Consider the following 57,671-nt stretch of genomic DNA (forward strand, 5'->3'; position numbering starts at 1 on the left):
GTTGCGCAGCGACCGCAAAATCTCGGGGCCGCTGCGCAGCCCAGCGGGAGCAAGCTCCCTCGCCACGGTCACCTCTCTAGCCATGACGATGTGCCTAACGGACGGCTGGTTTCGACCTTGTTGATAGCCACAAAGCGATGTAGGGAAATACCGCCGCTGAACGGCCAAAGCTCCTACATGAAGCTCGGAAAGCGGTGTCTTGTGGCACTTGAGCGGGGCGGCCTATAGTTCCTCGTCGCCCCAATGGCGACTCGGGTTTGGCGACCCGGCAACGAGGTAGCTCCTTTCAACTGAATGAGGTCCTACCGATGAACCGATACATGCCCATCACCGGCATCGACTGCACCCCCGCTACCCTGCTGATCGACACCGAAGCCCCGCTTGATGTCCTCTTCGAAACCGCTGACTACCGCATCCGCACCGTGACTCAACTGCTGGAAAATATCGCGTTCAAGGAAAAAAGGGGACAGATTTATTTAACACTAAAGCATGGGTATCGCTCTCCGCGCCTTAAATAAATCCGCCCCCTTTTTTATTAACAAATCGGCCCTCTGCGTTTCACAAAATAAATCTGTCCCGAATGGCACTTACTTAACGGCTAACTAGCTGATACGGCTGCAAAAAATGAAAAAAGGCTGGCCTTGGTCTACGGTGATAGTTGCGAACACACACCGATCAAGCAAGGACACAGCCCGAGTGAATCGTAGACGCCAAATCGTCCGACATCAACAGCACCGTATGCGCCAGCACGCCACGAACAGCAATGCCCATGCTTTCTTCAAGCTGCTCACCGATCCAGAGCTATTGCGGGGTATCGAGTCGTCGATACCCAAGCATCGCCAGCGATTATTCCCCCCGACCGAAACACTGTCCCTGTTTTTGTCCCAGGCGATGAGCGCCGATCGCTCCTGTCAGAATGCCGTGAATGATTTTTCTATCAAACGCTCCTGCGAGGGTTTGAAACCCAACAGTATTCATACCGGTGCTTACTGCAAAGCCAGAGCGCGGTTGCCGGTGGAGATGGTTCCAACCTTGTTGCGCTCCACGGGGTCATCGATGAGCAACCGGGCTCCGTCATCATGGCGTTGGAGGGGGCGACCTGTGCGTCTCGTGGATGGCACTACGGTCACCCTGCCGGATACGCCGGCCAACCAAGAGGCCTATCCGCAATCTCGTGGGCAGAAAGCCGGACTGGGCTTTCCCATCTGCCGGTTGGTGGGAATTGTTTGCCTCGCCAGCGGTGCTGTTTTGGATGCCTCGTTGGGACGTTTTCGCGGTAAAGGAGGTGATGAGCAGACGCTGCTCAGGACCATGCTCGATACCTTGGAACGAGGTGACGTTGTGCTGGGCGATGCCTACTACGCAACCTACTTTTTGTTGTGTGAATTGCAACATCGAGGCGTGGACGGGGTGTTCGAACAATACGGCGCTCGACGGCGTAGCACGGACTTTCAATTGGGAAAGTCCTTGGGGTCGGAAGATCATTTGGTTGAGTTGAAAAAGCCCAAGGCAAAGCCGTCCTGGATGAGCCAGGCCTATTACGACGAGGCACCTGAAACGCTGACAGTACGTGAGTTGAAGGCCGGAGGGAAAATCCTGGTCACTACTTTGAATTGTCCACAGCAGGTGCCCAAAGCTGCCCTCAAATCACTGTTCAAAGACCGATGGCATGTGGAGCTGGATCTGCGCAACCTCAAGACTACGCTGGGGCTTGAAGCACTGAGCTGCAAGACGCCGGGTATGGCCGTCAAGGAGTTGTGGATCTACTTGCCGGCGCACAACCTGATACGGATGCTCATGGTGCAATCAGCTCTGTTGGCCGACTGCCTGCCTCGTGAACTGAGCTTCAAACATAGCCTTCAGCTGTGCCTTGCGTTGAGGCAGTACGGGTTCAAGGGCAAGAAGATCAGATGCTGAATCTGCTTGAGCTGATTAGCCAGAAACGTGTCGGAAAGCGTCCCGGCAGGATAGAGCCGCGCGCCATAAAGCGAAGGCCCAAGCCTTACCCCATGCTGATGGAAACACGTCGATCAGCAAGGGCAGAGGTCAGGAAGAATGGACACCCGAAGAAGGTTAAGTAAGTGCCATTCAACTCGGCCCCCTTTTTGCTGGTATCGGGCATTTAAGCGTCAGTAATTAAATTTCGTTTTCACCTCACCCTCACGGCGATAGGATATTGCGAAAGAAAGCCATTCCTCACCTCGCGCCTTGCCCTCTGCCCTCAACTCCTTTATTAGCCTATATAGTTTGGCACTATTAAAATCGGTATCAGCATCGGTTACTTCAACACCATCTTTCTCAACAGTCAGCACCGACTCCATATACCCTTCACCCACCTCAACCTCATAACAGAAATAGTCATAACCAAAAACTATTCCAGATTCAATCAAAGAAAATATCTCCTTCACAATTTCTAAATCTTTAGTAACCATTACTCACCTCTGGAATTTTGTCAGCTTCATTTTCAAAGGATACCGTTCGACTTTTACCATCAATAGTATGGAAAAAAAGGGGACAGATTTATTTATCAACGTACAAACCAACAGGCCTGCTCACCTCATAAAATAAATCCGTCCCCTTTCGATCCTCTGTACCTGCAACAAAATTACTCCTGCCCTGCTTCAATATCTTCGACCCACACAGCTATCCGAGGTAGCGCCATTCCACACTTCGGGCAATTACAGCGAGGAAGCGATAATGCCTTATAAGCAACTCCCAACTCACCATCAACTCCGAAATATAAAGTTGGATCTGAGGGATTAGCAACTTCCCCAACCCAGTTACATTGATCGCAAGCCACCCTTTCAATGAGCACTCGCTGCCATCGTTCACCCATACGATATAAATGTAATGGCACCCAAGGTTTCAACGATTTAGTTAAATGTAGCCCCAAACAGAATTCACCGTCGCGCCCAGATACAAAATCAAGCATATTGCGCACAATAATTTCAAGATTGCCATTGAAAATAGTTCCATCTTTATATTTTCCTATTTTCAAGATCTCCTCCCATTCACTGACACTGGGAGCAATTACAAGCTGACCATCAACCACCAACTCTGTATATTCTTTCACATAGACCTCTTCAGAAATTTATTTTCCAGTTGGAGCTATTGGTTTCAGAAGATCAGAGCCATGCTTTAGCAAAAATTCGCTCTCTCCGGGACCTGACAAACTCTGCTCAATCAGCCACGAACGGGGTACATATCCACTATAAACCTCACCAGTGCCAGCAAAAAATTTGGCCATTTCAGGGTTAGTCGTAACCGAGATAAGAGTTCTCTCCAGATTAAACGACGCTGGCAGTTCCAGCCCAAAAGCACCGTGAGGGAAAAAGGGGACGGATTTATTTAATAACTGAGCAAGCAAATAAATCCGCCCCCTTTCTCCCACATGAATTACTACTCCTTAGGTATATAGATACAGAATTAGCAACGAAGACAAACGAAATATTATGGAGGACCACATCCTCATATAAACGCATCTCAAATCTTAAGTCAGAAACTGAAACGGTCCTCAAATACTGTCTGCCCCCCTATTCTGACGACACATTGCCGTGCCACCTCGACGGGTACTACCTTGCCTAAAACCGGCATCATGGCCTTGTAGAACACCTTGTCACAGGCTTCATCTTTACTAAACGGTTGGGCTCTGCCCTCAGCGTCCGCAGTAATGTGGCAGCCCGCTACTAAATCAGCTGGCAGGTCTTTAAAGGCGACAGGCTTTTGAGTAGTGCCCGCCTGCGCCTCGATCATTTCATTGCAACCACCGGTTACGGCCCCTTCCTTAACGGTTTTTACAAAAGCAACGCGCTCGTAATCGGTACCGCTGAAAACAGTCTGATCGTTGACGCTAACGCGATACTGCGAAGGCTGGAGCATGATGGATTTGATGCAAAACTGTGTTGTGACCGGCTGATTATTCACCGAGGCCGTTGCCGACTTGCAACCCGGGACTGCGTTGGCGAAGCCACCGTTTTGCGCGCTACCTACGACAGGAATACGCTCCTGAGGCTGCGTAATGTCATAGGTATGCAGTTCACAGCCTCCACCAACAAACTGGAGTTCCGCCAGATAAACCTTGCCTTTCTCCGGCGTGAAAATGGTGCTGATCGGACCGCAACGATAACCGCGGTTGATACTTTCGCCAGTGGCGTAACCCGATACCTCAAATGGCTGATCGGGATCAGCTTGCACTTCCAACTGAGGGAAATGCTTCAAGGTCGCGCTGTGGGCCGTTTCGTTGAGCTTGGCAATCCAGCCGAACACTTTGCCGCGACCGGAATCCACCACTGTCCCCTGCACATCCATACGCCGGTCTGGGTCCGTCGCTCGCCTGATTGCAAATTCCACAGGGACGACATTGCCCGTCGCTTTCATGATCACCTTGGCGTGCTGGGAGTCTACGGTCACTTTGTTTTGGTGCAGTTGGATGCCGTCGTTGAGCACGGTGGGGGAAGAGTCTCTGACGTTGGATTTACAGCCTGGCAACGTCAGGATCAGGCTCAACATTAGTAGTGATGCTTTCTTCATGAGTAACTCCAAGTACATCCTAAAAAATTATAGATCTGGAGAAAAGTGGACAGTTTTTTTAAAACCGAGAGAGTTCAATAAACTCGCCCCTCAGCATCTTATAAAATAAAACCGTCCCCTTTTTCCTCTTTTTCCTTTTTCTCTCACATCCCCCGCCCGGAGATAAAAGACTTTACGTAGTCCCAACGAGTAACAACCCAGTACAATGCAAATATCCATGACAGAGGGAACCCGAGCCAAATAAAAACCCAGTTTGAATCAGTCTGAAACAACAGTGAAATTAACACTGCAACTATCATCGCAAGAAAAGTACTCACCCCCCCACGCGATAGCCAACAATGAAAAAGCCAGCACCACCACACTAATAAATCTGTTTCCTCTCATTGGAACGCAGCACAATTAAAGTAACAATTGAAAAAATGGACAGATTTATTTATCAACGTACAAACCAACAGGCCTGCTCACCTCACAAAATAAATCTGTCCCCTTTCGACCGTAACCACGACAACGCTGTTGTTCGAATGCAGGTCTATGCCACAGAATTTCATCACGGCCTCCTCAGCAAAAGTCTAAGTTCGCACCTTGAATTTTGCGCCACCTCCGTGAGGTGGGGAGGCCGGCCAGATGATTCTCAGATTTATTTATCTTTTGGTCCCCTTTTTTGTGCTTTTTTGTTCTTTTTTGTTAATCCTATTTAGGGTTAGCAACCAAATACCCCCCCCTTTTTGCTCGATCAATAGCTACTCAACTATATAGGTAGTGAATTTATTTGGCTCTTCCTCTAAGTGCAACCGTCTACACTTCGGGCACCGATACACTGTAATGGCCTTTTCATCAATAGCCTCATATAACTGATCAGATGACAGCTTACCCTCACTATCTAGTCTGTCCCCCAGACCCTCTATCGTTGACTCAGGAATTAGAGTCAACTCATAACCTGACCATCCTTGCGAAAGGTTCATAACGTAGCCACAGGCACACGTGTACTTCGACATAATTAATCTCCTCCAGCAGGTCGATCAAACCGGACCAATGATCCATCAGGCTTCTGGAAAAATATAGTTTTTATACTCTGAGCGTTAGCCTTTCCCCACATACGAGCAGCAATGGACGACATGTCAGTGCTTGGCAGGTCCGCCTGCACAAAAACCCCGCCGGCTTGATTCGACTTCTTCTCTATCGCTCGAACTATCTTTGTCGGATCAAGATTCTGCGGCGTATACACATCAATGGAACCGAGTCCATCAACATGCAAGTCTGCAGTTCGCTGTCCTTGAATACCTTTAGCTGACGCTGTGGTTTGGTGCGTAACATCGTACCCAAGACCAGATAATCCTTGTCCTGCGCGTGTTTCGTTTGCGTCAGGTATTGCACCGGGCTCAATCTTAATCTTCCCTGCTGTCGCAGTCGCTTTTAGACCGCCCTCTTCCACCCATCCCTTCGGCGGACTCTCCCCAAACTTCTTATCCCAATCAGGATCTCCCCGACCAATCTCCAGCCCATCAGCACCCTTCGTTATACCATCCGAAGGCCCCTTACCTACAATCCCGACGACCTTACCTGTCGCAGCACCTGCAGCGTTTGTAACCGTCCCCAAGGCGATATTCAGCAGCGTCGTTGCGCCACGAACGTACACATCTCCAGACTGTTTATCCCGGCCCTGCTCGTGGCGAATCTTGAAAAGATTATCGCTAATCTCCAGATCAGACTTAGCTTTGTCACTGAGTTCACTTGCAATCGATTTCGATATTGAATCTTTTGCCGCAGCGATTTTGTCGCCAAACAGCTTGTCGACCACCACGTTCCCGGCGAGACCGACCGCCATTTTGGCGGGTCCCATGACTGCCTGAATCCCCAAGCCCAAGAGCTGAGCTTGTTCTACTGGAAGACCGTCCAAGTACGTCTGCAATCGCGCAGTTTCTTGCAGCAGCTTTCTGCCCGGCGTGTCCACCCGCACGTCTTCGACCTTCCTCCACTTCAAGGTGCCATCGGTATCCGTATACCAAGCAAGAGTACGTGGCTTTTTCTCCGAATCATTTGAGATACAGCCCCCCTTGGCATCGCAGCTTTCCTGCAGCTTGGCAAATTCTGCAAATCTCTTCGCGAAGCTTTGGATAGCGGCTACATCCTCAGGCTTCAGATCCTTGATATCCCCAGCATCCTTACCATTGCGAACAAGGTTCTTCGCAATACTCAGCGCAACCTCATCCCCCAACGCAGCCCTCGCGGAAGCAGGCACCTCATCAATTGAAACCCGCTGCGCCTGGATGTTGGTCCAGATCTGCTTGGTGGCCTGTACCGGCCCACTAACCAGCTTGAGTGCGTCCTCATACGCTTTCAGGCTGCTGTCGGGGTAGCTTTTGATGCTGCTCTTCCAAGCCTGCACCGTCCCAGAGGGATCCATCACCGCGTCCACCGAAGACTTGGTGACGTACAAGTCGGTCCGAGATTCATCATCCTTGGTGATTTCGTAGGCCTTGCTCACATCCCGATTGAGCCCAGCCGTCGAATCAGCCCCGGTTTTAGAGTCATTGCGCACCACGACTTCGCCGGCCCCAACGGTGGCGCGGACGGTCTGCTGACGATCCTTCTCATACTCCCAACCGCTGATGCTCCAGCCGTTTTTATCTTTCTCGCCTTTACCAACCTGACTGCTGTCTTGAGCGCCGCCGCCACCTTGGGAGTAGCTGCCACCCACGTTCAGGTAATAGCCATGTTCCTTGTCCTTACCGGCGATATCACTGAAGCCCAGGGTTCCAGTGTCCAGCTTGAGGTTGCCGTTATCGGCAGCGATCAAGGCACCGTCCAGCTGGGTGTGATCCTCGGTGCGGATATCGACCTTGTTTTTGCCGGTTATTTTGGTCTGCTGCTCGACCCAATGGGTCTCACCGGTTGTCTGTCCATACCCCACAGAGCCACTGACGCCGGCCCCTGGACCAAAGGTTGCTGTGACGCTGAGGTCGAACTCCTTGCCTTTGACTTCGCCTGTGTCAGGCACCGAGGAGACGTTCAGGTCACCGCCGACACGGCCAACGACCTCATCGCCGCGCAGGGTGGCACCGCTGATGTTGGTGTCTTTGCCACTGCTGAAGCCCAGACGGTTGCCCGCGTAGAGGTAGGCTTCTTGCTGTCGGTTACCTTCCCGATCAAGATTGCCCTTGCCGATGTTCACGCTGACGTAGACGCCTACGCCTTGAGAGCCGAACGTCAGGCCCGCCTCGCCACCACCGTTGTGTCGATTGCTCTCACTGTCGCTGGCATTCTGCGCCGACCTGATGTTCAGCTCATTACCAGCATCGAGCGCAATATCTCGCCCAGCCTTGACCTGAGTGCCTACCAGGTTGATGTCGTGGCGGGCGTCCACGTTGACATCCCTTCCAGCGGCAACCTGAGTGGCCGTCGAACTGCCGTGAACGCCATCCTCGGTGGCAACACCGTAGCTGCCGCCGGCGCCTAGCTTGAAGCCACCACTGGTGCCGCCATGAATCCCACTCCAGCTTTGGCGATCAGTGCTTTCCTGGCTGACACTGCCCTTCGCCACATCCAGCGTGACGTCGCGACCTTTGACGTTGATATCCCGCCCGGCCTTTAGCTGACCGCCTTTGACCGTGACGTCGTTGCCGGCATTGAGATTCAGGTCGTTGCCCGCATCGAACGTCGACGCGCGATTGGTCTGCTCAATGACCTGCTGGTTACTGGTTTGCGTGCTGTTGCCGAATTTGACGTCGACGGTCGGTCCATTGACGAATTGGGCGACGGCATCGACGCCTTTTAGGGTGCTGGACGTCTTACTAACGCCGTTCTCCCCTTTCCCGGCGCCACTGACCGCATCCTTGGTGTTGCCGTAGTTATGATTGAACGAAATGCCAAGCCCATTACGACTGGCTTCGCGCTCCTGCTCGGTCAGTTGGGTTTCACGCGCGGCATCAATGTTGATATTGCGTCCAGCCGTGAAGCCTATGTCACGGCTGGCACGCAGATCGGAACCCGTCTGGTTGACATCGCGCTGAGCGTTGATGGCAATATCTTGCCCCGCACTGATCTGGCTGGCGGCCGCGGTTTGCTGTTCCAGGCGGTTCTTGTTTTTGAGGCTGTCGGCACCTGCAAAGAAATTGATGCCATTAGCATCCGAAGAAACACCAATCCCAGCCTGCTTGTTCTTCTCCCAATCCCGCTCGGATCGGCTGTTCTGCGCCGCCAGAACATTCACATCACGCCCGGCATTCAGACTGACATTACGCCCAGCCTCAATTCCGCTGCCCACCAGGTTGATATCGCGCTCTGCCTGCAAAGTCGCATCGCGTTCCGCCGTCACCTGACTGCCCACGCTGGTGCTGCTTTGCGCGATCCGGCCCGACTCTTTCGCCGAGGAGAACGACAGGAAACCACCCGAGACCGAGAGCCCGGTTTTCTTCTTGTATTGCTCGCTATGGTTGTAAGCGGTGTCATTGGCCGCGACGAGGTTGATGTCGCCGCTATCCTTGACCAACCCCGCACGCAGCTCCACGTCATTACCGGCAGTGGTTTCGCTGGCGCGCAAACGCAAGTCGTTGCCCGCGACCAGCACCACATCGTTGGCTGCTTCCAGCTCACTGGCCACTTGGGAGGCCGTGGTTTTCAACTCGCTTTTTCCGCTCTTGGACAAGCCGAGGAAACCCGATTTGGTTTTCTTGCTGTAGGAGCCGTGCTCTTCGATACCCGAGAGCACCGCCACATCACCGGTGGCCCCCACCACCAAATCATTGCCGGCGTTCAACTGGCTGCCGATCACCGTGACGTTGCGGCCGCCATCCAGCGTGACACCGCCACTGGCGGCCTGGCTGGTATTGACCGTCAGGTCTTGCCCCGCCTCCACCACCGACGCGACGTTGGTGCTGTCATAGCTTTCCCTTTGTTCGCTTTTGCTGCGGCCAAAGGAGCCTTTGCTTTTCTTCGAGTAGAACTCTGCGGTTTCGTCCGTTGCGGACAGCAGGCTGATGTCGCGCGTGGCATCGAGCGCAACGTCCTTGGCCCCTTTCAGCTGACTGGCGACGAGACTCAGGTCTTGCCCTGCCTTGGCGCTGAGGTCACCATCCGACTGGATAACCGAAGACTGCTGGCGCACCAGATCGCTGCTGCTTTTGACTTTTTTGCTCTGGGACGAGCGATGGCTTTCGTTGGCGGCAGACGTGATCGCGATATCGCGTCCGGCCGTCAGCGCCAGGGTGCTCTGGGCGATGACGTTGCTGGCAACGACCCGCAGATCCTGCCCGGCCGTCACTTTCATCTCCCGGCCCGCAGTAGCGCTGGAACCATTTTGGGTAATGGTTTGGTCCCGGTGCCTGCTCCCCATCGTGTTGCTGTCCACCTGCTCGGCGGAGGTGATGTTTACATCACGCACCGCCTGCAAGCCCATGTCATTACCGCTCTTGAGCACGCCCCCCTTGTTGGCGATATCCCGCCCTGCACCCATCGTCAGGTCATGACTCGCCTCAATCCGCGCCGCACTGTCGGCAAATTCGCGTTGCTCAGTCTTGTAGCCAGTGCTGCTGGCATGCCGAGTGATGGTTCGCTCATTGGTCAAATCACCGGCCACGGCAACAACACTGACATCCCGCCCAGCAATAACCCCGCCAGCCCGGTTGGTAAGATCCTTACTCGCCAACGCCTCAAGCCGGTTCCCCGCCTCCAGCAACCCGCTATTAACCAGGCTGTCGCCCGCCGTCGCCCTCAGGTTGCTGGACGCACGCAAGGTGCCCGCATTGTTCAGGTTCTTACCGGCGATCAGGCTCACATCGGAACCCTGAATCAACGCCCCATTCGCCGCGAGACGATTATTGGCCTGGGCCAGGTAAAGCACCGGCACCAATACCTGTTGATTATTCACCGTCCGAGTTTCCATCCAGACGATGTCATGGGTCAGGGCCGCAACCTGTTCGGCGGTCAGGCTGACGCCCAGGGACAGGGCAAGGGCGTCCTTGCTGGCGATGGCGTTGTTCATCAGGTACTTGAACATGCCGTCGTCGGAGTTCTGGCCGTCGAGGAAGCGTTGGCCGGTGCGGGCGATCACCGCCTGTTGGATCAGGCGTTGTTCGTAGAAGCCGTCGCCCAGGCGCTTGGCGGCGGTGTCCGGGTCGTAGCCCAGGTTTGTCAGCAGGTAATCGGAGCTCATGAACCGGCGCATGTCGGTCAGCGCCGGGTTGGTCTCGATCAGGTACTTTTGCGGGTTGGCCTGGAACGAGCGATCCGGCAGGCCACGCACTTGCGTCAGGCCCGTGCTCTGGGTCGGCGTGGTGGAGCCGTCGCCGCTCATGCGGAACAGGCCGTTTTGCCCGGTGGGCAAGTCAAAACCCGGCAAGGTCAGCGGATCGACTTGTTGCTGGGTCAGGCTCGGGGGTAGCTGCCGATTGACGCTGATGCGGGTCGAGAAGGCGTTGTCGGCCTGGGTGTCGGTGCGTGGGCCAGCGCCGACGTAGTGGTAGCCGCCACGCACGACGCCGCTGTTGACGTCGCCCTGGGTAGGAATGTCGATGGCGCCACCGGCCTGGATAATCGCGGCATAGGTCTGGTTATCGGTCGTACTGGTTTGGGTGCGAAACTCCAGAAACTCACTCTCGGTCATGCCAATGAAGCGGCTCATCGCTGCTTCAAGGCCACCCAGGTCGTTGGCGTTGTAACCCGGGCTCTGCAACCAATATTTGTTGGTGAAGTCATTCGCGGCGGCGCGCCAGCCACTCGGGTGGCGCGTGCGTTGGGACCTGAAGGTGCGCGAGGTTTCGGTCTCGCCGGTTTCGATGCCGATGTTGTTCAGGCTGACGAGGTTGGCGGTCAATGCACCGCCGACGCCGATGCTGCTGCTCCGGTTGGTCAGGGTGTCGCCCTGGATATTCAGGTTGCCGCCGGTGGTGATGCTGGAGGCGGCGCTGGCCGCGGTGACTTCGAACTTGTCGCGCTGGATGATCTGCCAGACGTGGTTTTGCTTGGGGCCATCGCAATCACCTGGGATACAGGCCACTTCCCTGATCGAGGCGGTGTAGATGCCTGCATCGTGGGTGGTCAAGACCTCGCGGACGTTGTCGATCGTGCTGGCCGCCAGGCGCATGTTGCCGTCGCTTTGCAGCGTGCCGGAACTGTTGAGGATGTGGCTGGCACGCGTGCCGAGGCCATCGCGATCAATGCTCAGGTCACCCAGGCTGTAGATATCGGCATAGCGGTTGGTCAGGCTGTTTACGCGCAGGCTGGTATTGCCGCCGCTGAAGATCAATCCGTGTTCGTTGAGCAGATCGCCGGTCGTTACACCCAGCGCCCCGGCGCTGCCCAGCGCGCCGTAGTTGTTGAGCGTGGCAGCCGTGACGCTCAGGTCCGCCGCCGAGGTCAGGCGACCGTAGCTGTTGAGGACGCCATCGACCACGACGGTTGTGTTGCCACCGCCTGCGATGCTGCCGTTTTGCTCCAGATTGATCAGCGCGGCCTTGAGGCCCAAGGTGCCGAGACTGCTCAAGCGACCGTTGCCTGTATAGGCGCCGGTCAATTGCAGGTCGATGGCACCATCACTGCCGATCAAGCCGTCAACGCGCCAGTTGCTGCCACGGCCCACCAGGCTGTCGGTACTGAGTAGCTGGCCGGTGGCGGTCTGGGTCAACTGGTCGACATCCACGACCAGGTGCCCGGCCTGGATCGCCGTGCTGTTGGTCCAGCGATCAGCCGTCACCGTCAGGTTGCCGTAGGTCACCAGCTGTCCGCCGGCCTGCCCCAGGTTGGCCTGGCTGATGCCGAACACGCCCAGGCCGGTGTGCAACAGCTTGCCACCCACGTTCTGGAGGCTGTCGGTGTCCAGGCCGACATTTTGGCTGGCGGTTTCCAGGGTGCCGTCGTTGTTATCGAACAGGCCACCGATGTTGAACACCGTGGTGCTGTTCTGGCCCAGGGTGCGCAGTTGGCCTTTCTGGTTGCTCAGGCTGGCGGCCAGAATATCCAGGCTGTCCTGGCTTTCGATGATGCCGGCGTTGTTGTTCAGTGCCCCGGAAAGATCAAAGTCGATGCGACTGGCGCTGACCTGCCCGCCGCCGCTGTTGTCCATGTCCCGGCCAATGACCTGGACCTTGCCCGTGGCGTATATCCCGCCGTTGCGATTGTTGATATCCGCAGCCGCGTTGGTGATCACGACATCGCCGGCTTGTGCAGCGATGCGTCCGCCGTCGTTGAACAGCCCAGCCAAGGCTTTGATGCTGAGTCCTTGGGCCTGGATCGTGCCGCCCTGGTTATTCAGGTCGTAGCCATTTTTCAGCACGCCGGTAGTGCGAGCCTCCAGTGCGGCCTTGACGCTGGACAGCACGCCGCCACGGTTGTCCAGGTTGGTGGCGAAGACACTCAACTTGGCGTCCTGGGCGATGATGCTGCCACCCTGGTTATCGATATCGCCCGTTACATCCACGGTTACCAGGCCCTTGCCTTGCAGCGTGCCCTTGGCGTTGTCCAGGCTGGCGGCCTTGAGCTCGACGCCGGCACTGCGGCTGGCGATCAGGCCTTGGTCAGCGTTGTTGACCTTGCCGGTCGCCGTGACCAGCAGCTTGCCATTGGCGGCAACCGTGCCTTTGTTGCGGTTGTCCAGACTGTCGGTGCGCACGGTCACGCTGCCTTGGCTGGACAACTCGCCGCCCTGGTTGTTGATTGCGTCCGCGTTGGTGATGTCGAGGTTCTTGCCGGCCATGACCAGGCCGGTCAGGTTGTCCAGGCTGCCGAGGATCAGCGTCGCGCTGTTCAGGCTCGAGAGTTCACCTGAATTGTTTTCCAGATGACCCAGGTTGGCCGTCAGCAGGCCCTGGCTATTGATCAGGCCGCCCTGGCTGTTGAGGACTTGATCGGCGCTCAGGTGCAGTTCGGTGTTGCCCAGGATCCGGCCTTTATTGCGGTTATCCACAACGTTGCCGGTGACGGTGGTCTTGCGCTGCCCACTGAGCGTACCGCCCTGGTTGTTCAGCGCCGCTGCGGTCGTGACAGTCAGGTCGCGACTGGCGATGACGGTTTTGCCGCCGTTGCTCAGTTGCTTGGCAGTAAGGGTGACATCACCCGTGGTATTGCGGCTGTTATCGGCGTTGACCCCAGCTTCGATAATGCCGTTGTTGCTCAGCGTGCCGCCGCTGTCCAGGCGAATGCTGTCGCGCGCCACCAGGTTGTTCTGGCTGGTCAGGTCGCCGTGGGTCTTCACGTCCAGACGGCTACCGGCGTACACCTGCCCCTGGGCTTCCAGGCTTTTGGCCTTGATGTCGATGGCACCGGCGGCAGCCGTCTGCGCCAAACTCAAATGCCCATTGGCATCGAGCTGAATATCCCCCCCGCTGGCAACCATCTTGCCGTCCAGCTTCACGCCAACCCCGGCCTCGGTGCCCACCAGCTTGATCGCGCCGGCATACATACCACCCAATGCCGAGGAGTCGATGGCCAGCTCAGGTTTGGCACTGCCGTCATCGGCCCGGGCAGTGGCGTTCAGGGTATTGGCATTGACGTCATTGCGCCCGGCCACGATGGTCAGGTTCTTGGCCTGGATCTCGGCATTGATCTTGGCGCTGCGGGTGATGATTTCGAAGCGGTCGACGTTGTTCGCGTTCAGGCCCGCGCCTTCAATGGCAACGCTGCCTTTGTCCACCTGATAGCGGCCCACCTGGCCGTTTTCGATGATCGGCTTGCCGGTGGTCAGGGTCGCCTTGGGCGTGTTGATGAAACCGCAGCCATTGCAGCTGATGCCATAGGGGTTGGCGACGATGACATGGGCCGACTGCCCCGCCACTTCGGTGTAGCCACGCAGTTGGCTGGGGTTGCCGCCGTTGACTTCGTTGAGGATGACTTTCGCGGCCGTGCCCTTGAGGTTCGGGTTGCCGAGGATGATCCCGCCCAGTTGCGTGGCCTGGGCGGGGTTGGTGGCGTTGTTGAGGATCACGCCGTTGCTGCCGACGTTGTAGTCCTTGAACTGGTTGTGAGACAAGCCGCTGCCATTGGGCTTGGCGATGTTGACCACCGGCACGCCATTGCCGGCCTGGCCGAGGCTGGTGCCCGGCGCACTGACCACGATGCCGCCCGCCTGGGCCCACATCGGCTGCCAGAACATGACGTTGGCCAGTAGGAACGCCAGGCCGCGCTTGGGCATGCCCCAGAAGGCGTCGCGGGTTTGCAGGGCAGCAGAAGGCTGGCGGGCCAGGAAGGTGAAAGCGAGTGTTAGCGGAGAACGGCACAGCAGCGCCAGGCATAACCTCGCCCAATGGGCGGGTAAGAACATGTTCGATCCCTCGATATGCAAATGACAGCAAACTCGTGAGCGGACGAACAGCCAAAAACCGGCTTCCCTTCTAAAACACTCACGTTGCTGATGCGCAAACCACGCGCACACCAGACCCTGCCTATCGCTTTCGGTTCAAGGGAGCGGGACTTTTCCATGCAAAAAAGAGACGCGTCTCACAGGCCGTGTCGAAAAACACAACAAGAACGACGTCTCAGATCCCTCAGGAACAGGCCACGGCTCGAAGAAGCGCTGTCACTTCCTCTTGGACAAACGTGGCCTATCCCCTGTCAGTTTTCAGCGTTTATCTAGGGTCGATGACATCCAGGCCCCGGTTTGCCAATAGCTGACTCAGCTCGATCAACTGTTGGAGCCCCAGTGCAACATGCCGTCGAGAATCCTCCAGATCGAACGCCAGGTCGCTGGCCATGGCATTGGCGGAAGCCAGGGTTTCGCTGAGGTTGGCCAACAGGCTTTCCGCATCGACGCCCTCCACGACGGCGAACAACGGGTCCGGAGGCGGCTTCTTGTCAGGCTGGCCGGGTTTGGGGTTCAGATAGGAATCGATGACACGTTCGGCGTTGGCGTCGGCAGCGATGTCCAGATGCAGCGGTGGAACGGGTGGGTCGGGGATGAGTTTGTCCATGGAATGCTCCTAACGTAAGTAAGAGCCGCCACGTTCGCTGCTAAACGAGTGGGTGGCAGCCGTGCGCAGGTTAGCAGACCGGTACGTTAGGAAACCGGCGCACCCGAGGATGCCCTGCGCATAGCTGCCATAAGAATTCGAGCAATAAAAATGCCCGCATTGAAGGCAGTTGCCATGCGCCTAACGTGATTCCGAGCTGCTAAACCCGACCGCTAATTGGCAGCGGTGGACAAAGACTAGGCACCGAAATCAGCAGGCGCAAGGGACTGGAATTTTCTAGGAAATGTCCTGCAAGTCAATGGGGAATATTCGTTCCGTCGATTCCTACGACAAGCCCGTTTAACGATTCTCTAAAGGAACAAATTGCGTATAGTCCCGCCCGCCGCCCTTGCGGCAATCAGTTTTGGCAGCCCACAACCTCTGACGGAGCATGAGTTTTGTACAAGAAATTTACAGGGATTGTTTTTCTGCTATTGAGCGGCTGCTCACTGCATCCGTATACCAAGGACGAGCTGCTGAACACTGGCGTAACCAGCCCCGAATACTGCCTGACGCAAGAGCGGGCGGTGGTCGAAGAGCGGGTGCAAGGCTACCTGACCCACTGCTTTCACCCGCAAGTGACCGAGCTCACAACGGGTGGGAGACTCGTCAATACCATCCAATTGAAAGTCGACAGCAATGCCGAGAGAAGCGACATGGTGCTATGGGCGCCGACAATCTACGGCAGCCAGTTCTATATGAACGTGATCGTCTCGGAAAAGAACCCCGCCTGCAAAACCACCATGACTGCCGTGGCCTCAGGCTGGGGATTTGGACGAAATTTTCCGAAGATCCTGGAAAGCGCGAAGGGGGAAGACCCGTGGTGCCCGCTGTAACCACAAAAGAAGGGGATAGCAAAATAAAACTGCGCCATGGGCGAGCGATCAACAATCCGGCTTCTGTGGCGAGGGAGCTTGCTCCCGCTGGGCTGCGAAGCAGCCCTCGCTATTCATCGCCAACGGCTACGCCAACCGACAGAGAGCAAACGCCCTTTCCACGATAAAACTATTGGACCGCCTGCCCGGCTGATCCAGAAGGCGTCGTTGTGACCGCCGGCTCTATAACTTTCGCGGAACGCCCTGTCTCGACATCACGAACTTCGTAATACCACCATTTCATCGAAGAAACGCCATACAGCCCATAGGTACGGCCCCCGACCAAATCCACGGTCATTTCAATTGGACGTGAATATCCGGTTCCAATAGCGTACTTAACGGAAAGTTTATGCCTTCCTGCGCCAAGTCGATACTCGGTTTGGCGGGCTAGCCAATATAGCGACGTATCGTCATCGATCTTGTCTATCGATAAATGCTTGTCGAACTGCCGAATGGTCGCGACCTCGGCCCAGGGTTTTCCTTCTGCGCTTTTATGTTCGTAATGAATGCAGCCCGTCAGTGTGAAGCAGAACAAAATCATCGCCACAAAGCGTAAAACAATATCGTGTCGCATCTATGGCCCTCCAAGGCACGCTTTTATCTCGACTCAGAGAAAAGAAGGAGAGAAAAGGGACAGATCTATTTATAAACCGAGCAAAACCAACAAATCTGCCCCTCTGCGTTTCACAAAATAAATCTGTCCCCTTTGTGTCAAATAAATCTGTCCCCTTTTTGCTCTTTTCGTTTTATCGAAGGGACCAGTCATGTATTGATATAAACTTGATAACCTGTTCCGGCGCATCTTCCAAGGAAGCTCTGTAGTCTGTAACAAAACTGATCCCCGTCAATACTCCTCCATCTTTTTCAAGAAGAAAATCATCATCCGCATCATTAAACAATATACTAAACCCCCTTTCCAAGCTCCGAAGATCATCACCCACGCTGACACTATTAAATTTCCCAAGATACCCGTCGCCCACGGCAACTCTATAAAGCCTTCCGCTCGCTTCAAAGTATAGCGAGACCATCTCATTCATATATCGATAAGACAATAAAATTTCATCACCAAAACCGATCCTTCTCTCAACCCCGACCCAAGAGGTATTCTTAAGGAGAATATCACGCACAGGTACCTCCGGACCGTACCACTCAACCCTCCCAATTTTTTCGCTAACATCGGAGAACGACTCACCTAGAGAAAACCCTGCTGCTGCTACACCTGGAACAAGGTCAGAGTACAAATTAGGGAATAAATTTCTCATAGATCACTTCCACCCCTTCCACTCACCGCCCTCATATTTCAGACGATTTCCTTGGGTATCATAGTATTGTTGGTAGCGAGTAATAGTGACCGGGCTAAAATCAGGCGACGAACTAATCACTCGAATTTCTACATTTTTATTGCCAACCTTCTCAGTACTAACAAGCTTATAGTATGGGCTATCACCGTGGGTTCCACCGCCCGGATGAAACTCTACCTCTTTTATTTTCGAGTGTCCTTCAACATTAAAGACTTGTGCTTTACCTGAAGTACCAGCCAATGGTGCTTTCGGCGTAAGACTCGCTCCATCAAGCATTAGCGACTGCTTGATATCATCGATCGATTTACCCCACATGCTCGACGGCGATTCAGCAATATTTCGAAGCAGGAAAGGAAGCAGGAAAGGGGACAGATCTATTTATAAACCAAGAAAAGCAATGAGCCTGACCCTCTGCACCTCACAAAATAAATCTGTCCCCTTTTCATTGGAGTAGCAGTAAATGTTCATTGCTCCATTCCAAATGATCACTAATTGTTAAAAGACTTCCCCCATCTCTTTATCAATACCAATGACATCGACAGCACCAACTTGCTCAATTGACATATCCTTTTCCTGCATGTCCTGATACCTGAGAGACTTTTTAACTGGAGTAGATTGTAGAGAGTCCCTCAGCGCCATCCCATCATCCCCACCAGTCCCTCTTTGGCTCCAACCAAAAGGACTCAAAAAACGCTGACCAACTCAAACCTACTTTACCACTTATTAAACAATTGACTCTCTATTCAGCTCCATAAGATCAGGATTCGCACGCTCAAGCACATCCTCAAATTCACTCCAACCAATAGCCTTTACAAAATCCGCCTCTTCTTTGAGCAATGGAATCAACCATACCATCACAGTATGGGGTGAAGATTTTTTATACACCGAAAAAACTTCATCAAATACAACTGGAATTGAGGCATAAACTGAATTTACCGCTACACCCGGAATCAACGGAACACTTGGCCCTACAACATCTCCACGAAGCAATGCTTTATTGCAAGCCAAAATATAATCACAAAAAGAAAGCATAAAAGATGCAATCGCTTCAGCGGAAAACGTCTCATAGGTGGTAAAAACAAGTTCTTGCCTAATTGCACGCTGTTGGGGCATGGATAACAAAAAATCACTGAGACCAAGCGTGACATAGGTCACCACACCATCAAAGGGCTGATTTCTAACACGAACAACCTGCACTGGGTTGGAACCTTCTCTAAAACTCCAACCCTGCTCTAGTAGCCCAAGCGTATTCTCTATGTGTGAGATTAAAGTCATTACTCAGCAGGCCCCGCCCCACGCGAACGGTTACAGCCCGGACATTCGAGCCTCGTACCCTGATTGTATTCATCCAAAACTTCTGAGCGCGTCTTCCCGGGAAGGTCACGCTGATGCCAAGGGGGCTGATGGTCTACATCCCAGTCTCTGCGACCCTGGTCAGTGTAGAAGGGAGTGACCCGCCTCACTCATACCCTTCCATCTTCGTAGGCCTCAAACTCCCAAAAGCCTAATCTTGATACTTTTCTTGAAACCTCGTTCCAGTTCGCGCCTGAACAACTCAGCAAAAACTTCTCAATAGCGAGAACGTTTTTTTGATAATTGTACTCACGGACGACAAGGTGATGCACTCCTATAAGAACCTCATCCACTCCAAGATTTTTTTCAATCCACTTCGGAGTGCAAACCTCAATATCAAATGATTCCTCACCATCCTCACCTGCTGGGCCAATCATCGCTTGAAGGAGGAACCCAAAACAATCCGAGCATTCAGAATGGTAACTTTCGAGATTGTAAATATCGGGGCTATGGACCCGCTTTAATTCTGCGTTCATAGTTTAGTCCGTGATATCCAAGTTAGCGTTTGACTGCCACTTTTTTGTCTCTTGACCTGGAAACCGCTGCTCAAAATTAGCCTGAGTTCCCTGTTGATATGGTTTGCGGCATGTCAGGGGTATGTCAGGGGTATGTCAGGGACAGACCACGTTTTTAGCTAAAATCATGATCGATTTGAAGAAGCCTCCGTCGGTCTCATAGAAAACATAGCCTGCCCCCGCCCCCCTCTTCAGTCTACTTTAGCTCAACAAAATTCAAGTCAGTGTCGCGACATTTGGACGCTTTCAAAAAGCCTACAAATTTATCCAAAAGAATTTGCACATTGATATCGAATTTGGACGGCACCAGATCGAGCACATCCTCCAACTCACAACAATCCATTATCAAATCACCAACCTCGGAAGGAACACCTTTCTCTTTCAAAATTCTCGAACTTCTTGGCGAAAAAAGAAGCCGCTCAGCCTCTTCTAATGTCATTGCACCGCGCTGAACAGACACTAACAAGCCTATCGATAAAGCAGACAAAAACCTAGCAGACTCTTCGCCTTCAAAAACCTCTAACACCAAAGACATATCTTTCATCTAGTTATTGCTCCAGCCCGACTTGGTTTTTACGTTGAAAACCTTACCACTTTCACTTTGAAAATAATGTACAGACACTCTAGATCCATTTGCGTCGTAGCCATCCTTGTAAATCTTTGTCCATTTTCCAGGTTCAACTTGCCGCAGGTCAGCTAGCGCGTCGGTGTTCTTCACGGCGTTCTTTGTCGTTCCACCGTTTTTTTCCCTAAAACCTTCCGGATACAGAGGAGCCTTCTTTATCGATTCATAGACATTTTTTATTCCAGAACCATTACCACTTCCTGAGACAACCCCAACCTTAACCCCGGTTGTACCACCCTTACCCTCAGCCGTCGACGAGAACAGCCCCCGATCCGGACTCAATCCATCCGCCGCAAGCTCCGTCAGAAAGGCAGCCCCATCGCCTTTATCGGTACGCGTCTTCTCGATGATGCCGGTATTGATGGCCCGCTCGTTACTTCGAGTAATTTCCCAAAGCGCTGCCGAACGATCAAGCCCGGCGCTCCTGCCGTCATGCAGCATCTTCTCATTAGCCGGAATCTCATCCACCAACTGCTTCGTCACTTGCAAACAGCTCGCCGGGTTATTCCGGCAGTACTGTCCGAACTCTTTGTTCCGAGCCGTATCGAGGTTGTTGTAATGGTCCCTGACAGCTTGGCAATCCGCTGGGGAGACGCACGTATTGAGCTTCTGTTCTCTTTCGACCAGTTCGGCATGGAACAGATAGTTGAATTCCGTCGCTTTCTTGGCGATCGTCGAACCTGTATTCAGATCGCCATCGACCGCAGCCGCTGCCAGAAGCCCCGTCAGTTGCGACAGCATCAGTTGCAGATCTTTGTTTTCACCCTCCACCTTGGCCATGCCGGGAATCAGCGCTTCATTCAAACCGGCGGCAACCGCACCGGTCTTGAAGTCGCTGCCTGTCAGCTCAGCCAGCAGGCCACCCATGATCGCGTGGGCAACAATTTTCTGTGGGCCGCCATCGGGGAACTTGATGGTATCGCCCACCCAGTTGAAGCCGGTCGCCATCGCCACATTGCCGGCCTCTCCCAGCAGGGCAGCATTGAAGTTGCTGCCAAAGCTGCCACCACCGATCGCGGTGGAGATACTGCTGGAGATCACTGCTTGCCCGGTTGTGCGGATTGCAGTGTCAGTCGCGGTGTTCCAACGGAAGATATCCTTGGAGGAGTTACTCGCGCTCGATGCCGAACCTGCCGACCCCGCCGAACCCGTCGACGGCTCGACGCCTTGAGTGGTCGTGCTGGAGCTGTCGGTACTACTAAACCATTCTTGGTCCGCGTATGCGGATGCATAGGCAGTAAAACCGGCAATCGCCGCACTCTTCAAGCTATCGGCGCTGACTGTTTCCTTCAGCGCGAGTCCCAGGTTGCCTTTGTTCTCAATGGTGCTGGTGACCGCCGTGGTGCTCAGGCTGGTGGCGACCGCAAGATTGGTGCCCGACAGTCCGAAACCTGCCGGCCCCATGATGAACGACATCAAAATCGCGATGGCAATCTTGGCCCCGGCTCCCAGACCGGAGTTGTCATACTTGAAGCTGTCGTGGATTTCCTTCACCTGGCGCCAGTCAATGTCGCCCCGGGCCTGGGCCTCTTTCATCCAGGCCAGGTCCGGTTCAGCCTTCACCATTGCATCGATGGTTTGGCTGACGCTCTGCTGATCCACTTGTTTGACATCGATGCGCAGCCCATCGACGGCCTTGATCACCAACTTTCCTTGGGCAACCAGAGCGCTCTGGCGCAAGGTTTCGTCAGTCCGCCCCTCGCCTTTCATCTTGTACCAGGCCAAGTCGCTTTTGCTCTTGGTATGGCTCTCGTCGTGGAAGTCCTTGACCCCTTCGAAGGTGATGCGCCCGCCGCTGTCGATGATCAGATCGTTGCCGCTTTGCAGCTTCGCCACTTGGTAGGTCTGATCGCCACCGCTGACCAACATCAGGTCGCCCCCGGTGTTGATCTCGCTTCCGATATGGGTGAGTTGCGTCACCTCATCGCGCCGTGCGGCTTTACTGCCCCAGCTCCCCTTCTTCTTCATGTCATACAGCGAGTAATCACGATTCTGCTCAGCCAACAGACTCAGCTGCTTACCCGCCACCAGATACGCCTCGTTACCCGCCGCAATCTTGCTCGCGACCATCAACAGATCATTGCGCGCAGCAACCCTTACATCCCCCCCGGCATCGAGGGTGGTGGCCTGCTGCGAGACATGGTCTTCTTCCTTGTTGATCTTCTTGCCGCTGCGCTTGTAGCGGTATTCGCTGGAATTCTCGTTCGCCGCCGAGATCATGGCGACATCCTTACCGCTCAGGTTGATATCGCCTTTGGCTTGGAGATGGCTGGCGACTACGGTGAGGTTGTTGCCGGCGGTGACGTTCAGGTTGCCGCCCGCCTTGACTTCACTGGCGTGCTGGACGGTCTGGCTCTGCTCCCAGAAGTGGCGTTTGTCCTGGCGCATCGAGCCGCTTTCTTCGCGAGCTGCGGAGATGACAACGTCTTTGCCCGCACTCAGGTCCGCGTTGTTGCCCGCGGTGATCGCGCCGCCCACGTTGAGCAGATCGCCCGCTGCACGCATGGTGAGGTTGTTGCCGGCCTCGATGCGCGCGGCGTTGTCGACAACGGAGGTTTTCGAACTGAAGCCCTTGCCGCTGTTCTCGAGGGTGGTGATGGTCCGGTCGTTGCGGATGTCGCCGGTCAAGGTCGAGAGCTCGACGTCCTTGCCTTTGAGGATGCCGCCTTGCATGTTGACCAGGTCTTTGCCCGCGACCAACTTGAGCCGCTCGCCAGCCTCGGCCAGGCGCGTGTTGATCAGGTTGTTCCCGGCCGCCGCCGAGAGGTTCTCGCTGGCACGCAGCGTCCCGGCGTTCTTCAGGTCGGTACCCGCGATCAGGGTGAGGTTCTTGCCCTGGATCAACGCGCCATCGGCCATCAGCCGGTTGTTGGCCTGTGCCAGGTAAAGCACCGGCACCAGGACATGTTGACCATTGACGACCTGGCCTTCCATCCAGACGATGTCGTGGGTCAGCGCGGCGACTTGTTGCGAAGTCAGGGTCACGCCAACGGCCAGGTTCAGTTGTTCCTTGCTGGCGATGGCATTATTCATCAGGTACTTGAACATGCCCTCGTCGGAGGTCTGACCATCGAGAAAGCGTTGGCCGGTGCGGGCGATCACGGCTTGCTGGATCAGGCGTTGTTCGTACAAACCATCGCCCAGGCGCTTCCAGCTGGTATCGGGGTCATAACCCAGGTTGCCCAGCAGGTAGTCCGAGCTCATGAACTTCCTGAGGTCGGTCAGCGCGGGGTTGGTTTCAATCAGGTATTTGGGGCCGGTGATGACCCGGCTGGCGTCCGAACCCTGGACAGTGGCCCGGCTCTGGTCGTGGCTGTCTTGCGCGGCGGCAGCGCTGTCGACGACACGGAACAAACCATTCTCGCCAGTCGGCAAGGTGAACCCGGGCATGGTGGTCGGGTTGACCTGTTGTTGGGCCAGATCCGGCGGCAACTGCGGGTTGAGCACCACGACCGCTGGCTGTGCGGCGTTGGCCACATCGGTGGCAGCTGACTTCGCTGCACCCGCCAGCGGTGCCTGGAACTGCACGATGCTGCTGTTCTCCAGCCGCTGCGTAGCCTGGATGCTGATGTTGCCGCCCGATTGAACCACCGCCGGTGCCAGCGACTCCCCCGGTGTCACAGTGGTGATGTCACTCACCTGATGGAAGTTGTTGAGCGCATCGACGGGCACTTGTTTCGGATTGGCCTGGGCGTTGTAGGGGACGATGATCCTGGCGCGGAAACGCTCGTCGGTGCCATCGGTGACCCGGCCGGTGTTCCAGGTCCGCGTTCTGACGCTAGTGCCGGAAGCAGCGCCAACGTTGGCGAAGTTGTCTGCGGTAATCAGCAGGTCGGCGGCCGAGGCCATCACGCTGTATTGGTTGGTCACCGCAGAGCCATCAACGGTCAGTTTCGCCCCACTCATCAGGGTGGCACTGGCCGAGTCTTCAAGCACGGCGCTTTGGTAGGTCTCCTGGGCTATATAGTCGACGTTGTGGTAGTCACCACCGCAGTCATAGCATTTGACACTGATGGAGCCCGATACCATCTCATCGGTGGTGGAGAAAATGTCCTTGCGATTGATCAGGGTGTCGCTGCGCAGCGACATGTCCTTTGCCGACTCAAGGGTGCCGGAGATGTTCTCCAGCAACACGCTGCGAGCGACGCCATCTCGAGCCGCGACAGTCAGTGCCCCCAGGCTGTAGACGTCCGCACGATAGTTGGTGAAGCGATTGAAACGCAGGGCCATGTCCGCGCCGCTGAAGATCAGGCCGCGATCGTTGCGGGCCTCGTTGGCAACCAGTTCGACAGTGTCGGCGCCACCCAGCGTGCCCGTATTGACCAGGCTCGTGGCGGCCAGGGAGAACTTGCCGCCGCCGGTGATCCGTCCGGCATTGCTCAGTGCGCCGAGACTGGTGACGGTGGTGGTGCCACCGCCAGCCAGGCGCGAGCCGCTGGAAAGGTCGAGGCTGGCGACGCTCAGATCGAATTGATCGACACTGTTGAGGCGGCTGTTTTCGGTACCGACATAAGCGCCGGTCAGCTTCAGATCCAAATCAACGTCGCTGCTGATGGTGCCCGCGTTGTTCCAGGTGCCGCCCGTGGCCAGCAGGCTTTGCACCGCGATCAACTTGCCGCTGCTGGTCTGATTGAGCTGGCCCACCTTCAGGTTCAGGACATTGGCTTGGATATCCGAGCTGTTGTCCCAACGCGCCGCGTCGACGGTCAAGGTGCCTGAGGTCATCAGGCTGCCGCCGATGTTGCTGAACCTGGCGAGGTCCACGCCTAACGTGCCGGTGCCCACATGACGAACATTGCCGTCAGCATTCTTGAAGCCTGCCATCTGCAAGGACAGGTCCTGGGTAGCCGCTTCAATGACGCCGCCCTGGTTGTCCAGCAATTGGTCAACCGTTAGCGTCGCGGTCCCCAGCTTGCCCACCGAGCGCAACTTGCCGCCCTGGTTATCAACTGACGCAGCACGGATCAGCAGGCCATTGGAGCCTTCCACCAGACCGCGCTGGTTGTTCAGAGCTCCGGTCAAACCGAAATCAATGGCGTTTGCCGCTGCGCGTCCGTCGCTGTTGTCCAGATTCCGAGCGCGTACAGTCAAGGCCTGTTTGGCGAGCACTGCACCGTTGCGGTTCTCAAGCGTGGCGGTGGTGATATCAACGTCATCGGACAAAGCCGAAACCTGCCCGCCATTGTTGAGCAGCGCTTGTTTCGCATCGAGATCGACGGACTGTGCCTGGATCAACCCAGCTGCGTCGGCCGAGGTGAGCGACTCGCCGTTATCCAACACTGTGTCCAGCGTGGCTTTCAGCCAACCACCGACACTGGCAAGGACACCGCCACGGTTATCGAGACTGCTCGCCTCGATATCCACGTTCCCGGCCTGGGTAATGGCGCTGCCATCCTGGTTGAGGAAATCCCCAGTGATATCGACCTTCAGGTCACCCTGGCTGAGCAGGCTGCCTTTGGTGTTATCGAGACCACCGCCGCTGATCGTCAGCCCCTGCTCAGTGCTGATGATCGCCTCACCGTTATTGAGCAGTTGCTGGTAAGCGGTCAGGCTCATCGCCTTGACCGAGGCGATATAACCATTGTCACTGTTGTTGATGTGGTCTGCGGTCAGGGTCAGTTTCCCTTGGCTGACCAACTTGCCGTCCTTCTGGTTGAAGCTTTTCAGCGTGGCAACGAGATCACCCTGGCTGGTGATTTGTCCTGCGCTATTTTCAACGCTACCGCCCCCAAGGGTCAGTGCGGCATCGGAGGCAATCTTGCCGCCGCGGTTATCCAGGGTTTTCGCTTGGAGCTTCAGGAGGTCGTTGCTGCTGATGACGCCTGCGCTGTTCTTCAGCGCCCCGGCGACCAGGGTCTGCGCGCCGTCGCTGGCGATGATCCCTTTATCACGGTTATCCAACGCGCCAGTGGCCTGTGCCTGAATGCCGCCTTGGCTGACCAGCGTGCCGGCGCGGTTGTCGATGTCCTTACTGTTCAGCGTCAGGCTCTTGCCAGCGGAAAAAGTGCCGCCGCGATTGTCGAGGGTCTGCGTGGTCGTGGCTTTCAGGTCGCGACTGGCGATGACGCTCTGCCCGCGGTTGTCGATATTCGCCGCGGTCAGCACGACATCGCCAATCTGGTTGCGGGTGTTATCGACGTTGACGCCCGCTTCGATGATGCCGAGGTTGTTGAGCTGGCCGTCGGTGGTCAGCGTGACCTTCTCGCGCGCCGCGATGGCGCGCTGGTTGTTGAGAGCGCCCTTGGTCGTCGCCTGAACATGGCTGCCGGCATAGATCGTCCCTTGGGCGTCCAGGCTTTGAGCCTTGATATCGACGGCGCCTGCTGCCGTGGTCTGCGCCAGGCTCAGATGACCGTTGGCGTCGAGTTGGATGTCGCTACCACTGGCAACCATCTTGCCATCCAGCTTCACGCCAACCCCGGCCTCGGTGCCCACCAGTTTGATCGCACCGGCGTACATGCCGCCCAGGGCCGAGGAGTCGATGGCCAGCTCCGGTTTGACGCTGCCGTCATCCGCCCGGGCGGTGGCGTTCAGGGTATTGGCATTGACGTCATTGCGCCCGGCCACGATGGTCAGGTTCTTGGCCTGGATCTCGGCGTTGATCTTGGCGCTGCGGGTGATGATTTCGAAGCGGTCGACGTTGTTGGCGTTCAGGCCCGCGCCTTCAATGGCAACGCTGCCTTTGTCCACCTGATAGCGGCCCACCTGGCCGTTTTCGATGATCGGCTTGCCGGTGGTCAGGGTCGCCTTGGGCGTGTTGATGAAACCGCAGCCATTGCAGCTGATGCCATAGGGGTTGGCGACGATGACATGGGCCGACTGCCCCGCCACTTCGGTGTAGCCGCGCAGCTGGCTGGGGTTGCCGCCGTTGACTTCGTTGAGGATGACTTTCGCGGCCGTGCCCTTGAGGTTCGGGTTGCCGAGGATGATCCCGCCCAGTTGCGTGGCCTGGGCGGGGTTGGTGGCGTTGTTGAGGATCACGCCGTTGCTGCCGACGTTGTAGTCCTTGAACTGGTTGTGAGACAAGCCGCTGCCATTGGGCTTGGCGATGTTGACCACCGGCACGCCATTGCCGGCCTGGCCGAGGCTGGTGCCCGGCGCACTGACCACGATGCCGCCCGCCTGGGCCCACATCGGCTGCCAGAACATGACGTTGGCCAGTAGGAACGCCAGGCCGCGCTTGGGCATGCCCCAGAAGGCGTCGCGTTTTTTCAGGGCAGCAGAAGGCTGGCGGGCCAGGAAGGCGTATTGGCGGTCATCCATGATCAGGTCTCGTTGCAGCAAAAATTAGATGGATACATCCAAGCGGAAGTAGATCGGCGCTTCACGCTCGGTCAGGGCATCCGGGCGTTCCAGGGAGTGTGCGAAGGTGACGCTGGCGCTCAGGTGCTCACCGCGGGCGAACAGCTCCAGCGAGTTGCTCGACATGCGCCCGTGCTCGCTACCGTTGTAGCGATCGCCGCGAATCACGCCTTGGTCATAACCGAGGCTGGTGCCGTATTCGGCGAATACCGGGCGCAGCCATTCCAGGGTCACCGGGCGGCTCCAGCGCAGGTCGTTGCGCCAGTAGCCGCCGCTGTCGCCGGACAATGTCTGGTCCTTGTAGCCACGAATCGACGACAGGCCGCCCAGGCTCATGCGCTGTGGGCTGAACAGCACGTCTTCGCTGCGCTGGCCAGTCATCAGGCTGCTGAAACTGAAGGATTCGCCGCCGAGCATGAAGGGCTGCAAATAGCTGAGGGTCGCGGTGTATTTGCGGTAGCGCGCATCCGGCACTCCAGGGCCCGGCTCGTGATCGCCCTGGGCATCGAGGGCGCCGATACCTTGTTGCAGGCCCAGGTCGAGGTTGACGAAGGCATTGCCCACTCGCCGGCCATGGTTGATGCCGAACTGCGCCTCGCTGATGCGATTGCTGCTCTCGGCGAGCTTGCTGTCTTCGATGAAGTTGTTGGTGCGCAGGTACGCAAGGCCAGTGTTGAGGGAGGTCTTGCTCAGCGCGTCGCGATGGATCACCCGTTCCAGGCGCACCTGATGGTTCTGGCTGTCGCCGCTCTGTTTGAAATTGAAACCGTTGGCCTGGCCCAGTGCCCGATACTCGCTCTGGCTGTAGGTGTAGCTCAGGTTCCACCAGCCAAACGGCAGGTTGTAATAAAGCATGCCATTGCGCGAGGTTTTCTGGTGATCGCTGACGGCATCGTGACCGCCGCGCAAGGCCAGTTGGTCAGCCAGGCCCAGGGGGCTGTCCCAGTCCAGGGAGGCGCCCCATTGCTGCTCGCCGGTGCTTTTCTGCCCATCGTTATGCCGTGACAGGCCGGCGCGCCAAGGTTTTTGCGGGGTGTTATCGACCCGCACTTCGCTGCCGCCGATGTTCTGCCCCGGGGTCAGTTCCATTTGTGCTCGGTTGGACGGCAAACGGTTCAGTTGATCGACCATCTGCTCGATCTCCCGCAAGTTGACCAAGTCGCCGGTCTTGCCGGGAAACGCCATCGCCAACTCGCGATCCGACAGTTTGCTGTTCTCGGCACCTTTGAGGCCTTCCAGGCGACCCTCGACCACCAGCACTTGCAGGTGACCGCTGGACAGGTCCTGTTGCGGCAAGTAGGCGCGACTGGTGACCAGGCCTTTGTCGAGATAATGGTCGGTAATGACTTTGAGCAGCTCGTTCAGCTGCGGCACGCCCAGGCATTGGCCGATGTAGGGCTTGAGCAGGCGTTCGCGCTCCGCATCGGACAACGCATCGGCGCCCTTGAGTTCGATGGTCTTGATCGGGAAGCAACGGGTATCGGCAGGTGCGGTGGGCTGGGCCGGCTTCGCCTCCTTGCCGGGCAGGTCCTTGAGTTCTTCAAGACGTCGACGCTGTTCTTCGAGCAGACGGTCCTGGCGCTCACGGATCAGGTCCGTGTCGCCGGGGGTTGGCGCGGCGACAGCAATGTTCATCGCCAGAAAACACAGCGACGCAACAACTAGCCTCGTCCCTAAGGCAAATACGGACATGTTCGTTCCCTCGATACAGAAATGACAGCAGGCGTGCATAGCACTGCGCGCACACCAGACCCTGCATATCGCCATCGGTTCAAGGGGGAGGAAATTTTCTACGCAAAAAAGAGACGCGTCTCACAGACAGCGTCGACAATCACAGCGAAAAAACACATCTGTAAGGCCCGAGCCGGCCAGTAACGCAGTTCACTAAGGCAGTCGGAAATCCGTGGCGAGGGCGCTTGCTCCCGCTGGGCTCCGATAAAAGACTATCCCTATCGACCGCTAATACTGCGCCTATTAGCTATCTGGCAAAGGGGAACTAGCCTGAATTCAGGCTGGTGCAATCCGGCCCATGAAACCTGACAAAAAGATACGAAGCGTTCAGAACCGTACTGGGCTTGCCGTGGGCCACCGTACTGGCAACCCGACCGCCGTCGCGCGTTGCCGTGTGGCCACACACGATCAGTTGAGCGAACTGTGAGCCCTGCGCCCTGTGTCATTTATTTCGCCTGTCGCTATTCAAAGCCCCGCCGGGCTGGATAGCTGGATGAATACGACCAAAGGTAGCTTCTCATGGCAAATGAATCGAAATGCCCGTTCAATCACGCCGCTGGCGGTGGCACGACGAACCGCGACTGGTGGCCGAACCAACTGAATCTGAAGATCCTGCACCAGCACGCCTCGCTGTCCGACCCCATGGGCGAGGATTTCAACTATGCCCAAGCGTTCAAGCGCCTGGACTTCCAGGCCTTGAAGCAAGACCTGAATGCACTGATGACCGACTCGCAAGACTGGTGGCCGGCGGACTTTGGTCATTACGGGCCGCTGTTTGTCCGCATGGCCTGGCACAGTGCAGGCACCTATCGCACCGGCGACGGGCGCGGTGGCGCGGGTTCCGGCCAGCAGCGGTTTGCGCCGCTCAACAGCTGGCCCGACAACGTCAGCCTCGACAAGGCACGTCGGCTGCTGTGGCCGATCAAGCAGAAGTATGGTCGCAATATCTCCTGGGCCGACCTGATCGTCCTCACCGGCAACGTCGCGCTGGAATCCATGGGCTTCAAGACCTTCGGTTTTTCCGGTGGCCGCGCCGATGTCTGGGAGCCGGATGAGGACGTCTACTGGGGTTCGGAAAACAAATGGCTGGGGGGCGATGTTCGCTACGGCAAGCCCGACAAAGCCGCCATGCAAGACCCCGGCGAAGGCCAATTGGTGGCCGAACCTGGCAATGAAGAAAGTCGCACTGACGATGGACGCAACCTGGAGAACCCGCTGGCCGCCGTGCAGATGGGGCTGATCTACGTCAACCCGGAAGGTCCCGAGGGCCAGCCGGACCCGGTCGCCGCCGGGCTGGACATCCGCGAAACCTTCGCCCGCATGGCGATGAACGATGAAGAAACCGTGGCATTGATTGCTGGCGGCCACGCCTTCGGCAAGACCCACGGCGCAGGCCCTGCGGACAATGTCGGCGCCGAGCCCGAAGCCGCTGGCCTGGAGCAGCAAGGCCTGGGCTGGAAGAGCACCTTCGGCACCGGCAAGGGGCCCGACACCATCACCAGTGGCCTGGAGGTCACCTGGACCACCACACCCACCCGCTGGAGCAACAACTACCTGGAGAATCTGTTCGGCTTCGAATGGGAACTGACCAAGAGCCCGGCAGGCGCGCATCAATGGACGCCGAAAAACGGCGCAGGCGCGGGCATCATCCCCGATGCCCATGACCCGGCCAAACGGCGTAACCCCACGATGCTGACCACCGACCTGGCGCTGCGCTTCGACCCGATCTACGAAAAGATCTCGCGGCGCTTCCTGGAGAACCCGGAGCAGTTGTCCGACGCTTTCGCGCGCGCCTGGTTCAAGCTGATCCATCGCGACATGGGCCCGCTCTCGCGCTACCTCGGCCCGGAACTGCCCAGCGAAGAACTGCTGTGGCAAGACCCTATCCCGGCGGTCGACCATCCGCAGGTGAACGACAGCGACATCGCCGCCCTCAAAGGCCAGCTACTGGCCTCGGGCCTCACGGTTTCACAGCTCGTGTCTACCGCATGGGCCGCGGCTTCCACCTTCCGTGGTTCCGACAAACGCGGCGGCGCCAACGGTGGCCGCCTGCGCCTGGCCCCGCAGAAAGATTGGCCGGCCAACCAGCCCGAGCAACTGACTCAAGTGCTGGCGACCTTGGAAAAGCTCCGGGATGAGTTCAACGCCGCCCAAGCCGACGGCAAGAAAATTTCCCTGGCGGATCTGATCGTGCTGGCCGGCAGCGCCGGTATTGAACAAGCCGCGAAAAATGCCGGGCTCAGCGTGACGGTACCGTTCGCGCCGGGACGCATGGACGCGAGCCAGGCGCAGACGGACGTCGAGTCGTTCGGTTTTCTTGAACCCATCGCCGACGGCTTTCGCAACTACCTCAAGGGCCGGTACCGCGTGTCTGCCGAGGCGTTGCTGATCGACAAGGCCCAACTGCTGACCCTCAGCGCCCCGCAAATGACAGCATTGATCGGCGGTCTGCGGGTGCTGGACACCAACGTCGGCCACACCGCGCACGGTGTCTTTACCCAACGGCCCGGGACGTTGACCAACGATTTTTTCGTCAACCTGCTCGACATGGGCGTGGAGTGGAAACCGCTTTCCGACACCCAGGAAACCTTCGAGGCCCGCGACCGCAAGACCGGCCAGGTCAAATGGACCGGCACCCGTGTCGACCTGGTCTTCGGCTCCAACGCCCAGCTACGGGCCGTGGCCGAAGTCTATGCCAGCCCGGATGCGCAGCAGCAGTTCGTCAAGGACTTCATCGCGGCGTGGGTCAAGGTGATGAACCTGGATCGATTTGATCTCAGGTGAATAGCGTCCTCGGGCACGAGGTCTGGCAGGAGGCGAGCTCATGAACTTTTCTTCACCCCACGCCCCCGCGTGATTGGGTACAGTCGCCTCGCTCATTCAAGAAACTAAGGTTTTAGCCCGCTCTCCCAGCGGGCTTTTTTTTGCCTGGCATTCAGGCCGACGAACGTGCGTTGCCCGACGCAGGCAAGACCGCCGCCGTCGCTCGCTGTGGTTGCAGCACAGGCTGCTCCAAGGCCACGCGCCCATAAAACAGCAGCGCCATCAGCCAACAACTCAACCAGACGAATATCCCCGCCCAGAACGTGTGGGACATGTAATGCCAGCCCTGCAGGACCCGCGTCGTGCCGTAGACAAACCCCAGGGCCAGTGCCCCGTGCATCAAGGCTTTCGAATGACGCCAGCGGTAGCGGCGGGCGACAAAATACAGCGCCAGCATCGTGAAGCCGCCGGACGCATGACCGCCGGGCCAGCAGCGACCGTCACCGGCGACTTTCAGCAGGTCGAAATTCTGGAACCATTCCCTGTGCTCGATCTTGCCGGCGTATTGGGTGGTTTCCACTGGGCAGTACACGCTGGTGTGGCCCTTGAGGTAATGGATCACCCCGGTGCTGAGGGAAAAGGCGAACACCACATAGAGAAAATCGCGTCGATGTTTGTGGGCAAAACGCAACGGCGCGGCCAACCGGGCTTTCTCCAACAGACGAAGTAAGCCCGGGCGCTTATGCGGCTTGAAAATCGGCCAGGCAAACGATAACAGCGCCCCGATAATCGCCGCCTCGCCGGTCCAGTTAGGGATGATCCTGGCCCACTTATGGGTGATTTTCTCGAACAGCCGCACGTGCTCCAACGGGAAGACCTGGTGCAGCGGGTCGTAGAATAAGTCGCTGAAGGCGATGTCGATGCGAGTCATGTCGAACAGCAAGAACACCACCATGGCGCAGACCAGGGGAATTCCAAGATTGAGTCCGTAGAAACGGGCGCGAGCAGACGTCAGCATGGGCGGTCCTAATCGTGGGAAAAATTACTGAAACGCCACCGAGCGCCAGTCAGAGGCTTCGATAAAACCGAGCAACTGCGGCGCTTGTGGCTGGGTGGTGGAGACGAACAGCGAAGCGCCGTAGCCAAACGTCGAGGTGGGCCGCTGGAGCGTGGTTTCCAATGCCTGCATGCATTCGCTGTGGGTGACCAGGATCAGGTTGCGCCCGGCCACCTTGTGGGCCAGGGCGTTACGCAGCAGATCATGCCGGCAATTGATCAGCCAATCATCGCCAGCACTCACCTTGTTGAACATGTAGCTCGCCGTCTGGGCCGCACGCACCAGAGGACTGTTGTAGAGGTCGGCGTTGTCCAGGCCCAGTCGCTCGAACCGCGCCCCCAGGCCCACCGCAACGGCACGGGCCCGGTCAGTGATGCCTTCACGATCGTTCAGGCACGCGGCCTTGGAGTGATCGCAGCGCTCGACATGGCGCACCAGCACGATCATCTCGCCCTTGGCCCAGCCATCGGCCAAGGCCCGGGCGCCGGCAATGTTGCCGTGGGCCAGGTCCGGTATCGCCGCCGGGCTGAACAGCCAGAAAGTCAACGGGATGACCAGCAGCGCCGAAGCCAGCACGACCACAGCGTTTCGGTAACGGGCAAAGCGGCGCGTATTGATCGAGCGCCTCAGGCCGAAAAGGCTCAGTCTCAGTTCCACATCAAGCCGCCCCAACGGCATCCACCCAGTCATTCGTTGGCGCGACAGTAGAGAGGCCGACGTAGGCAGGCAGTGAAACAGATGTGAAAAAAAGCTTCAGATCCAGGCCCCATCGCCGATACAGCCCTGTTACATGCTCTTGCTGGCTCTTAACAACAACAATCTTCCAGCGTACCGACGATCAAGCAACGCAACGTTCCTGGAGGAATTTGATGAACAGCTGGTTTGGCAACATTAGCGTCAACATGAAATTGGGCCTGGGCTTCGGCCTGGTACTGGTACTGACCTGCCTGCTGGCCCTGACCAGTTGGACCAGCCTGGGCGGTCTGATCGACCGTAGCAACTGGATGAGCGACATCACCCAGCTCAACGCCGGCCTGACCAAGCTTCGGGTCACGCGCCTGCAATACATGCTGACCAACGGCGACGAGACCGCCGCCCAAAACGTGCAGACCACCCTCGATGGTTTCGTGGCGCAACAGAATGCCCTGCTCAGCAGTTTCAAGAGCCCGGAAAACGTCAAGCTGCTCAAGGAGCAGAGCGCAGTCATCAGCGCCTACCAGGTGTCCCTGAACAAAATGCGCAGCGCCTACCGTACCGGCAACACCGCCCGCGATGTCATGGGCACGAACGCCGAGATCGCCTACAAGCTGATCGAAACCCTGGATTCGGACGTGCGCAACATGGCCCTCGGCGACGAGCGTTTCGCCCAGTTCCAGGCCATCACCCAGGCCAAGCAAGACTTCATGCTGGCCCGCTATGAAGTGCGCGGCTACACCGCCAACAGCAACGCCGATACCGAACGCAAGGCCGTCACCCAGCTGGACGCTGCCATCGCTTCGCTCAAGCCGCTGAACGAGCATTTCTCCAGCACCCGCCAGGATGAACTGCGCCAACTGGAAAAAGCCCTCACCCAATACCGCAGCGCCGTGCAGGCCTTCAAGCTGGCCACCGCCGACGCGGTACAGGCCCGCAAGGAAATGACCGAACAGGGCGCGTCAATCGTGACGTTGAGCGAGCAGCTGTACCAGATCCAACTCGACCGCCGCGACGCCGAAAGCGCCCAGGCCCGCACCCTGCAACTGGTCAGCACCCTGTTGGCGTTGCTGGTCGGCGTCATTGCAGCCGTGATCATCACTCGCCAGATCACCGGCCCGCTGCGCGATACCTTGGCCGTGGTCGAACGCATTGCCGGCGGCGACCTGTCGCAGAACGTCATCGTCACCCGCCGTGATGAACTGGGCGTGCTGCAACAAGGCATCGCGCGCATGGGCGTGACCCTGCGCGACCTGATCAGCGGCATCCGCGATGGCGTGACCCAGATCGCCAGCGCCGCCGAAGAACTGTCCGCCGTGACCGAGCAGACCAGCGCCGGGGTCAACAGCCAGAAAGTCGAGACCGATCAGGTCGCCACCGCCATGCACGAAATGACCGCCACGGTTCAGGAAGTCGCGCGCAACGCCGAAGAGGCCTCCCAGGCCGCGGCCGCCGCCGACGGCGAAGCCCGTGCCGGCGATCAGGTGGTCAGCGAAGCCATCGCCCAGATCGAGCGCCTGGCCAGCGAAGTGGTGCGTTCCACCGACGCCATGACCGTGTTGCAACAGGAAAGCGACAAGATCGGCAGCGTCATGGACGTGATCAAGGCCGTGGCCGAGCAGACCAACCTGCTGGCCCTCAACGCGGCCATCGAAGCAGCCCGCGCCGGTGAAGCCGGGCGTGGTTTCGCCGTGGTGGCCGACGAAGTCCGTGGCCTGGCCCAGCGCACGCAGAAATCCACCGAGGAAATCGAAGGCCTGGTGGCCGGCCTGCAGAACGGCACCCAACAAGTGGCCGCCGTGATGAACAACAGCCGCAGCCTCACCGACAGCAGCGTGGCCCTGACCCGCAAGGCCGGCGCGTCACTGGAAAACATCACCCGCACGGTGTCGAACATCCAGTCGATGAACCAGCAGATCGCCGCGGCCGCCGAGCAGCAAAGCGCCGTCGCCGAGGAGATCAGCCGCAGCATCATCAACGTGCGCGACGTGTCCGAACAGACCGCCGCCGCCAGCGAAGAAACCGCCGCGTCAAGTGTTGAGCTGGCGCGGTTGGGTAATCAGTTGCAGATGATGGTCAGCCACTTCCGCGTCTAACCCCCGCCCCATGGTGGGAGCGCCAAGCGGCTCAGACATTAATCGCATTGGTAAACACCAACCGATTCCCGAACGGGTCACTGATCGCCATGTCCTGGCTACCCCAGGGCATGGCCTGGATCTGGGGGTGGGCGTAGCGGTATTGCTTGGCCAGCAATTGCTGCTGGAACGCTTCCAATTCATCGGTCTCGATCCGCAACGCCGAGCCCGGTGTGCAATCGCCATGGTGTTCGGACAGGTGCAAGACGCAGTCGCCGCGGGAGACTTGCAGGTACAACGGGAAATCGTCGCCAAAACGATGTTGCCAGTCGACGGTAAAGCCCAGGAAGTCGACATAAAACGCCAACGCCTTGGCTTCATCGAAGATCCGCAGGATCGGGGTGGTTTTACCGAAGCTCATGGGTTGCTCCCTGGCTAAAAAGACCCAGTTTAGCTGGGTTGAACTTAGTGCTTCGGCCTTGGGGCGCGCTTCTTTAGTGTCGTAGTGCCATTATTGTGGCGTCAATTAACCCAATTCCAGCTGCTGACACGCCGTCAAATACGCTCCGATGAACCGAATCCGCTGCGCAGATCGCCTTCGCGCGCCAGGAACCGACCTTCCCTGCGTCCATTCGCCTGGCCCTCGCCATAACTCAGGACACCGTTGACCCACACCCCGTCGATGCCTTCGGCGGCCTGTTGCGGCACGTTGAAATCAGCAACGTCGCGAATGGTTTGGGGATTGAACAACACCAGGTCCGCCCAATGGCCTTCACGAATTTCACCCCGGTGCTTGAGGCCAAAGCGCGCCGCTGAAAGGCCGGTCATTTTGTGCACGGCGGTGTGTAACGGAAAAAGCCCGACGTCACGACTGAAATGCCCCAGTACCCGTGGGAAAGCGCCCCACAAGCGCGGATGGGGGAACGGGTCTTCGGGCAAACCGTCGGAGCCGACCATGGACAACGGATGGGCGAGGATCCGTCGTACGTCGCCTTCATCCATGCCGTAGTACACCGCGCCGGCCGGCTGCAGGCGCCGGGCCGCCTCCAGCAACGACACGTCCCAATCGTTGGCGATGTCGGCCAGGTCGCGACCGCCCATGTGCGGATGCGCTGTCGACCAGGTGATGGTGATGCGATGGGCATCGGTCACCTGCTTGAGATCCAGGGTCGAGGAGCTGGCCGCATAGGGATAGCAATCACAGCCGACCGGGTGGGTTTTCGCCGCGTTTTCCAGCGCTGCGAGCACCTGCGGACTGCGTCCCCAATTACCGGCGCCCGCGCATTTGAGGTGGGAAATGATCACCGGGCTTTGGGCGTGTCGGCCAATCTGGAAGGCCTCGTCCATGGCGTCGAGCACCGGTTCGAATTCGCTGCGCAAGTGGGTGGTGTAGACCGCGCCGAACGCGCTCAACTCTTCGCTCAGTTGCATGACTTCGTCGGTGGACGCCGAAAACGCGTTGGCGTAGGCCAGGCCGGTGGACAAACCCAGCGCTCCGGCCTCCAGACTTTCGCGCAACTGCCGACGCATGGCGGCGATTTCTCCCACCGAGGCGGTGCGCAACAAATCGTCCATGTGATTGCTGCGCAGCGCCGTGTGCCCGACCAACGCAGCCACGTTGACCGCCGGTGTGGCGGCCTCTACTGCCTTGCGATAATCGGTAAAGCGCGGGTAGGCGAACGCCTGGGCCGTGCCGAGCAGGTTCATCGGGTCCGGCGGATCGCCCCGCAGGCTCACGGGTGAAGCGCTGATGCCGCAATTGCCGACGATGACCGTGGTCACGCCCTGGCTGAGCTTGGGCAGCATCTGCGGTTGGCGAATGACCACCGTGTCGTCGTGGGTGTGCACATCGATGAAGCCTGGCGCGAGCACGCGGCCGGCGGCGTCGATGTCGTCCACCGCGCGGGCATCGCGCAAGTCGCCGATGCGTTCGATGCGACCGGCGCGAATAGCGACGTCGGCGCGGTAGCCGGGCGTGTCGCTGCCATCGATGACCAGCGCATTGCGGATAAGCGTGTCGTACAGCATGTCAGTCTCCCAGCGGCAAGTGATCGTCGCCGCCGCGGTAATCGTCCAGGGCGAGTTTGACCCGCCGCAGGCGCTCTTGATTGTCTTCGGGGTGGGCCAGCGCCAGCTCGGTGGCGAGCACGTCGATGGCCAGCAGCATGCCGTAGCGTGCCGCCGTGGGTTTGTAGATGAACGAGGTTTCGGCGCCTTGCAGGGGCAGTACGCAGTCGGCCAATTGGGCCAGTGGCGAGTCGGCGCGGGTGATGGCCAGGATCGCTGCGCCGTAGCTGCGGGCCAGTTCCACCGCGCTCAACAGCTCCGGCGTGATACCGGTCAGTGAACAGGCGATGAGCAGATGTTGGTCGCTCAACGAGGTGGCGGTGATGCGCATCATCACCGGGTCGCGACAGGCGGCAATCGGGTAGCCGAACCGCACCAGCCGTACCTGCAACTCCTCACCGCATAACGCCGACCAGCCACCGAGGCCGAACGCATGGATCATCCGCGCCTTGCCGATCATCCGCACCGCATCGGCGAACCGCGACTCTTCGAACGCCGACAAATGCTGGCGCAGGGTCGCTTCGATATCGCCGACAATCTGTCCATAAAACGCCGATTGCTCCGGCGCGCCTGCCGGGTCGAGGAAACGGCTGCCGACACCGCTGGCCTGGGCCAGTTGCAGGCGCAGGTCCCGCAGGTCGCGGCACCCAACGGTACGGGCGAAGCGCGACAGCGTGGCACTGCTGACTTCCGCCCGTTGGGCCAGTTCATCGAGGCTGGCAGAGGCGGCGAAGCCTACGTCGTCGAGCATCAGCCGGGCGATTCTGCCTTCGCCGGCGCTGAAGGAATCCTGGCGGGAGCGGATCTGGTAGAGGATGTCCATGGCGGCTCCTGTTGGGGCGCGTTGTGCTCAAAGCAAGCGTGAAAGCCCGAGGGTCAACGCGAACGCGATGACGGAGATCAGCGTTTCGAGCACGGTCCAGGTCTTGAAGGTTTGCGTGACGGTCATATTGAAGTATTCCTTGATCAGCCAGAAGCCGCCGTCGTTGACGTGGGAAAAGATAACCGACCCGGCGCCGGTCGCCAGCACCAACAGTTCAGGATGGGGATAACCCAGGCCAATCGCCACGGGGGCGACGATGCCCGAGGCTGTGGTCATCGCTACGGTGGCCGACCCGGTGGCGACGCGCATCAGTGCGGCGAACAGCCAGCCCATGACCAGCGGTGACAGCTGGAATTCCTGGGCCAGGCCGACGATCTGTTGCGTAACCCCGGCGTCCACCAGGATCCGGTTCAAGCCGCCGCCGGCCCCCACCAGCAACGTGATGCTGGCGGTCGGTGCCAGGCATTCGTTGGTGAACTTGAGGATCGACTCACGGTTGAAGCCCTGGGCCAGGCCAAGGGTCCAGAAGCTGAGGATGGTCGCCAGCAACAGGGCAATCACCGAGTTGCCAATGAACAGCAGGAATTGATTGAAACCGCTGCCCGGCGTGGAGATCAGGTTGGCCCAGCCGCCGATCAGCATCAGGATCACCGGCAGCAGAATGGTCCCCAGGGTCACGCCGAAACCCGGCAGGTTGGCGCGTGGCTCACGGTCGAGGAATTGTCGCTCCAGCGGGTTTTCAGCCGGGAGCTGGATGCGCGGTACGATGAATTTGGCGTACAGCGGGCCGGCGATGATCGCGGTGGGAATGCCGATCAGGATCGCGTAAAGCAAGGTCTGCCCCACCGAAGCCTGGAACGCCTGCACCGCCAGCATCGCCGCCGGATGCGGCGGCACCAGCGCATGCACCACCGACAGCCCGGCGACCATCGGCAGCCCCACCATCAGGATCGACACGCCCACACGCCGGGCGATGGTGAAGGCGATGGGCACCAGCAGCACGAAACCGACTTCGAAGAACAGCGGCAGCCCGACCAGGAAGGCAATGCACACCATCGCCCAGTGGGCGTTGCGCTCGCCGAAGCGTTCGATCAACGTCTGCGCCATGCGCTCGGCGCCGCCGGACTCGGCCATCATCTTGCCGAGCATCGTGCCCAAGGCCACCACCAGCGCAATGTGCCCCAGCGTCTTGCCGACACCCGCCTCGTACGCCCCCACCACACCCGAGGGCGGCATCCCGGCCAGCAGCGCCAGGCCAATGGACACCAGGGTAATCACAATGAACGGATTGAGCCGATAACGGGCGATCAGCACGATCAGCGCAATGATCGCGATGGCCGCGTAGACCAGTAGCCAATAACCGAAAGCAGGGGCCATGCGTTACTCCTCGAATGGGGTCACGTCGATGTGTTGTGAAACTCATAAATCATTTCGACGGAGATTCTTCAAACCCACTGAAAGTAATTTTCGCGCACAGATAAAATTTGTCGCTGATGGACATCGCGACACGGCGTTGATGAAAATCCGGCGCAAGACTTTCATCGCTCTTGTGGCGAGGGAGCTTGCTCCCGCTGGGCTGCGAAGCGGCCCCAAACTCATCAACACAATCAACCAACGGCTGGCCGCCCCGCACTCAATTCCGTACCATTCGCACCTGCTTTTGCACCACTCCCCGGCAGCCGACTTTCCACCGGCGCCCACTCAGGTAAATCATGAAACCAGCACGTCTTCGCGCCGACGCCCTCGCCGGCCTCACCACTTCTTTCGCCTTGCTCCCCGAATGCATCGCCTTCGCCCTGGTGGCCCACCTCAATCCGCTGATGGGGCTCTACGGCGCGTTCATCATCTGCACGCTGACCGCATTGTTCGGCGGTCGGCCAGGCATGGTGTCGGGGGCGGCGGGGTCGATGGCCGTGGTCATCATCGCGCTGGTGGTGCAGCACGGCGTGCAATACCTGTTGGCGACCGTGCTGCTGGGCGGGTTGATCATGATGACGTTCGGGTTGTTGCGGCTGGGCAAGCTGGTGCGCATGGTCCCGCACCCTGTGATGCTCGGCTTCGTCAACGGCCTGGCGATTGTCATTGCGCTGGCCCAATTGGAGCATTTCAAGCAGGGTGAAACCTGGCTCAGCGGCGATCCGCTGTACCTGATGGCCGGCCTGGTAGCCCTGACCATGGCCATCGTCTACCTGCTGCCACGCCTGACCCGCAGCGTGCCACCGGCCCTGGTGGCGATCCTCGGTGTCGGCCTGGCGGTCTACCTGCTCGGCCTGCCCACCCGAACGCTGGGCGACATGGCCCATATCGCCGGCGGCTTGCCCGCCTTCGCCTGGCCCGAGCTTCCCTGGAACCTGGAGACCCTGCAGATCGTCGTGCCCTATGCGGTGATCATGGCGATGGTCGGTTTGCTGGAAACCCTGCTGACCCTGAACCTGACCGATGAAATCACCCAGAGCCGTGGTTATCCGGACCGTGAGTGCGTGGCGCTGGGCGCAGCCAACATCGCCTCCGGGCTGTTCGGCGGCATGGGCGGTTGCGCCATGATCGGCCAGACGGTGATCAACCTCAGCTCGGGTGGGCGCGGACGGTTATCGGGCGTGGTGGCCGGGGTGATGGTGTTGCTGTTCGTGTTGTTCCTGTCGCCGCTGATCGAGCGCATCCCGCTCGCTGCGCTGGTGGGCGTGATGTTCGTGGTTGCGCAGCAGACCTTCGCCTGGGCCTCGCTGCGGGTGATCAACAAGGTGCCGAAAAATGATGTGTTGGTAATCATCGCGGTGACCGTCATTACGGTGTTCACCGACCTGGCGGTGGCCGTGCTCTGCGGCATCGTCATCGCGGCGCTCAACTTCGCCTGGCAACAGGCCCGGGAGCTGTACGCCGACACGCATCAGGAAGCCGACGGCAGCAAACTCTATCGCCTGCACGGCACGCTGTTCTTCGCCTCGACGACGCCGTTCCTCAACCAGTTCGACCCGGCCAACGACCCGGCCCAGGTCACCCTGGACTGCCGGCATCTGAGCTTCGTCGACTACTCGGCCATCGCCGCACTCAAGACCTTGCGTGAACGCTACAGCAGAGCCGGCAAGCACCTGCGTGTGTTCCACCTGTCCGAGCGCTGCAAGCAAATGCTCAAGCGCGCGGGCGTGCACCACGACTGACGACATGCCGACACACACCCTGTGGGAGCGGGCTCGGTGGGAGCAAAGCTTGCTCGCGATAGCGGTCTGACATCAACTTATCTGTTTAATGTAACGACGTCATCGCGAGCAAGCTTTGCTCCCACCAAGCTCGCTCCCACATGTCCTATGATCTACTGATGGATCTCACACCATCCCATCAAGAATCCACTCCACCACCGACGTCCTTTTCGGCGTCCAACCCAGCAGCTCACGGGCGTTCTTGCCGCGTACACGGCTGTTGGAGCCCAGGCCATAATTGGCCATCTCATAACCCCACTCCGCTTCGGCATCGGCCAATGGCCAGTCCTGCGGTTCGCCCAGGTTCAACGCCCGGGCCATGGCGGTGGTCATGTCGATGAACGAGGCCTCGCCGCTTTCGACGAAGTAGAAGGTGCCCGGCTGGTTGCGGGTCAGGGCCAGTTTGTACAACTGGACCACGTCCTCGATGTGCACATTGGACCAGATGTTCTGTCCCGGCCCGACATGCCGCACCACGCCACTTTTAGCTGCCTGCTTGAGCAGGCGCGGCAGTTGCACGCTGTCACGCTTGACGCCCAGGCTGTGGCCGTAGATCAAGGTGTTGCAGATCACCGCGGAGTTCACGCCTTGCTTCGCCGCGTCCAGGACCAGGTTGTCGATGCCGACTCGGGCAGCCTTGTCGGCAGTGGGTGCCGGCCGGTCATTTTCGTAGTAGATGGCATCGCTGGAACGACCGCCCGACGCGTCGCCGACGATGCTCGAACCGCTGGTGTGCAGCAGCACTTTGTTCGAGTCCTTGAGCCCTTCGATCAACGCTTCGACCGCACCGCGGTGGTCGCTGCTGGCGGCATTGATCACCGCATCGGCGGCACGGGCCTGCTCGGTCAGCAGCGCGCCGTCTTCGAGGGTGCCGATAACCGGCTCGATGCCCAGCGCCGTCAGTTCGTTCGCCTGTTCGGCGCTGCGCACCAGACCGCTGACGTGATGCCCGGCGCGTACCAGGCCGGTGGCGATGGAACCGCCGATAAAACCGGCAGCGCCAGTGATGAATACGTTCATGGATAACTCCTTGGCAACATCAGTGATGGGACGAGTATCGAGGACTGGTCCTTGCCGAAACAGTCCACATTGCCCAAATCACTCTTGCGTTGAAGTCACGAATCAGCCCTTGAAATCCCGCGCGGCATAGCCGGCGAGCTTGTCCTGGATGAAGTCCAGGAAGCACTGGATCCGCAAGGCCAGTTGCGAGTTGCGGTAGTACACGGCATTGATCGGCTGGCGATATCCGCTGTTGGCATCGGCCAGCAGCACTTTCAGCCGCCCGGCACGGATGTCTTCGCGGGTCATGAAGTCCGACAGGCAGGCAATGCCCTGCCCCTGCAGCGCCAAGTGGCGCACGGTCTCGCCGCTGGACGCGCTGATGGCTGGCTGGATCGGCCAACGATCACCGTGTACGTGGCGCAGCGGCCACTGGTTGAGGCCCTCATTCTGGGCAAACCCCAGCAGCGCGTGGCCTGCCAGCTCGGCGACGCTTGATGGCGTGCCGTGCTGCTTCAGATAAGCGGGGCTGGCCAGGATGTGCAACGGGCTGCAACCCAGGGCCCGAGCGTGAAGCGTCGAGTCGGTGAGGGTGCCGATGCGGATGGCGATGTCGGTGCTTTGCTCCAGCAGGTCGATGATCAGGTCGTTGCTGTTGAGTTCGAGCTGGATGTCCGGGTAGAGCCGGCGGAATTCTTCGATGTGCGGGACGATGGCGTGCAGCATGAACGGCGAGGCCGCGTTGATCCGTAACCGACCGGCCGGGTTTTTCTGGCGGGATGACAGGCGCTCTTCCAGCTCATCCATCTGGTCGAGGATGCCTTTGGCGTGCTCGAAGAAATACTTGCCTTCCTCGGTCAGGTCCATGCGCCGCGTGGTGCGGTTGATCAGCGTGGTGTCGAGCTTGGCCTCCAGCCGCGACAACGTGCGGCTGACCGCCGAAGGCGTCTGTCCGACCTGCTCGGCGGCGGCGGAGATGGATCCGCATTCGATCACGCAGACGAAAATCTGCAATTCGTCGGATCTGGCTTTCACAAACATCCTCTCGTGGAATGCACACTCAATGTGATGAAGATGCCGTTGTGGCGAGGGAGCTTGCTCCCGCTCGGCCGGGCTAGCGCTCCAGCGCGCAGCGACCGCTTTTTTTGGGGGCTGCTACGCAGCCCAGCGGGAGCAAGCTCCCTCGCCACAAAAGCGCGCTCGCCTTGGGTACAGGATTGCTTTCGGGTAATTCCCGATAGTAGCCAGATTACCGCGAAAGGCCGAACACCTCGCGCAAATGCTGTTCATACCGCGCCACATCTTCTTCGATGTTCGGGCGCTTCATCACGTCCACGCACAGGAAGGTTGGCAGGCCGGTCATGCCGAGGAATTGGTTGGCCTTGTGAAACGGGAAGTACACCGCGTCCACGCCCTTGGCCTCGAAGAAGTCGGTCGGGTCGTCGAAGGCTTGCTGCGGGGCGTTCCAGGTCAGGGACAACATGTACTGCTTACCCTGGATCAGGCCGCCGCTGCCATATTTCTGCGAGGCATCGGAACGGGTCCGGCCGTCGCTGGCGTAGAGGCTGCCGTGGCCTTCGGTGAAGACTTCGTCGATGTATTTCTTCACGGTCCAGGGCGCGCCCATCCACCAACCCGGCATCTGGTAAATGATCACGTCGGCCCAGAGGAACTTGGCGACTTCCTCCTTGATGTCGTAGCCGCCGTCGATGAAGGTGGTTTTCACATCAAAACCACCACGGTCCAACACGCTGAGCGCCGTGTCGTTGAGGGTGGCGTTGTAGCGACCGTCGGAGTGAGCGAATTGTTTGCCGCCATTGAGCAACAGGATTTTTTTCATGGGGAGCCTCATCGGGTTCCACAGCGTGAGCCGTTGGCTGGCCGCTGTATGGGAAGGTTGAAAATGATGGCGGCAGAGTACCGACGAGCTTCGCGCGGAATAAGCATCGCAACGGCAAAATTGATTTGACCAATACGCAAGAATGGAGGGCCGATTGTTACCGTAAACTCCGACACCTCTTTCATTTCAAGAGGCCATTTCGATGAGCAAACTGCACGGTTTCATCCTGCACGCCAAGACCCGTCCGGAAAAAGCCGAAGCCTTCGAAGCGCTGTTTCGCGCCTACGTCGAGCCAAGCCGTGCCGAGCCCGGCTGCATCGAATATCACATGCTGCGAGACCAGCAGGATCCGACGCTGTTTATCTTCTATGAGATCTGGGCCTCCCAGGCGCACCTGGAGGTGCACTCGAACCTGCCGCACATGAAAGCGTTCTTCGAACAACGCATGGAGTATCTGGAGCGCGACTTCGAAATCCGCCGCGTCGACATGCTCAGCCCGTCCTCGGCTAGCCGCTGACCAGCAGATGGCCGCCGAGCACGCCGAGGCCGATGAAAAATACCCGCTTGAACAACACAGCGCTGATCCGCTGGCGCAACCATTGCCCCAGCCACATCCCCAGCAGCGCTGGCGCCAGCGCCAGCAGCGAAGCGCTCAATTCCCCCCCGCCCAGCTCGCCACGCCACAACAGGCCGGCGGCCAGGGCCAGGGTAGAAACGGTGAATGACAGGCCCAGGGCCTGGACCAGCTCGTCCTTGCTCAAGCCCAGCGCTTGCAGATAGGGCACCGCCGGAATGACGAATACGCCGGTGGCGCAAGTGATGAGGCCGGTGAGCAGCCCGCAGAGCGGAGCGATCCACGGCTCGACACGGGCACCGACCCGCAGCGTTGGCAGCAACAGCCCGCTCAGCGCATACAGCACCAGCGCCGCGCCCAACGCCCGCACCACCCAGGCCCCGCCCATCATGCCGAGCCACAGCGTACCCAGCCCGGTGCCAATGAAAATCGCCAGCAACAACGGCCACAAACGCCTGAGCAGGGCTTGCAGATGGCCGCCAAACGCCAGCTGCCAGAGATTGGTCAGCGTCGCCGGGATGATGAGCAGCGCCGCTGCCTGCGCCGGGGCCATAGCCAGACCAAGCAAGCCCATGGAGATGGTTGGCAGGCCGAGGCCGATCACACCCTTGATGGTGCCGGCCAGCAGGAAGGTGCCGATAACCAGCAGGGAAAGGGCCAGGCCGAGGTTTTGATAGAAAGCGATGGGTGTGTCCATGGGGGTATCGTGCGCCCCGGGACTTGGCTTGAAAATCTGCCATATACTGAGGCTGCCTCTCTTGCGGCAAGAGGCTGTGAATTCGCTGATGCGGCCGACGCCATCGCGAGCAGGCTCGCTCCCACAGTTGAAATGCAATCCCATGTGGGAGCGAGCCTGCTCGCGATGACGATAAACCAAGCGCCACAGCACTTGAGACAGGATCCCCGCCCATGCACTTCGACCTCACCGACCTGCGCCTCTACCTGAACATCCTCGACACCGGCAACATCACCGCCGGTGCAGCCCGCAGCCATTTGTCCCTGGCCGCGGCCAGCGCACGAGTGCGAGCCATGGAAGCCTCCTTGGGCATCGACCTGCTTGAGCGCGGGCGGCGTGGTGTAACGCCCACTCCCGCGGGCAAAGCCCTGGCCGAGCACGCCCGGGTCCTGCTGCAACAGGCCGAACGCCTGCGACAGGACCTGGCCGAATACGCCAAGGGTGTCAAAGGCCGGGTGCGGCTGCTGTGCAACACCAGCGCCATGACCGAATACCTGCCCGAGCTGCTGGCCGGCTTTCTCCAGGCCCATCCCAACCTCGACATTGACCTGCAGGAACTGCCTAGCTCACGGATCACTCACGCGCTGCGCCAAGGCGCGGCAGACCTGGGGATCGTTTCCGACGCAGTGGACACCGAGGGCCTTCAGGCCTGGCCTTTTCGCGATGATCCGCTGGTATTGATCCTACCGACCGGACACCCCCTGGCTGACGGACGCGTCGTACGTTTCAGCGAGACCCTCAGCCACGATTATGTCGGCCTGAACGCATCCAGCGCCTTGGCGATCCACTTGGAAGAGCAGGCCCTGCACATCGGCTCACGCATGCAAGTGCGCATTCGCACCGAGGGTTTCGACGGGATGATTCGCATGGTGGCCCATGGCGCAGGCATTGCCATCGTGCCGAAGGCTGCCATCGACCGGCGCCCACCCGAGCCTTCGTATCAATGTGTCCCGCTGCAAGAAGCCTGGGCGCACCGGGCGTTACTGCTGTGCGCCCGCCACTTCGACGGTTTGCCGGCCTACGCCACGGCCCTGGCTCGGCATCTGGCCGATTGATGCGCGCTTCTGGATAGCCCGGTGTCGACCACAGACATCTACCCGCTCATGCCGCGCGTTAGGGTGCCTGTTCTCTTCTGCCCCTTTCGGAGCTCACATGACCGCACCCATCACCGTCCTGCGCGACACCCATCCGCTGCCCGTACTCGATGCCTGCAAATGGGAAAAACTCGAAGGCGACCCGCACACCGTCAACCTCAACGCCTACACCAGCGATGACGGCAGCAAGATCATGGGCACCTGGATCTGCACACCCGGCAAATGGTATGTGGAATACGTGAAGTGGGAGTACTGCCACTTCCAGGAAGGCTATTGCATCATCACCCCTGAGGGCATGGAGCCGATCCATCTGCGCGCCGGTGACATCTTCGTCGTCGAGCCAGGCATGAAAGGCACGTGGGAAGTGGTCGAGACCGTGCGCAAGTATTTCGTCTTTGCCTGAAACAAAAAACTGAGAGACCACCCGACATGGTCTCTCGGAAAACAACTTTCTAGATTGCACCGCCTCTGTGGCGAGGCAGACATCAGTGGGAGCAAGGCTTGCCCGCGATGTAGGCACCTCGTTCCCTCAGAGACCGCATCGCCTGTAATCGCGGGCAAGCCTTGCTCCCACAGATAAATCCCCTCGCCACAAAAGCTTCAGAGCACAGCAGGTTCTACTGCGGCTTGCGATAGCTGTTCACAATCGCCGAAAAGTCCTTGCCGCCCTCGCCCCGCTGGCTCATCGCCTGGTACAACTGCTGCGCCACCGCCCCCAGCACCACGGGCTGATGGGCCTGCCGTGCGGCTTCGGTCGCCAAGCCCAGGTCCTTGAGCATCAGGTCGGCGCCAAAGCCCCCCGTGTAGCCACGGGACGCCGGTGCCGTTTCGATCACTCCTGGCCACGGGTTGTAGGTGTCCGAACTCCAGCAACGGCCCGTCGAGCTGTTGATGATGCCGGCCAACACCTGGGTGTCGATTCCCAAAGCATCGCCCAACGCCATGGCTTCGCTGACGCCCACCATGGAAATCCCCAGCAACAGGTTGTTGCAGATCTTGGCGATCTGCCCGGTGCCGACTTCACCACAGTGCACGATGTTACGGCCCATCTGCGCCAGCACCGGATGCAAGGTGGCGAACAACTCGGCCGTGGCGCCGACCATGAAGGTCAACGTGCCCGCCGCCGCACCACCGGTGCCGCCCGAGACCGGCGCATCGGCCATCGCCACCCCTTGTTTCGCCGCGGCAGCCGCCACGTCGCGAGCGGTTTGTGGATCGATGGTGCTGCAATCCACCGCCGGTGTGCCGGCGGCGATACCGGCCAGCACGCCGTCCTCACCCAGCCAGACACTGCGCACATGGGCGGCGGCCGGCAGCATGGTGATCACCAGAGCAGCGCCCTGGGCCGCGTCGCGCGGCGAGGCGCTGATCGTGCCGCCCAACGCCGCCAGTTCAGCCAGCACCGTCTGGTTCAGGTCGAACAGGTTCAGCGAATGGCCAGCCTTGAGCAGGTTGCGCGCCATGGGGGCGCCCATGTTGCCCAAGCCGATAAATGCGATGTTCATGTCCGGCTCCTTAACGCAAATTGATGGTGGTGTTCACACCGTCATTGACGCTGTCATCATCAAACCAGCGCGCGGTCACGGTCTTGGTCTGAGTGTAGAACTGCACCACTTGTTTGCCGTACGGACCGAGGTCGCCGAGTTTCGAACCGCGGGAACCGGTAAAGCTGAAGAACGGCACCGGCACCGGGATCGGGATGTTGATGCCCACCTGGCCGACGTCGATTTCGCTCTGGAATTTGCGCGCCGCCGCACCGCTCTGGGTGAACAGGCCAGTGCCGTTGCCGAATGGATTGGCGTTGACCAGGGCAATCGCCTGATCCAGGGTGTCGACTTCCAGCACCACCAGCACCGGGCCGAAGATTTCTTCGGTGTAGATGCGCATGTCGGTGGTCACGCCGGAAAACAAGGTCGGGCCAACGAAATTGCCCTGCTCGAAACCCGGCACGCTGATGCCGCGGCCATCGAGCTCCAGCTTCGCCCCTTGCTGCACGCCACTCTCGATCAATTCGAGGATCCGTGCCTTGGCGCGCTTGGAAATCACCGGGCCGACGTCAGTGCCCGGCTCGCTGCCGGCATTGACCTTGAGCTTCTGTGCCAGGGCCTTGAGCTCCGGCAACCACTGCTTGGCCGCGCCCACCAGCACCACCACGGAAGTGGCCATGCAACGCTGGCCCGCCGCGCCGAAACCGGCGCCGACCAAGGCGTTGAGGGTCTGCTCACGATTGGCGTCGGGCAACACCACTGCGTGGTTCTTGGCACCCATCATCGACTGCACGCGCTTGCCGTGACGACCCGCCAGGTCATACACGTGGGTGCCGACCGCCGTCGAACCGACGAAGGAAACCGCCTTGATGTCCTTGTGGGTGCAGAGCGCATCCACCACGTCCTTGCCACCGTGCACCACATTGAGCACACCCGCCGGCACGCCGGCCTCGATGGCCAGCTCCACCAGAAGCATGGTCGACAGCGGGTCCTGTTCCGACGGCTTGAGCACAAAGGTGTTGCCGCAGGCGATGGCCATCGGGAACATCCACAGCGGAATCATCGCCGGGAAGTTGAACGGGGTAATGCCCGCACACACACCGATCGGCTGGCGCAGCGTGTAGGTGTCAACGCCACCGGCGACGTTCTCGGCGAACTCGCCCATCTGCAGGGTGCCGATGGAACAGGCATGCTCGACCACTTCCAGGCCACGGAAAATATCGCCCTCGGCATCTGCGATGGTCTTGCCCTGTTCGGCGCTGAGCACCGCGGCGATGCGCTTGGAATGCTCGCGGATCAACGCCTGGAGCTTGAGCATGATGCGCATCCGCGCACCGATGGGCGTCAGTTTCCAGGTCTGGAAAGCACGCTGGGCAGCGGCGATGGCGGCATCGACTTCCGAGGCCGTGGCGAACGGCACCTTCGCCAACACTTGCTGGGTGGCCGGGTTGACGATGTCGTGCCATTCGCTGGACTGGGATTCAACCCACTCGCCATCGATCAACAGTCTGACGGTTTGCAGGGTGGTGTCGCTGGGCGTAAGGGAAACGTTCATGCTGGCCTCCGGGATTGTTCTTATAGAGAGCGCTGGGACCAAGGTGCATAGACACCTTTGGTGATGAGACGGTTTTTGGAGTATAGATGTGCAAACTTCTAATAAGAACGCACATAAAAACCGGTCCAACATGCAAAAAAACATCACCTCCCTGGGGTCGCTGAATTGGGACGACCTCAAGTTTTTCCTCGAAGTGGCCCGCACCCGCAAGGCCAGCACGGCCGCCAAGCGCCTGGCCGTCGACTACACCACGGTGTCGCGACGCATCAGCTCGCTGGAAGCCTCGTTGGGCACGCTGCTGTTCGAGAAATCCCGGACCAACGGTTTTGTCCTGACGGCCGAAGGCCAGCGCCTGCTGGGTTACGCCGAGTCGATCGAAAGCACTCTGCACATGGCCTGCGAACAGGTTTCAGGCTCTGGCGTCGCACTGTCCGGCCACGTGCGCATGGGCTGCACCGAAGGCTTCGGCAGCTTCTTCATCACCCCGCAACTGAGCCACTTCGTCGACGCCTACCCGGCCATTTCGGTAGATATCCTCCCGCTGCCGCACTTCATCAGCCTCTCCAAGCGCGAAGCCGACATCGTCATCGCCCTCGAACGCCCCGAACATGGCCCGTACGTGTGCTGCAAATTGTGCGACTACCGGTTGCAGCTCTATGCCACCCAGCAATACCTGGACAATCACCCGCCCATCCAGCGCCCGGCCGACCTGGGCCAGCACTCATTCATCAGCTACGTGGATGACCTGGCGTTCAGTTCCGAATTGCTCTACCTGGCCAACGTCCTGCCGGGCGCCAACGCCCACCTGCGCAGCACCAGCGTGATCGCGCAATTCGTGGCAGCGCAGCAAGGCCGCTCGCTGGCAATCCTGCCCTGCTTCCTCGCCGCCCAGGACCCACGGCTGTTGCCGGTGCTGCCGGAGGACATCACCGTCACCCGGCAGTTCTGGATGTACTGCCGGGAGGACTTGAGGAAGCTGAAGCGGATTACGTTGTTGTGGGATTACATCCGCGAAGTGACCGAACAGAACCAGCCACTGCTGATGGGCGACAGTCGGGAGGTGGTGTTCGCCGACTAGTCGGCGATGACCACGATGGCGACACGACGGTTTTCGGTGCGGCCCTCGACCGTGTCGTTGGAGGCGACCGGATTGCTGCTGCCCAGGCCGCGCAGTTGGACGTTCTCTTCGCGCATGCCGACGCTTGTCAGCACCTTGCTCACGCTGACGGCCCGGCGCATCGACAGTTGTTCGTTGTAGGCCTGGGAGCCCGATGCGTCGGTATGTCCGTCGATCCGCACCCGCTCGATTCCGGCTCCCAGCAGCGCCTTGCCAATTCGCTCGACGATCTCGGTGCTGGCTGGGTTAAGGCTTTCCACGTCGCTGCCGAACAGTACCTTGCCTGATAAACCAAAAGCCCAACCTTCGTCAGTCAATTTGAAGCCTTGCTCCTTGAGTACGGCAATTTGCGCAGGACTCAGTCCTTTTTGCGGCGCGGTCTGGCATCCGGTAAGGGCCAGCACAGCCATGAACAAATACGCGATGAACCGTAGCAGTGAAGTTTGAGGATATAAACGCACGAGTCAGCTCCTGGTTTGAAGATCAGCGACGGAGTGATCCGACTCCGCCGTATGTTGTCCGCCTCGGGTGAGGCGTTTGGCTTGGTACATCGCCGCATCGGCGGCATGGAGAAGGGTGCCCGGTGTGGCACCGTCGTCGGGGTAAACGGCAATGCCGATACTGAGGGACGTCAGCACTGAAGCATTGCCGGGCAATTGAATCGGCATTTCCATGCTGGCGATGATTTTTTCAGCGATCCGCTCGGCGTCCTCGGCCTTGTGCAGGGGGGCCAGCAGCACGGCAAATTCATCGCCTCCCAGGCGCGCGACCAAGTCGTCTTCACGCAACTGGGCCCGGACCCGGGTTGCCACGGCCGTCAGCACCGCGTCACCGGCGGCATGACCAAAATTGTCGTTGATGCCCTTGAACCGGTCGCTGTCCAGGTACAACACGGCCACTTGCTCGTTGAGCTTGCTGGCGTTGCGCAAGGCACGGATCAGCCGGCCCTCGAAAAACGCCCGGTTCGGCAAGCCGGTCAAGCTGTCGTGGCTGGCCTGGTGTGCCAGGGTTTCGTTTTCGCTTTGCAGGTGGGTCTGCCAGGACTCCAGTTCGTCGAGCAGTGCATTGAAGTCATTGGCCAGGTTATCCAGCTCGGCGATAGCGGCCGGCGGCACGCGCCGGTCCAGGACCCGCTCGCTGCGTGCCGCGTGGGCCACGTCGGCCAGGCTGCGCAGCGGTCCGGTGATCGCCCGCAGCTGACGCCGCGCCAGGTACAACGCCACCCAGGCACTCACCGCCGTGCACAGAATGATCCCGGCCAGACCGCTGAGCAAAAAACGCAACAGGCTGCCACCATGCCCCGCCAATAGAATGCTGCCGATGTTCCGCCCTTGATGAACGATCGGCAGGTTGATGGGCTTTTCCAAAAACGCCTTCGCAATGTGCATTTCCAGTTCCGACAACAGACCGGTATCCGGGCGTTGCCAGCGCGCCAACAGGCGGCCGTGCTCATTGAACACTTGGGCATCGGCGACCTCCTCGGTGGAGGCAATCAACGCCAGCGCCTCGGTGGCCGCCGCCGCGTCATCGAACACCACGGCCGCTTCCACGGTGTAGTTGATCGAGCGAGCGATCAGGTGCAGGTTGTGATCGGCGTAGACCCGCAGCGCAAGCACACCCAGCAGCGTCAGGGAAACACTGGCCATGGTGATCGCCACCAACGCGACAATCAGATGGCCGCGCCCGATGACCGCGCCCAGGGTGGGACGGATCCGCGATTTGGACAGGCTCATGGGACTGCCGGCCTGCGACGGGAAAGCTGCAGAACGCTCGGATGGATACGCACGCCACTGCGCGCTACCGAGTCAAGGTTGACCTCGAACGATACTTGCTCATCACCGACCCGCAGACAGAACAGGCTACCCACGGTGCACTGGTCACCGCCTTCGCTGATGCTCAACACAGGCTTGCCTATCAGGGAATCAAACAGACGGGTGCGCTCGTCGCTGGTCAGCCTGCCGATGTAGACGGCGTTGCAGTCCGTGGCGATGTCGGGGTGATCGGCCAGCAATCGCTGCACGGTCACCGGTCGACCGGTGGCCTGGGTGGTGCCTTTGACCAGGTCGTCGGTGTACTGAGTCGGGCCGACGATGCACAGTTGCAACTGCGCAGGCTCCACGGGCCAGCGAGCGTAGCTGAGAATGCCCAAGACAACTTGAGTGACCGACTCGGCCCGCTGCTCAGCGCGGCTCGTGGAGGGCGGGTCTTCGGCAAGCACCGCAGGCGACAGCAGCCACAGAAAACCGGCAAGCAGATAATGCCCCCAGTCCTTGCTGCGCACAGTCTCCCGAACCGCCACTTTCATGGAAAATCTCTTTGGTAATACGATAAGTGTCGGAACGATAGCACAGTGCCAAAAAGCCAGCGAGCTGGCGCCCTACGGACATATCTGACAGAAAACAGTCAAAATCGTGACCCTGGCATTGAATCACGAAAGCTGATCATTCAGTCATCACGCTCCAACTCCAGCATCAGCCCGCTCAAGCGCTTGACCTTGCGCCGCACCGCTTCCTCGAATACCCCCGCGCGCGGCTCTATCAGGCTGAACCATTGCTTGCCCCGGGTAATGGCGGTGTACACCAACTCCTTGGTCAATACCGGGTTGAGCGCATCCGGGAGGATCAACGCGGTATGGGTGAATTCCGAGCCTTGGGATTTGTGCACCGTCATGGCATACACGGTTTCCACATCATTCAGGCGGCTGGGCAGGACGAAACGCACACCGCCCTGGCCGTCGTTGCGCGGGAAAGCAACCCGCAGAACCTGTTTGCCCGCATCCGGGCCGTCTCGCTCAGGCAACTTGAGGGCGATACCGATATCGCCGTTCATCAGCCCCAGTCCATAGTCGTTGCGGGTCATCAGCACCGGGCGCCCTTCGTACCACTGATGATCGCTATCGATAAGGCGGGCCTTGAGCAATGCGGCGGTGATTCGCAGGTTCAGTCCTTCGACGCCCCACGGACCTTTGCGCACCGCGCAAAGCAATTGGAATTCGTCGAAGGCCGCCAGGACTTCCCGGGCCCAATCGGCCCAGCAACGGTCTTGCAGCGGGTGAGAAATGGCCGGGCGTTGCTGCCGTAGCAGGCTCAGGTAATGCCGATAACCCTGGGGCCCTTCTGGCTTGCCGTCGAGCAACAGTTTTTCCAGCTGCGTATCGTGTTCACTCGTTAATTTCAGGGAAGACAGATCGGCATGCTGCCCTTGCTCCAGCAACTGACGGGCTTTTTCAGGCTGCTGCTGGTTGACCCAGCGAGCCAGCTGACCGATCCCGCTGCCTTCGCCGAAGCGCCGGGAATGCCTGAGCATGACCACTTGCTGTGCCAGGGGATGAGTGCCGTCGAGGTCCTGTTGCAGGTCACTGGCCGCCAGGTTTTCACCACTGACCGACTCAAGCCAGGCTCGGGTCCGGGGGCTGTACCAGCCGTCCTCGGCGTCTCGACACAAATCCCCGAGCACCGCACCGGCCTCTACAGAGGCCAGCTGGTCCTTGTCCCCCAGCAACACCAACCGTGCATGGGCCGGCAGTGCATCCAGCAGATTGGCCATCATCTCCAGGTCGATCATCGAGGCTTCATCGACCACTAGCACATCCAGTGGCAAGCGATTGCCTGCATGGTGGCGAAAATGCCGGGTGCCAGGGCGGCTGCCCAGCAAACGATGGACTGTCGTGACGTCGCAAGGAATGCGTTCGCGCACAGCGTCGTCCACATCCAGGGTCCGGACCTGCTGGCTGATGGACTCGGTCAGGCGCGCCGCCGCCTTGCCAGTGGGCGCTGCCAGTCGAATCCGCAGCGGCTTCCCGGCCTCGACGGCCGGAGCCTGCAACAACGCCAGCAGGCGCACAACGGTGGTGGTCTTGCCGGTGCCCGGGCCGCCGGTCACGATGCTGAACGCCCCGCGAGTCGCCAGCGCGCAGGCCAGTTTCTGCCAATCGATCGGGCCGCTGGCGTTGGCCGGCCCGAACAGCCCGTCCAAACGCTCGCGCAGGTCGCCGGGCGCCACTTCATGCTCGATAAGCCGTTGACGCAACGCCTCGTCAATCCGCCGTTCATAACTCCAGTAGCGGCGCAGATAAAGACGTTTGCCAGACAGCACCAACGGACGTTGCTGCGCCTCTTCGCTCCCATCCACGGCCAGGGCCACCAGGCGACTGGACGCCAGGGCCTTGCACCAATGGACGCCGTCCAGTGTCGCCAATATTTGCGATGGCAATAGCATCACGCCCGTCTGCAGGTCGCCCTCGGGAGGCAGCGACAGCGCAAAATCCGGCTCCTTGAGGGTCTCGAACACATCCAGGCAAACATGCCCGTGACCCAGTTGATGACTGGTCAACGCAGCGGCGAGCAGGACCAAAGGATCATCGTCGGGCGCCAGCTCATGGAGAAACGCCACGAATGCCTTGTCCAAGGCGCGCAACCAGCCGCGCTCGACCCAGCGCGTCAGTAACAACAGCAGGTCCTGCGCACGGCTCAAGGGCGCCAACTCCACCTGGCTTTCGTCGTCGGACGATTTGGGTAGCAGGTCGGCAAAAGAACGACTCATAGCAATTCTCCCTGTACCCATGCCGGTTCGGCCTTGGGTTCGGGCGCACCCTGGAACAGGCGATCCAGTTGTTCGATCAACGCCCGTGGCGGCTTGGTGAAATACACGCCCTGGCTGGTTGAGCGGGTGCCGCGAAGGAATAGGTAGAGCGCGCCGCCGACATGCCGGTCGTAGTCATAATCGGGAAGCCGCGCCTTGAGCTGGCGATGCAGGGCCAACAGGTACAGCACATATTGCAGGTCGTAGCGATGGTCCAGGATCGACTGTTCCATGGCCGGTACGGTGTAGGCCATGTCATCGACGCCCAGCCAGTTGGATTTGTAATCGGCCACGTAGTAGCGACCGTCGTGCTCGAACGTCAAATCGATGAAGCCCTTGAACATGCCGTTCAGCTGCACCGGCTCCGCCGCGACGCGAGCGACACCGCCATGGGTGAACCGGCAAACCAGCTGGTCGAGCTTTTGCACATCGACCTTGTGGCTGGCGAACCAGAACTCCATCTCCACCTGAAATCGGCTCAAGTTTTCGAGCACCACTGGCGCCTGGTCGTTGCCGACGTGCATGGGCATTTTGATCAAGTGCTGCAGCCAGTCGCTCAAGGTGGTGATCCAGCCTTTCCAGCCTCGGCGATTGCAGCGTCGAGCAATCGCATCCTCGATATCCGCTGGCGCCGATGAAAAACCCTCCCCCGCCGCCCATTCCAAGAGGCCATGCAGGAAAGTGCCGGGGCTGGGACCACGGGGAAAGCGGTGGATGTCGCCACCGACAGCGATAGTCTCCCTGGGAGCGTCCGGGTCCAGTCGCTCATCGTCGAACAGTTTCTGTGCTTGCGGATTCTCTGGCGCGGTATCGCTGCCTTCGCTCAGGCTTTCGCTGATGCGCAAGGCACTGTAGGACGCGATCCACCAGTTTTCGCTGGCTTTTCGCAAGGGCACCAAGGGTTCAAGCAACACGGCTTCGTTGCGCGGGGGCCGGTAATGCTCGTCGGTGGCTTCGGGCATTGGCTGGCAGCTCACTGCGTCACTGCCTTGTTGCAGGTCTTGCAACCAACCCCCCAGCTCCATCGATTCGGCCAGCGGTGCGCCCCCGCCCAATAGATACCCCAGCGCGGACACATGAAGGATCGAGCGGTTATTGCTGCCCCGCTTGAGATCCGCGACACCCAGCCAGCAGGCGTGTTGTGCACGGGTCAGTGCCACGTAGAGAAGCCGCAGATCCTCGGCCAGGCGCTCGTCATCGGCCTTGGCGATCAATTCGGCAGTGGGCTTGAGGCTGATCTGCGCCTTGTTGGCCTCATCGTGGTAATGCAATGGCAATCGACTGCCGTCTACCGGTTTCGTCGAGCAGATGAAGGGCAAGAAGACCAATGGATATTCGAGGCCCTTGGACTTGTGGATCGTGACCACCTTGACCAGTTGCTCATCGCTTTCCAGGCGCAGGATCTGCTCTTCTCCCGCCTGCCCGGACAAGGCCAGGTGCTCGGACAAATGCCGGATCAACGCTTGTTCGCCATCCAATTCACCGGCTGCCTGCTGCAATAGTTCACAAAGGTGCAACAAGTTGGTCAGCACCCGCTCGCCATCGCTGCGCGCCATCAAGGCCTGGGGCAGTTCGAAATCATGCAGCAAGCGCCGCAACATCGGCAGCACGCCCTGGCTGCGCCAGACCGTACGATAACCGCGGAACTGCATGACCCGGGCTTCCCAGGCCAACTCATCCTGATTGAGACGTTCCAGTTCCGTCAGCGACAGGTTCAACGTGATGCTGGCCAGGGCCGCCCGGAGCGGTCGTTCGGCATCCGGCTCGGCACAGGCCTTGAGCCAGATCAGCAGATCACGCGCTTCCTGCGAGGCAAAGACCGAATCCTTGTCGGACAGATAGAC

40 protein-coding genes and 2 pseudogenes (1 of these 42 running past the window's edge) are annotated in these 57,671 nt (G+C 59.2%); 11 read left to right on the forward strand and 31 right to left on the reverse strand.

What is annotated here, in order from left to right:
• The first annotated feature begins 320 nt into the window (after window positions 1–320).
• Both LQ215_RS15765 and LQ215_RS15770 read left to right on the forward strand, forming a co-directional pair.
• Window positions 321–518 (forward strand): hypothetical protein, encoded by a 198-nt coding sequence (locus tag LQ215_RS15765; RefSeq protein WP_230151288.1) that lies wholly within the window; start codon window positions 321–323, stop codon window positions 516–518.
• A gap of 178 nt (window positions 519–696) precedes the next feature.
• Window positions 697–2,081: pseudogene (locus LQ215_RS15770) on the forward strand (IS4 family transposase).
• Window positions 2,082–2,129: 48 nt separating this feature from the next.
• On the opposite strand, the gene LQ215_RS15775 reads toward LQ215_RS15770, so the two are convergent.
• The 5 genes from LQ215_RS15775 to LQ215_RS15795 form a co-directional block, all read right to left on the reverse strand.
• Window positions 2,130–2,432: an immunity protein YezG family protein gene (locus LQ215_RS15775; protein WP_053185568.1), complete on the reverse strand. Its 303-nt coding sequence runs from the start codon at window positions 2,430–2,432 to the stop codon at window positions 2,130–2,132.
• A gap of 173 nt (window positions 2,433–2,605) precedes the next feature.
• Window positions 2,606–3,073, reverse strand: a complete 468-nt coding sequence (locus LQ215_RS15780) for a hypothetical protein (RefSeq protein ID WP_230151221.1) — start codon at window positions 3,071–3,073, stop codon at window positions 2,606–2,608.
• Window positions 3,074–3,495: 422 nt separating this feature from the next.
• The gene (locus LQ215_RS15785) at window positions 3,496–4,530 is read right to left on the reverse strand and encodes a hypothetical protein (protein ID WP_230151224.1); all 1,035 of its coding nucleotides are present in this window, start codon (window positions 4,528–4,530) and stop codon (window positions 3,496–3,498) included.
• A gap of 997 nt (window positions 4,531–5,527) precedes the next feature.
• Entirely contained in the window at window positions 5,528–14,653 is a 9,126-nt protein-coding gene (locus tag LQ215_RS15790) for a hemagglutinin repeat-containing protein (RefSeq protein ID WP_230151284.1), read from the reverse strand.
• 433 nt (window positions 14,654–15,086) lie between these two features.
• On the reverse strand, window positions 15,087–15,428 hold the full coding sequence (locus LQ215_RS15795) for a DUF6124 family protein (RefSeq protein ID WP_230151226.1): 342 nt from the start codon (window positions 15,426–15,428) through the stop codon (window positions 15,087–15,089).
• A gap of 437 nt (window positions 15,429–15,865) precedes the next feature.
• On the opposite strand from LQ215_RS15795, the gene LQ215_RS15800 reads away from it, so the two are divergent.
• Window positions 15,866–16,303, forward strand: a complete 438-nt coding sequence (locus LQ215_RS15800) for a hypothetical protein (RefSeq protein WP_230151228.1) — start codon at window positions 15,866–15,868, stop codon at window positions 16,301–16,303.
• A gap of 169 nt (window positions 16,304–16,472) precedes the next feature.
• Here LQ215_RS15800 and LQ215_RS15805 read toward each other — a convergent pair whose 3' ends face one another.
• The 9 genes from LQ215_RS15805 to LQ215_RS15840 form a co-directional block, all read right to left on the reverse strand.
• Window positions 16,473–16,916, reverse strand: coding sequence for a hypothetical protein (locus LQ215_RS15805; protein WP_230151231.1), 444 nt, complete (start codon window positions 16,914–16,916; stop codon window positions 16,473–16,475).
• A gap of 172 nt (window positions 16,917–17,088) precedes the next feature.
• The gene (locus LQ215_RS15810; RefSeq protein ID WP_230151233.1) at window positions 17,089–17,604 is read right to left on the reverse strand and encodes a hypothetical protein; all 516 of its coding nucleotides are present in this window, start codon (window positions 17,602–17,604) and stop codon (window positions 17,089–17,091) included.
• Between the two features lie 3 nt (window positions 17,605–17,607).
• The gene (locus tag LQ215_RS15815) at window positions 17,608–17,958 is read right to left on the reverse strand and encodes a hypothetical protein (RefSeq protein WP_230151234.1); all 351 of its coding nucleotides are present in this window, start codon (window positions 17,956–17,958) and stop codon (window positions 17,608–17,610) included.
• A gap of 408 nt (window positions 17,959–18,366) precedes the next feature.
• Window positions 18,367–18,918, reverse strand: a complete 552-nt coding sequence (locus LQ215_RS15820; RefSeq protein WP_230151235.1) for a suppressor of fused domain protein — start codon at window positions 18,916–18,918, stop codon at window positions 18,367–18,369.
• The gene (locus LQ215_RS29600; protein ID WP_356641825.1) at window positions 18,918–19,106 is read right to left on the reverse strand and encodes a GH-E family nuclease; all 189 of its coding nucleotides are present in this window, start codon (window positions 19,104–19,106) and stop codon (window positions 18,918–18,920) included. The genes LQ215_RS15820 and LQ215_RS29600 overlap by 1 nt, the downstream gene beginning before the upstream one ends.
• Complete coding sequence (locus LQ215_RS15825) at window positions 19,107–19,472, reverse strand: immunity 8 family protein (protein ID WP_230151236.1); 366 nt, start codon at window positions 19,470–19,472, stop codon at window positions 19,107–19,109.
• A 235-nt stretch (window positions 19,473–19,707) separates the two neighbouring features.
• Window positions 19,708–20,055, reverse strand: a complete 348-nt coding sequence (locus tag LQ215_RS15830; RefSeq protein WP_230151237.1) for a DUF3969 family protein — start codon at window positions 20,053–20,055, stop codon at window positions 19,708–19,710.
• Window positions 20,056–27,399 carry a two-partner secretion domain-containing protein gene (locus LQ215_RS15835; protein ID WP_230151238.1) on the reverse strand — a complete coding sequence of 2,448 codons (7,344 nt, stop codon included), beginning with the start codon at window positions 27,397–27,399 and terminating at the stop codon, window positions 20,056–20,058.
• 24 nt (window positions 27,400–27,423) lie between these two features.
• Window positions 27,424–29,130, reverse strand: coding sequence for a ShlB/FhaC/HecB family hemolysin secretion/activation protein (locus LQ215_RS15840; protein ID WP_290369127.1), 1,707 nt, complete (start codon window positions 29,128–29,130; stop codon window positions 27,424–27,426).
• 558 nt (window positions 29,131–29,688) lie between these two features.
• Between LQ215_RS15840 and katG the strand changes: the two genes are divergently transcribed.
• Entirely contained in the window at window positions 29,689–31,953 is a 2,265-nt protein-coding gene (gene katG, locus LQ215_RS15845; RefSeq protein WP_230151241.1) for a catalase/peroxidase HPI, read from the forward strand.
• A gap of 151 nt (window positions 31,954–32,104) precedes the next feature.
• On the opposite strand, the gene LQ215_RS15850 is transcribed toward katG, so the two are convergent.
• Both LQ215_RS15850 and LQ215_RS15855 read right to left on the reverse strand, forming a co-directional pair.
• Window positions 32,105–32,950: a phosphatase PAP2 family protein gene (locus LQ215_RS15850; protein WP_230151244.1), complete on the reverse strand. Its 846-nt coding sequence runs from the start codon at window positions 32,948–32,950 to the stop codon at window positions 32,105–32,107.
• Between the two features lie 24 nt (window positions 32,951–32,974).
• Window positions 32,975–33,646: a histidine phosphatase family protein gene (locus tag LQ215_RS15855; protein ID WP_230151246.1), complete on the reverse strand. Its 672-nt coding sequence runs from the start codon at window positions 33,644–33,646 to the stop codon at window positions 32,975–32,977.
• 347 nt (window positions 33,647–33,993) lie between these two features.
• On the opposite strand from LQ215_RS15855, the pseudogene LQ215_RS29785 reads away from it, so the two are divergent.
• Both LQ215_RS29785 and LQ215_RS29790 read left to right on the forward strand, forming a co-directional pair.
• Window positions 33,994–34,872: pseudogene (locus tag LQ215_RS29785) on the forward strand (methyl-accepting chemotaxis protein); the annotation flags it as partial.
• Between the two features lie 201 nt (window positions 34,873–35,073).
• Window positions 35,074–35,778 carry a methyl-accepting chemotaxis protein gene (locus tag LQ215_RS29790; protein WP_404943064.1) on the forward strand — a complete coding sequence of 235 codons (705 nt, stop codon included), beginning with the start codon at window positions 35,074–35,076 and terminating at the stop codon, window positions 35,776–35,778.
• 31 nt (window positions 35,779–35,809) lie between these two features.
• Here LQ215_RS29790 and LQ215_RS15865 read toward each other — a convergent pair whose 3' ends face one another.
• The 4 genes from LQ215_RS15865 to LQ215_RS15880 form a co-directional block, all read right to left on the reverse strand.
• The gene (locus LQ215_RS15865; RefSeq protein ID WP_003197565.1) at window positions 35,810–36,178 is read right to left on the reverse strand and encodes a glyoxalase superfamily protein; all 369 of its coding nucleotides are present in this window, start codon (window positions 36,176–36,178) and stop codon (window positions 35,810–35,812) included.
• A 134-nt stretch (window positions 36,179–36,312) separates the two neighbouring features.
• Window positions 36,313–37,785 (reverse strand): N-acyl-D-amino-acid deacylase family protein, encoded by a 1,473-nt coding sequence (locus LQ215_RS15870; RefSeq protein WP_230151250.1) that lies wholly within the window; start codon window positions 37,783–37,785, stop codon window positions 36,313–36,315.
• Between the two features lies 1 nt (window position 37,786).
• Window positions 37,787–38,647, reverse strand: a complete 861-nt coding sequence (locus LQ215_RS15875; protein WP_230151252.1) for a MurR/RpiR family transcriptional regulator — start codon at window positions 38,645–38,647, stop codon at window positions 37,787–37,789.
• A gap of 27 nt (window positions 38,648–38,674) precedes the next feature.
• Window positions 38,675–40,024 (reverse strand): GntT/GntP/DsdX family permease, encoded by a 1,350-nt coding sequence (locus LQ215_RS15880; protein ID WP_230151253.1) that lies wholly within the window; start codon window positions 40,022–40,024, stop codon window positions 38,675–38,677.
• 335 nt (window positions 40,025–40,359) lie between these two features.
• Between LQ215_RS15880 and LQ215_RS15885 the strand changes: the two genes are divergently transcribed.
• Window positions 40,360–41,805 (forward strand): SulP family inorganic anion transporter, encoded by a 1,446-nt coding sequence (locus LQ215_RS15885; RefSeq protein ID WP_230151255.1) that lies wholly within the window; start codon window positions 40,360–40,362, stop codon window positions 41,803–41,805.
• Between the two features lie 165 nt (window positions 41,806–41,970).
• Here LQ215_RS15885 and LQ215_RS15890 read toward each other — a convergent pair whose 3' ends face one another.
• The 3 genes from LQ215_RS15890 to LQ215_RS15900 form a co-directional block, all read right to left on the reverse strand.
• Window positions 41,971–42,864, reverse strand: coding sequence for an NAD-dependent epimerase/dehydratase family protein (locus LQ215_RS15890; protein WP_230151257.1), 894 nt, complete (start codon window positions 42,862–42,864; stop codon window positions 41,971–41,973).
• A gap of 102 nt (window positions 42,865–42,966) precedes the next feature.
• On the reverse strand, window positions 42,967–43,878 hold the full coding sequence (locus LQ215_RS15895) for a LysR family transcriptional regulator (protein ID WP_230151259.1): 912 nt from the start codon (window positions 43,876–43,878) through the stop codon (window positions 42,967–42,969).
• Window positions 43,879–44,092: 214 nt separating this feature from the next.
• Window positions 44,093–44,683 carry an NAD(P)H-dependent oxidoreductase gene (locus LQ215_RS15900; protein ID WP_230151261.1) on the reverse strand — a complete coding sequence of 197 codons (591 nt, stop codon included), beginning with the start codon at window positions 44,681–44,683 and terminating at the stop codon, window positions 44,093–44,095.
• A gap of 202 nt (window positions 44,684–44,885) precedes the next feature.
• Here LQ215_RS15900 and LQ215_RS15905 point away from each other — a divergent pair, with 202 nt between their 5' ends.
• Window positions 44,886–45,200 (forward strand): putative quinol monooxygenase, encoded by a 315-nt coding sequence (locus tag LQ215_RS15905; RefSeq protein ID WP_230151263.1) that lies wholly within the window; start codon window positions 44,886–44,888, stop codon window positions 45,198–45,200.
• On the opposite strand, the gene LQ215_RS15910 is transcribed toward LQ215_RS15905, so the two are convergent.
• Window positions 45,190–45,954 (reverse strand): sulfite exporter TauE/SafE family protein, encoded by a 765-nt coding sequence (locus LQ215_RS15910; RefSeq protein ID WP_230151264.1) that lies wholly within the window; start codon window positions 45,952–45,954, stop codon window positions 45,190–45,192. The genes LQ215_RS15905 and LQ215_RS15910 overlap by 11 nt on opposite strands.
• A 212-nt stretch (window positions 45,955–46,166) precedes the next feature.
• Between LQ215_RS15910 and LQ215_RS15915 the strand changes: the two genes are divergently transcribed.
• Entirely contained in the window at window positions 46,167–47,048 is an 882-nt protein-coding gene (locus LQ215_RS15915) for a LysR family transcriptional regulator (RefSeq protein ID WP_230151266.1), read from the forward strand.
• Between the two features lie 97 nt (window positions 47,049–47,145).
• Window positions 47,146–47,490: a cupin domain-containing protein gene (locus LQ215_RS15920; protein WP_230151268.1), complete on the forward strand. Its 345-nt coding sequence runs from the start codon at window positions 47,146–47,148 to the stop codon at window positions 47,488–47,490.
• Between the two features lie 214 nt (window positions 47,491–47,704).
• Here the strand turns inward: LQ215_RS15920 and mmsB are convergent, their stop codons facing one another.
• A complete protein-coding gene (gene mmsB, locus LQ215_RS15925) occupies window positions 47,705–48,592 on the reverse strand; it encodes a 3-hydroxyisobutyrate dehydrogenase (RefSeq protein ID WP_230151269.1) in 888 nt (295 codons plus the stop codon).
• Between the two features lie 10 nt (window positions 48,593–48,602).
• A complete protein-coding gene (locus LQ215_RS15930) occupies window positions 48,603–50,129 on the reverse strand; it encodes a CoA-acylating methylmalonate-semialdehyde dehydrogenase (RefSeq protein ID WP_003197536.1) in 1,527 nt (508 codons plus the stop codon).
• Window positions 50,130–50,259: 130 nt separating this feature from the next.
• On the opposite strand from LQ215_RS15930, the gene LQ215_RS15935 reads away from it, so the two are divergent.
• The gene (locus LQ215_RS15935) at window positions 50,260–51,207 is read left to right on the forward strand and encodes a LysR family transcriptional regulator (RefSeq protein WP_230151271.1); all 948 of its coding nucleotides are present in this window, start codon (window positions 50,260–50,262) and stop codon (window positions 51,205–51,207) included.
• On the opposite strand, the gene LQ215_RS15940 is transcribed toward LQ215_RS15935, so the two are convergent.
• The 5 genes from LQ215_RS15940 to recB all read right to left on the reverse strand — a co-directional run.
• On the reverse strand, window positions 51,204–51,656 hold the full coding sequence (locus LQ215_RS15940) for an OmpA family protein (RefSeq protein ID WP_230151286.1): 453 nt from the start codon (window positions 51,654–51,656) through the stop codon (window positions 51,204–51,206). The genes LQ215_RS15935 and LQ215_RS15940 overlap by 4 nt on opposite strands.
• A gap of 54 nt (window positions 51,657–51,710) precedes the next feature.
• Entirely contained in the window at window positions 51,711–52,979 is a 1,269-nt protein-coding gene (locus LQ215_RS15945) for a diguanylate cyclase domain-containing protein (protein ID WP_230151272.1), read from the reverse strand.
• Entirely contained in the window at window positions 52,976–53,551 is a 576-nt protein-coding gene (locus LQ215_RS15950) for a YfiR family protein (RefSeq protein WP_230151275.1), read from the reverse strand. The genes LQ215_RS15945 and LQ215_RS15950 overlap by 4 nt, the downstream gene beginning before the upstream one ends.
• A gap of 140 nt (window positions 53,552–53,691) precedes the next feature.
• Complete coding sequence (gene recD, locus LQ215_RS15955) at window positions 53,692–55,788, reverse strand: exodeoxyribonuclease V subunit alpha (protein WP_230151277.1); 2,097 nt, start codon at window positions 55,786–55,788, stop codon at window positions 53,692–53,694.
• On the reverse strand, window positions 55,785–57,671 hold the 3' portion of the coding sequence (recB, locus tag LQ215_RS15960) for an exodeoxyribonuclease V subunit beta (protein WP_230151280.1). 1,803 nt of this gene lie beyond the right edge of the window; 1,887 of the gene's 3,690 nt are visible here — the last part of the coding sequence; its start codon lies off the right edge, out of view; its stop codon occupies window positions 55,785–55,787. The genes recD and recB overlap by 4 nt, the downstream gene beginning before the upstream one ends.

Source organism: Pseudomonas brassicacearum, from assembly GCF_918698105.1.
GTDB classification, from domain to species: Bacteria; Pseudomonadota; Gammaproteobacteria; order Pseudomonadales; family Pseudomonadaceae; genus Aquipseudomonas; species Aquipseudomonas brassicacearum_F.

Excerpts from the sequence above, each read along its gene's own strand:
- LQ215_RS15880 (WP_230151253.1), bottom strand. The coding sequence starts at position 40,024 with ATGGCCCCTGCTTTCGGTTATTGGCTACTGGTCTACGCGGCCATCGCG.
- recD (WP_230151277.1), bottom strand. The coding sequence starts at position 55,788 with ATGAGTCGTTCTTTTGCCGACCTGCTACCCAAATCGTCCGACGACGAA.
- LQ215_RS15795 (WP_230151226.1), bottom strand. The coding sequence starts at position 15,428 with ATGGACAAACTCATCCCCGACCCACCCGTTCCACCGCTGCATCTGGAC.
- LQ215_RS15885 (WP_230151255.1), top strand. The coding sequence starts at position 40,360 with ATGAAACCAGCACGTCTTCGCGCCGACGCCCTCGCCGGCCTCACCACT.
- LQ215_RS15810 (WP_230151233.1), bottom strand. The coding sequence starts at position 17,604 with ATGAGAAATTTATTCCCTAATTTGTACTCTGACCTTGTTCCAGGTGTA.
- LQ215_RS15815 (WP_230151234.1), bottom strand. The coding sequence starts at position 17,958 with ATGTGGGGTAAATCGATCGATGATATCAAGCAGTCGCTAATGCTTGAT.
- LQ215_RS15905 (WP_230151263.1), top strand. The coding sequence starts at position 44,886 with ATGAGCAAACTGCACGGTTTCATCCTGCACGCCAAGACCCGTCCGGAA.
- LQ215_RS15940 (WP_230151286.1), bottom strand. The coding sequence starts at position 51,656 with ATGGCTGTGCTGGCCCTTACCGGATGCCAGACCGCGCCGCAAAAAGGA.
- LQ215_RS29790 (WP_404943064.1), top strand. The coding sequence starts at position 35,074 with ATGACCGCCACGGTTCAGGAAGTCGCGCGCAACGCCGAAGAGGCCTCC.
- LQ215_RS15910 (WP_230151264.1), bottom strand. The coding sequence starts at position 45,954 with ATGGACACACCCATCGCTTTCTATCAAAACCTCGGCCTGGCCCTTTCC.
- LQ215_RS15825 (WP_230151236.1), bottom strand. The coding sequence starts at position 19,472 with ATGAACGCAGAATTAAAGCGGGTCCATAGCCCCGATATTTACAATCTC.
- LQ215_RS15790 (WP_230151284.1), bottom strand. The coding sequence starts at position 14,653 with ATGCCCAAGCGCGGCCTGGCGTTCCTACTGGCCAACGTCATGTTCTGG.
- LQ215_RS15870 (WP_230151250.1), bottom strand. The coding sequence starts at position 37,785 with ATGCTGTACGACACGCTTATCCGCAATGCGCTGGTCATCGATGGCAGC.
- LQ215_RS15920 (WP_230151268.1), top strand. The coding sequence starts at position 47,146 with ATGACCGCACCCATCACCGTCCTGCGCGACACCCATCCGCTGCCCGTA.
- LQ215_RS15775 (WP_053185568.1), bottom strand. The coding sequence starts at position 2,432 with ATGGTTACTAAAGATTTAGAAATTGTGAAGGAGATATTTTCTTTGATT.
- LQ215_RS15915 (WP_230151266.1), top strand. The coding sequence starts at position 46,167 with ATGCACTTCGACCTCACCGACCTGCGCCTCTACCTGAACATCCTCGAC.
- LQ215_RS15785 (WP_230151224.1), bottom strand. The coding sequence starts at position 4,530 with ATGAAGAAAGCATCACTACTAATGTTGAGCCTGATCCTGACGTTGCCA.
- LQ215_RS15935 (WP_230151271.1), top strand. The coding sequence starts at position 50,260 with ATGCAAAAAAACATCACCTCCCTGGGGTCGCTGAATTGGGACGACCTC.
- LQ215_RS15930 (WP_003197536.1), bottom strand. The coding sequence starts at position 50,129 with ATGAACGTTTCCCTTACGCCCAGCGACACCACCCTGCAAACCGTCAGA.
- LQ215_RS15945 (WP_230151272.1), bottom strand. The coding sequence starts at position 52,979 with ATGAGCCTGTCCAAATCGCGGATCCGTCCCACCCTGGGCGCGGTCATC.
- LQ215_RS15890 (WP_230151257.1), bottom strand. The coding sequence starts at position 42,864 with ATGAACGTATTCATCACTGGCGCTGCCGGTTTTATCGGCGGTTCCATC.
- LQ215_RS15875 (WP_230151252.1), bottom strand. The coding sequence starts at position 38,647 with ATGGACATCCTCTACCAGATCCGCTCCCGCCAGGATTCCTTCAGCGCC.
- katG (WP_230151241.1), top strand. The coding sequence starts at position 29,689 with ATGGCAAATGAATCGAAATGCCCGTTCAATCACGCCGCTGGCGGTGGC.
- LQ215_RS15765 (WP_230151288.1), top strand. The coding sequence starts at position 321 with ATGCCCATCACCGGCATCGACTGCACCCCCGCTACCCTGCTGATCGAC.
- mmsB (WP_230151269.1), bottom strand. The coding sequence starts at position 48,592 with ATGAACATCGCATTTATCGGCTTGGGCAACATGGGCGCCCCCATGGCG.
- LQ215_RS15805 (WP_230151231.1), bottom strand. The coding sequence starts at position 16,916 with ATGCGACACGATATTGTTTTACGCTTTGTGGCGATGATTTTGTTCTGC.
- LQ215_RS15840 (WP_290369127.1), bottom strand. The coding sequence starts at position 29,130 with ATGTCCGTATTTGCCTTAGGGACGAGGCTAGTTGTTGCGTCGCTGTGT.
- LQ215_RS15865 (WP_003197565.1), bottom strand. The coding sequence starts at position 36,178 with ATGAGCTTCGGTAAAACCACCCCGATCCTGCGGATCTTCGATGAAGCC.
- LQ215_RS15950 (WP_230151275.1), bottom strand. The coding sequence starts at position 53,551 with ATGAAAGTGGCGGTTCGGGAGACTGTGCGCAGCAAGGACTGGGGGCAT.
- LQ215_RS15850 (WP_230151244.1), bottom strand. The coding sequence starts at position 32,950 with ATGCTGACGTCTGCTCGCGCCCGTTTCTACGGACTCAATCTTGGAATT.
- LQ215_RS15835 (WP_230151238.1), bottom strand. The coding sequence starts at position 27,399 with ATGGATGACCGCCAATACGCCTTCCTGGCCCGCCAGCCTTCTGCTGCC.
- LQ215_RS15830 (WP_230151237.1), bottom strand. The coding sequence starts at position 20,055 with ATGAAAGATATGTCTTTGGTGTTAGAGGTTTTTGAAGGCGAAGAGTCT.
- LQ215_RS15820 (WP_230151235.1), bottom strand. The coding sequence starts at position 18,918 with ATGACTTTAATCTCACACATAGAGAATACGCTTGGGCTACTAGAGCAG.
- LQ215_RS15900 (WP_230151261.1), bottom strand. The coding sequence starts at position 44,683 with ATGAAAAAAATCCTGTTGCTCAATGGCGGCAAACAATTCGCTCACTCC.